The following is a 57,671-nucleotide window of genomic DNA, read 5'->3' as shown; positions in this document are numbered from 1 at the left end:
TTCAGATTTTACTGTTTTGGGCAGGCATCGAGCCGATCAAGCACTTTTTGAATTGGGCAGGACCGCTAGTCTATGTCGTTATGGTCATCCTGATGGCCGTCATCTGGTATCAATCAGGCTCTGAGTTGTTACCTGCGATTAACTCTATCTTCGCTAGTGGCAGCGATTATAGTGGAAATTCCATACAGGCATTTACTGCTATCGTCGGTACGATGGTTGCTTATTTTGCAGCAGTCGTCATAAACTTCGGTGATTTCTCACGATTTTTGCGTAGTGAGCGCGATATGCGCTTGGGTAACTTACTCGGTTTGCCGATTAACATGGTATTTTTCTCGTTCATCGCCTTGGTCATTACCGCTGGAACCCTAGTAATATTTGGCGAAGCATTGACCAATCCATCGGATATTGTTGATCGTGTGGATTCTCTACCCTTGACCATTATTGCAGCGCTGACCTTCTTTGCCGCAACCGTCGGTATCAATATGGTTGCAAACTTTATTCCCCCTGCTTACGATTTGGCTAACTTATTTCCTAAGCATATTAACTTTCGCATGGGCGGTTTAATTACTGCTGTTATCGCCTTTTTCGTTGGTGCATTGTGGTTATCATTCATCAGTAAGATCGGTATTGTCGGTTTTGTAAATACTATTGGTGCGGTCATCGCTCCATTCTTTGGTATCTTAGTCATCGATTATTACCTGATTAAACGTCAACATATCGATATGAATGACTTATTTTCCGCTCACCCAACTGGTGCATATTACTACTACAAAGGCTGGAACATCCGTGCGCTTATCGCCTTTGCAATCGGCGCTTTATTCCCTATCGCCACGGTATTGATACCCGCACTGACTAAGCTTGAAGGTTATGGTTTCTTATTAGGCGCGGCAATAGGTGGCATCGTGTATTGGGTATTGATGCGCCCTTATGCAGTAGATCCTGACACCATAGTAGAATAAGGCAGTGAAGTCAGAAACATGAAGTGCAAGAGTAGAATAAAAAATAGTTATTACATGTCTAACAGACCTATTACTCTGTTTTTATAAAGGATAAAACACCATGAAAAAAAAGATAACCAGCGACTTTGATCAAGCCGCTTATCCACGCGATTTAAAAGGCTATGGCGACCATCCACCCAAAGCCAATTGGCCGGGCGGCGCTAAGATTGCCGTACAGTTTGTGCTAAATATCGAAGAAGGCGCAGAGAACAGTGTCTTGCATGGCGACGGTCAGTCAGAACGTTTTTTATCAGACGTTTTAGGTACGCCAGAATTTAACAACCGCCATCAGTCGATTGAATCCGCCTTTGAATATGGTAGCCGAGTGGGTGTTTGGCGCGTACTAGATACTTTTAAAGAATATGGTTTACCTATTACTACCTTTACTTGTGCAGCCGCTGCCGAAAAAACACCGCATATTGTCGAGCGTATTCTAGAAGATGGTCATGAGATTGCCAGTCACGGATTGCGCTGGATAACCTATCAATATATGTACCGCGAGACCGAGCGTGAACATGTGCGCCGCGCCACTGAAATATTTGAGCGGATGGTCGGCAATCAGCCTCTTGGCTGGTATACCGGTCGCGATAGCCCAAATACTCGCGAGCTGGTCGCAGAACAAGGCGGCTACATTTATGACTCTGACTCTTATGCTGATGAGCTGCCGTACTGGCTCAATGTTAAAGTAGAAGAAGGCAACAAAATTGCTCGCAAACCGCATCTGGTCATTCCTTATACGCTTGAGACCAATGACATGCGTTTTTCTTCAAGTCCTGGGTTCACCAATGCTGAACCTTTTTATCAGTATTTAAAAGACAGCTTTGACACTCTATATGAAGAAGGTCAAGACACTCCCAAGATGCTAACCATTGGTTTGCATTGCCGCATCATTGGTCGTGCTGGTCGCATTAAAGCGCTTAAACAGTTTTTGCAATACATCACCAGTAAACCCGACGTTTGGATCTGCCGCCGCGATGAAATCGCCAAGCACTGGTATGAAAATCATCCAGCCACGGCTGATAACACCGCCAACTGGATGTAGCCGTAACAACAATCATAAGACGTATCATCATATTAATAAGCACGTACATAGTATCAACCACGTAAGCTAACGGATGATACGCTCAAGGTGGTTGATACCTGAGTGCTGTAATTGCTTAAAGATGACATCTTATATCCGGTATTTCCTTAGCTCAAATCGAGCTATCACTTAATAAGTTGCTAGAACAAATAAATAATATTGCTAATTAATCTAAAGGTGAACTTATGAAAACCACACTCATTGCTAAACCTTTAACTAAAGCTGCTTTTGCTCCTTATGGCTCAGTGATTGAGCCTTATGATGATCAAGAAAAGTGCCCTGAAAACAGCTGGGATATCAATCGTGGCTTTGCCTGTCGTCATAATGCTATCTCAAAAGTCACTCATGATGGCGGAGAAGTCGGTTTTAGTATTTTCCGTACTAAAAGACGTGACTGCCCTATTACGTTATCGGTCATGGAATACCATCCATTTGGCACGCAAGCGTTCTTTTCTATGAATGGCACAGACTATATAGTCGTTGTGGCCAAAGCTGGCGATGCGCCTAAATCAGCTGATGATTTAGAAGTGTTTTATGCTCATTCGCATCAAGGTGTACAGTATGATGCCAATGTTTGGCATCATCCGCTACTGGCGCTAAAAGCGGATTGTGACTTTTTAGTGATTGATCGTATCAACGGCGAAGGTAACAATTGCCATGAATTCGAGATTGATGATTGGGAAGTTTGCATTGATATATCTGCTGAGCAGGCTAAAAATCAGGCCTAATGGCTATCGTCAACTGACGAAGAATTATGCTAATGTCAGAGCATTAATCATATAAAAAATCAAAGGTTCAGACACAAATTTATCGCGGCACCAAACCCCTAAGGAACACGAACCATGACAACAAAAAGTACTTATTACGCACCAACTGGCGGATTGCCTCCACAAACACAATTACTATCCGATCGTGCTATCTTCACCGAAGCTTATGCGATTATTCCTAAACGTGTACTAACCGACATCGTGATTAGTTATTTACCTTTTTGGACAGGCATGCGCATGTGGGTGCTTGCACGTCCTTTAAGCGGTTTCTCTGAAACCTTCTCACAGTATATCGTCGAAGTAGCACCAAATGGCGGCTCAGAAAAACCTGAACTAGATGCAAATGCCGAAGGCGTCGTATTCATCGTTGAAGGTGAAATGGACATGACGATTGAAGGCGTGTCGCATCATCTTGAATCAGGTGGTTATGCATTTTTACCACCTGGCTGCAAATGGACGCTAAAGAACAATAGCGACAAGCACGTCAAATTCCATTGGATCCGTAAAGCCTATCAACACTGTGAAGATATTGATGTGCCTGAAGCGTTTGTAACTAGCGATCACGATGTTGAAGCTATTGAGATGCCGGGTACTGATGGCGTATGGACAACCACTCGATTTACCGAGCAGTCTGATATGCGTCACGACATGCATGTGAATATCGTGACGTTTCAACCAGGTGGCGTGATTCCATTTGATGAAACGCATGTTATGGAACATGGTTTGTATGTATTAGAAGGTAAAGCCGTCTATCACTTAAACGGTGAATGGGTAGAAGTTGAAGCAGGTGACTTTATGTGGCTGCGTGCATTCTGTCCACAATCTTGTTACGCTGGTGGACCAGGTCCATTTAGATACTTACTATATAAAGATGTGAATAGACATATGCCGTTTATTCGCCCAGTAAAATAAGCAATATAAAGGCTTAGTCGTTCATTCGAATCTATCATTCATTGTTCTTTAGAACACCAGCAAAATTTTTAATAGTAAAGCCAGCTCATTACGATTAGCTGGCTTTTTATTTTTATGCTGAAGTTAATATTTTTAAACAGCGCTTTAATCAAGCAATGCTAAAACATTCATCACTTTACTTGTTTTTTATGTACTACTGTACTAGAATACTGAAACAATATAGCCACTTACCTCTTTTTTATTAAGATTAAATATTATGAGCACTGACCCTTATCGTAGCTTGTTGACGCATTTAGCCCATTGCAATGACAGTAATGATATCGATGAGCTATTAACAGCGCTACTAACGACTAAAGAGCAACACGAGATTGCCAATCGCATCTGTATTTTTGATTTGCTCGAGCGTGGTATCACCCAGCGTGACATATCCGAACAGTTGGGCGTTGGCATCGCAACGGTCTCTCGTGGCGCCAAAGCCATGCAAATTCACGATGTAAGTGCACTGCTAGCCACCCACAGACAAGACAATTAACGCCAAGAATATTAGCTGAATTTATTTTATAAGACCTATTTGAATTACTTTGGACCTCGTTATGACCTCTCCTACACTACAATATGACCAGCCTGCTGCTATTGATATCCCAAGCAAGCCGCAGCGGATAAAGCTGACGCAAGATATTGATTTTTTTGCGTTATTCAAACGTATTGAGGGTGTTTTTGACACCTGTTATTTACTTGAATCCTTGGGCGAAGACAGTCATATGTCGCGTCATCATGCGATTGGTTTTGATCCAGTGATGACCATTGCCGCCATTGACCGCACGACGCTTGCCATTAGCGATAATAAAACTGCTGAAACCAAACATTATCAGACGGATAATCCTTATCAGCTTCTACGTACTATTACTCCGCAGCACGTTATTGCCCGTGAGCAAAGTGGCGGTCTTGTCGGCTATCTAGGCTACGACTGTGTCAATTTCTTTGAGCCAAGTCTAAATGCCAAGCCAAGCGATGATTTTGAACCTTTCAAATTTGGTGTCTATCTAGATGGCTTGACGCTCGATAAAATGACCGGTGAGATATTCTATTTTTATTACCCAACCGCTCAGCAAGACAATCGCATCGAGCAAATCAAAGCCTTACTTGATGTACCTATCCCAAGTTATAAACCGCCAACCGTAGAGTTTTTAGGTGATGGTATGAGTCAAGAAGAGCATGCTAAAGTCGTTATGCAAGTCAAAGAAGACATCATCTCTGGGCGTATTTTTCAATGTGAAGTCGGCTTTAAATCCAAATATCGTATTGCGGGCGATAAGATGCCAATTTATGAAAAGCTACGGGCAGTCAATCCATCACCGCATATGTATTTTATGAAATTTGCTCAGCAATGCATCATCGGTGCCTCACCTGAATTGCTATTTCGCCTGCGTCAAGGAGAGATGGAGACCTATCCGCTCGCAGGTACAGCCAAGCGTGGCGTTGATGTTGCTGAAGACCGCAAACTTGCCCGTGCCCTACTGAATGATGCCAAAGAGATTGCCGAGCACAATATGCTAGTCGATCTGCATCGCAATGATATCGGACGCGTCGCACAATTTGGTACGGTAAAAGTGCGTAATTTGATGGATATCAAACGCTTCTCACACGTACAGCATATCTCCTCTGAAATCGTCGGTATTCTGCACCCCGATGAGGATATGTTTAGCGCACTTGCCAGCAACTTCCCTGCGGGCACCTTGTCAGGCGCACCAAAAGTTGAAGCGATAAAAGTGATTAATGAGCTTGAACCAGATGGTCGTGGTGCTTATGGCGGCGCATTAGGATCCTTTAACTTTAACGGCGATTGTATTTTTGCCATTCCTATTCGCAGCTTATTTATCAATGGTGAATCGGCCTATGCACAGACTTGTGGCGGCAATGTGTACGACTCCAATCCTGCTGATGAATATCTAGAAATCCAGCGTAAGCTTTCTGCTATGAAAGTGGTACTAGACAGCTTTATGAACCAATAACCACATATAATTTATCAAAGAGTTGGCTACCCATGAATGTTTTAATTATCGATAATTACGACTCATTTACCTTTAACCTTTATCAATATATCGGTGAGATCTTGCAGACGATGGACAGTGATAAACAAGCAAATGTCATCGTCAAGCGTAATAATGAAATCACCTTAGCAGACGTACAAGCGATGAGTCTTGACCGTATTATTATCTCACCCGGTCCTGGGTCACCTGATGATCCTGCCTATTTTGGCATTTGTGCCGAAGTGATTGAAGTGATGGGTAAAACGACGCCACTATTAGGCGTTTGCTTAGGCATGCAAGGCATTGCTCATGTATTTGGCGGTGACGTGATACGCGCCAGTGTGCCGATGCATGGTAAAGTTTCAGCCATTCGTCATGATAGTGCAGGCATTTATAACGATTTGCCACAGGAGTTAGAAATCATGCGCTATCACTCATTGATGGTACAAGCAGATACGCTACCAAATTGTTTGACTGTCACCGCAGTCGTCGCCAATGATGAACATAATGATTTAGATTTGACTGAATCGGCGCTGGCTGGTGATGAGATAATGGGTGTGCAGCACAAAGACTATCCGATTCAAGGCGTGCAGTTTCACCCAGAGTCATTTGCGACCGAAGGTGCCAAGCGTTTATTGACGAATTTTTTACTTCAGGTGTAAATCACGATGCTTAAGCTGGTTTGGAGGATATGACGCTAAAGAGTAATAAGCTGAAGTGAAGCCTGCATCTAACTCAAATAAATTGCATTTTATGCCTAACTGACTTGTGTTAGTACTTAATTAACGCTTTAATGATAGACTGAAAAAACAAACAAAAGGCAGCCTTTAATCAGGTTGTCTTTTGTTATTTCAGCATATTATTAAGTAATCAGCCAGAAGGCTTGGACCGCTTATTCTTTGAACTTGGTAACAAATAAAAATAGAGAGCGATATGGCACATACCGATAGCGCAACGTCAGCACGGCAGTCATGGATAGGCACCATTCAAATCATTACAGCCGCTGTCTGCTGGGGTACTTTAGGGATATTCTCAACCTATCTCAACCAAAATGGCTTTAGTGGCTGGCAAACGACCATTTTACGTATCGTGACCGCTGCTCTTATCATCCTCGTTATGCTACCAAAACTATGGCCACAGCTAATAAAGTTGCGTCCAAAACAGTGGCTCGGACTGGCACTACAGTCGTTGATTGGTGTACTCGGCATGTCGGTTTGCTATTTTTTTGCCGTTATCTATGTCGGTGCTGGTCCTGCAGTCGCCTTGCTATATACTGCGCCCGTTTTTAGCTTATTATTTTCAGCATTCTTGCTTAATGAATCCATTACTCGGCAGTCAGCCCTACTGGCACTCATGGCAGTATTTGGTGTCGGCTTGACGATGTTAGGTGAGCAGGCGCAAGTCAACTGGGGTATTGCATTGGGTTTATTATCAGGCATATGTTATTCCCTATATGGGGTATTGGGTAAGCGCGCTATGCATGACGCGCACCCTGCTCCTTTAGTATTTTTTACCTCTATTATCATCAGTGCTGGCATACTGCTACTACTACCTGAAACCTATAAAACTTATGGACAATTACTAACCTTACCCTTATCTACTTGGGGCTATACATTAGGATTGTCTTTGATTGGAACCGTCGTACCCTTTGCGCTCTATATGAAGGCATTAGAGAAGCTACCTGCCACCCGTGCATCAGTGTTTACTATCTTTGAGCCTCTAACCGCGATTGCTTTGGCAACGCTATTACTGCATCAATCATTATCTTGGATTCAATATGTCGGCGTCATACTCATTCTGCTAGCAGCTTTATTTAATGCTGTGCTAAATGGTACTACTACTCGCGTACCACGTTGGCTAAAAAGACGGCAAAGGATTTAGTCGACATCCTATAATCACTTTTAATAGCCTTAGATTTCTTTCTGTTGAATCAAAAAAAAGCCCCTACTATGAATATAGCTGGGGCTTTTTATTTAGCATCTTTCAAGCTTATTACTGTTCAATACGCTGTAAAAACGCTTGCGTACGCGGATGCTTAGAATCCTCGAATAACTGCTTAGCACTGCCCTCTTCGACAATTTTACCATCTTCAATCAAAACCACATGATCAGCGACATCGCGGGCAAAATTTATTTCATGAGTAACAACAACCATCGTCCAACCTTCTGATGCCAGCTGTTTCATGGTTTCAAGCACATCTTGTACTAGCTCAGGATCAAGCGCAGACGTTGGCTCATCGAATAGTAGTAAAGACGGCTCAATCGCCAATGCACGAGCAATACCAATACGCTGCTGCTGACCACCCGATAGCTGAAACGGATAGAGATCTGCCTTATCAGACAAACCCACTTTATCGAGTAATGCTAATGCCTGCTCACGTGCTTGCGCTTTACTTTGCCCTTGTACCACCGTAGGTCCAAGCATTAAGTTTTCGATGGCTGTCTTATGTGGGAATAAATTATAAGATTGAAACACCATACCCGACTTACGTTGCAGCGCAAGTAAGGTTTTTTTCTTAGGTTTAGTGGCAAAATCGACCGTCAGGCTGCCATCATCAAAAGCGATGATACCTTGATCTGGAATTTCAAGCGCATTCAAACACCGCAAAAACGTCGTCTTACCAGAACCTGATGGTCCTAATATGACCACCACTTTGCCCTTTTCGATGGTCAAGTCGATACCTTTAAGCACTTGATTGCTCCCAAAGGCTTTATGAATATTGGTGACTTGAATCATAAGACGTCCACTTGCAAATTAAAAAACACATGGGTTAAAGGGGCGAGAAATATATCATGGGTTGATAGCGATATTATTTGGCAACATAACGATCAAGACGCGTTTCAAGCCTACCTTGGATAAAGGTCAAAAACAAACAAATACCCCAATAGATAACGGCCGCTTCGATATAGACCAACATAAACTCATAATTCCGCGCGGTGATAATCTGTGCTTGTTTAAACAGCTCAGTCACCAATACGAGCGATGCTAGCGAAGTATCTTTTACCAGACTGATAAAGGTATTAGATAGCGGCGGTACGGAGACGCGCAGTGCCTGCGGCAAAATAACATGGCGAAAGGTCTGCAAATACGTCAAGCCGACAGTCGAACCGGCTTCCCACTGTCCTTTTGGAATAGACAAAATGGATGCGCGCACCGTCTCTGACGCATAAGCACCAATATTTAGCGAAAAAGCGATAATTGCTGACGGAAAAGGATCAAGCTTGACCCCAACACTCGGTAACCCATAAAAGATAATAAACAGCTGTACCAGCATCGGCGTGCCGCGAATGGCAGACACATAGATGCGAGCAAGTCTGTACACAATCTCATGAACCCAACCAGCACGCGGCACAATACGAATCAGTGCCACGGTCAGCGCAATTGCCATACCGATCGCAAACGATATCAATGCCAGCGGTATCGAATAATAGATACCGCCTTTAAGCATCGGCCAAAAAGACGAGATAACAATCTGCGCCCGATCAGGACTCATAAACGGCAATAATGCCAATAAATCTGCTAACACTGACGTTATAGAAGCTAGCATTACTTTTGTTGACTTATATCAGCACCAAAGAATTCTTGGCTCAGTTTGGTGAGCGTTCCATCAGCGGCCAATGCTGCCATGGCTTCGTCTAATTTTGCCAATACTTCATCATCACCTTTTATCAATACCAAGCCTGAACCGGTTTGCTCACTGACAGGGGCCGTCAATTTAATCTCAAGCGCCGCATCTGGGAATTTTTTTAGATAATCCAAAATGGCAAGATTGTCATTCATGGTAAAGTCAGCGCGATCTTGTTTGACCAGCTGGATCGCTTGAGCCATACCATCAACAGGGATGACTTCAGCTTGATAACGCTCTGCAAGCTCACCATAGTTACTGGTCAGTGATTGAGCGCTACGCAGACCTTTTAAAGCCTCCCACGAGCTATAACGGTTATCATCTTTTGGGGCTAAAACCACTGCGCCCGACCAGCTATACGCTTGTGCTTTATCATATTTTGCTAAACGCTCAGGCGTGGTTAAGCTGACTTGGTTGGCAACCATATCAAAACGTTTGGCGTCCAAACCTGCGAGCATTGCATCCCACTGGGTTTCTTGAAACTCAACTTTAACGCCAAGTTTGTCAGCAACGGCACGCGTCACTTCGACATCATAGCCGGTCAGTTTGCCGCTCTCATCATGATAAGTGAATGGAGGATAAGTGCCTTCGGTACCGACGTTGATAGTGCCCCCGTTATTGATACGCTGTAGCAAATCAGAACCGCCACTTGCAGCGGTATCAGTTGCCTTGGTTTCAGCATCATTGGTAGGTGATTGACCACAAGCGGCAAGCAATACGGTACTTGCGGCAAGGGCTAAAAGCGTGCGACGTTTCATAAGACGTCCTTATCATAGTGAGTAAATAAAAGTGACTGAGTCAAATAAAGCAAAATATGTCCTGCCAATAAAATCGTACTGAAGAACAAGCAGATATCATCATAAATATCTGCTTGGTATTATTTGACTGTGACTGCTCAATTTGAGGATACACAGCATATTTTTCAATGCTGGTTTTATTTTATTCTTGAAAATTTGAGGCATTTTATGACAAATACTTATTCTAAATCTGCCCATTAAACACCTGCTCATGTGTATATTAACGCAATTTAGAAAGAATAAACGTACAAAAATAGTGAATATGCGTAAGGTTGTTATAGTTCACCTGAAAACTGGTACCGCTCACCTGCGTGCCACATTTTGACAAAAGTCAGTACTTGACCCGCTGAGTAAGTTTGACGACAAAGTACCAATGTAGGCGACTGCGCGGTAATCTGTAGTAACGCTGCAATCTCATCGGGTGCGGCTAGTGCTCGAATAGTATAGCTACCACGCTCCAATGGGCTTTTGGCAATGAGATAATCACTGGTATTGACCACGCTAAAATCTTGCTCGATAAACTCTGGAACCTTTAGAGCATCTACCCAACGCTCTTCAAACTGTATCGGCTGACCATCTGCAAAATGGATGATCTTAACCTCATATAAAACAGCGGCTTCGCTATCAATACTTTTACCTTCTTTCGATTCAGAAGTTTCAACCACCTTCTCAAGACCAAATTTACGCCGTAGCTCATCGTTTAGCATAGCAGCAGTCATGCCACGCTTACTGACAACTTTTGCTTGATAATCACGATTGGCAGACTTTAAGTCTTGGGCAATATTACGCACTTCTACAAATGTATGATTAAACTGCTGCTGCGCAACAAACGTCCCCGACCCTTGACGGCGCTCCAATACTCGCTCTTCGCTCAATTCCTTTAAAGCACGGTTGACCGTCATACGAGAGACGCCAAACTCTTCTGCCAACGCCATTTCGGTAGAAATCGCATTGCCCGCTTGCCATTTACCTGAATGGATATTGTCCAATATCGCATTTTTAATGCGTTGATATGCCGGAATCGTCTTTGTCGTATCCATTTTTAACCGTTAGTTTTACCAATAAGAATAGCGTCATAGTAACACGAGATAATCATACAAACCTCAGCAAAACCATATGGCAGCTGCATGTTTGTCTAATCACTCACAAAAACAATGCAGCAATAAAGAAAAAAAACTTGCATGAAAAAATGATTCCTGATAATTTGTATATACAACTTTACGGCAGTGTAAATAAATTTAGCAGACTGACCGTATAAGACTCACTTTGATTGCCATATTGCCTCAACAGATATCATAAGGATAGGATCATGACTACTGATAATGGATTGAACAAAACCCCTGAATATACTCGCCGTGACGAGAGTCGCAATATTGCGGCGCCAACTGGCAGCACACTACACTGCAAGAGTTGGCTGACCGAAGCTCCTTATCGTATGTTACAAAATAACCTGCATCCTGATGTGGCTGAAAATCCAAAAAGCTTGGTCGTCTATGGCGGTATTGGACGCGCTGCCCGTAATTGGGAAAGCTATGATCAAATTTTAGCGTCACTCAAAGAATTAGAAGACGATGAAACCTTATTGGTGCAATCTGGCAAACCAGTTGGCGTTTTTCAAACCCATGAAAATGCGCCGCGCGTATTGATTGCCAACTCCAACCTTGTCCCGCGCTGGGCAACATGGGAGCATTTCAACGAGCTCGATCGTAAAGACTTGTTTATGTACGGTCAAATGACTGCGGGCAGCTGGATTTATATCGGCACCCAAGGCATCGTTCAAGGCACTTATGAAACCTTTGTCGAAGCTGGTCGTCAGCATTATGACGGTAGCTGGGCAGGACGTTGGATTTTGACCGCTGGTCTTGGTGGTATGGGCGGCGCTCAGCCACTAGCCGCGACCTTTGCTGGAGCCACCTCTTTAAATATCGAGTGTCAGCAGTCTAGTATTGATTTCCGTTTGCGTACGGGCTACGTCGATAAACAAGCTGACAATCTTGACCATGCCTATGAGCTGATTAAGCAACATACTGCAGCTGGTGAAGCCGTTTCTATCGCCCTACTTGGTAATGCAGCAGACATCTTGCCTGAGATGGTAAAGCGTGCCAATGCAGGCGAAATCAAACCTGATTTGGTCACCGATCAAACCTCAGCACACGATTTAATCAATGGCTATTTACCAAGCGGCTGGACGGTTGAAGCATGGAAAGCAGCACAAGAAGACCCAGAGCAACATGCTACCTTAACCAAAGCTGCTGCCGCATCTTGTGCCGTACACGTACAGGCGATGCTAGACTTGCAGGCAATGGACATCCCAACGACCGATTATGGCAATAATATCCGTCAGGTGGCGTTTGATGAAGGCGTAAAAAATGCCTTTAATTTCCCAGGTTTTGTCCCTGCGTATATTCGTCCGCTGTTTTGCCAAGGCAAAGGTCCCTTCCGCTGGGTCGCATTATCAGGTGATCCAGAAGATATCTATAAAACCGATCAAAAAATCAAAGAGCTATTCCCTGAAAACCAACATATTCATCGCTGGCTTGATATGGCAAAAGAGCGCATTCAGTTCCAAGGTCTGCCAGCACGTATCTGTTGGTTAGGTCTAGGTGAGCGTGATAAAGCAGGTCTTGCCTTCAATGAGATGGTCAAAAACGGCGAGCTAAAAGGCCCAATCGTCATCGGTCGTGACCATCTGGACACCGGTTCTGTTGCCAGTCCAAACCGTGAAACAGAAAGCATGAAAGATGGCTCAGATGCGGTATCGGATTGGGCATTATTAAACGGTATGCTGAATGTCGCAGGCGGTGCTACTTGGGTATCATTACATCATGGCGGCGGTGTTGGTATGGGCTACTCGCAGCACTCTGGCATGGTCATCGTCGCCGATGGTACTGATGCCGCTGCCAAGCGCTTGGCGCGAGTACTGGTCAACGATTGTGGCTCTGGCGTTATGCGTCATGCGGATGCTGGCTATGAGTTGGCAATCAAAACTGCTAAGGATTACGGTCTGAACCTTCCTATGATTAAGTAATTCTCCATAGACACATAGATCACATAATTTTATCAAGGAAGATAATATGACCAAGCAAGATACCCTACAACTAGGGAAAACTGAGCAAGTTGCTAACACCATGCTCGATACGACAACGCCAGAGACATTGCTGTCAAAACCCATTGCCTTACTGCAACTGATTGTCTTTAGTATGATCGGTTTGGTGATGTTTTTTGTGCCATTTACCATTGGTGAAAAAAGCACGATTTTGTTCGACCATGGCGCAACTTATCTGGTCAATCAGCAACATACTTTATCTGTAACTTTGTTATTTATGCTGATGGTATTTGGGGTAAGCAAACCGTTTATTGATGGCTCATGGCGCAAAAACATCACCCATAAAATCCTAACTGTCTTTAAAGTGCTGGGACTGGTATTAGCCGTGATGTATATCACTGGTAACGCTCCAGCCTTTATGATGGAAAAGGATATGCTGCCGTTTTTATTTGAAAAACTGGCGCTACCGGTTGGTATGATTGTGCCGCTTGGGGCTTTGATTCTGGCGTTTTTAGTGGGTTTTGGTTTGCTTGAGATGGTTGGCGTGCTGATGCAGCCGATTATGAAGCCGATTTGGAAAACGCCGGGCGCATCAGCGATTGATGCAGTTGCCTCTTTTGTGGGCAGTTATTCGATTGGGCTGTTAATTACCAATCGTGTGTATCTGCAAAAGCAATATTCTGCGCGTGAAGCCATTATCATTGCGACCGGTTTTTCGACTGTATCAGCTGCGTTTATGGTAATTGTTGCCAAAACACTGGGGTTGATGGAATTTTGGAATCTGTTTTTTTGGTCAACGTTGGTAATTACCTTTATCGTCACTGCCATCACTGCCCGTATTCGACCAATTAGTCAGTTTGATAATGAGGTTGAGCGTCCAAATTTAGACTACAAAAGAGGCACGCGTCTAAAAGCGGCATATGAGCTAGGTTTGTCCACGTCACGCCGTGCATCAGATTTTAAACAAATTCTATGGACCAACTTTCGTGATGGCTTGACAATGGCAGCCGCTATTGTGCCCTCTATTATCGCCGTTGGACTCACTGGTTTATTATTGGCCAAGTACACGCCAGTATTTGACGCTTTAGGTTTACTGCTTTACCCCTTTACCTGGTTGGGCGGTTTGCCAGAGCCGCTCGTCGCTGCCAAAGGCATGTCTGCAGGATTGGCTGAGATGTTCTTGCCAGCATTATTGCTCAGTGAAGCGGATATGTTGACCCGTTATGTCGCCGGCGTCATCTCTATTAGCAGTGTGCTGTTCTTTTCTGCCATGATTCCTTGTGTACTAGCAACTGAGATTCCTATCTCTGTTGGGAAAATGGTCATCGTTTGGTTCCAGCGTGTAGCACTTAGTATCTTACTGGCAGCAGCTTTTGGACATTTGGCAATGTCTTTTGGCTGGATAAGTTAGGATAGATTGCACCTATTAATACAAGCACAACATCAATACCCCATCACATAATAAATACAGCTAATAACATTTAATACTAGGATTACCACCATGACTGCTATCAAAAAATTAACCCTACAGCCACGTCAGCTTAGCTTTGAGATACTACGCGATATCTATGAACAGCCCATCATATTGACCTTGCCTGATAGCGCTTATGAGGCAATAGACGCCTCACACGAAGATGTACAAACGATTATCCGCCGTGATAAAAGCGCCTATGGTATCAATACCGGTTTTGGTCTGTTGGCAAAAACCCGTATCAGCGATGACCAGTTAGAACTATTACAGCGTAATCTTATCGTATCTCACTCGGTGGGCACTGGTGAAGCATTACCAGCCAACGTGGTTCGACTGATTATGGTGATGAAGGTGACCAGTTTGGCACAAGGTGTTTCTGGCGTCCGCCGCGCCGTGGTCGACAGCTTACTGGGCTTAATTAATAACCAAATTACCCCAAACATCCCTGCCAAAGGCTCAGTGGGTGCTTCAGGAGACCTCGCGCCTTTATCGCATATGACACTGGCGATGATGGGCGAAGGTCATGTTTATGTTGATGGTAAAAAAGTACTGGCCGCTGATGCTTTAGCACAGCATGGTCTTGAGCCAATCACCCTTGCGGCAAAAGAAGGTCTTGCCCTGATTAATGGCACTCAAGTATCCACCGCACTGGCACTACGTGGTTATTTCTTAGCACGTGATTTGCTTGAGACAGCAACCATCGTCGGCTCACTTTCTATCGATGCGGCTAAAGGCTCAGATGCGCCATTTGATGCGCGTATTCATGAAGTACGTGGTCATCATGGTCAAATTGAAATCGCCAAAGCGCACCGCCAGCTCATTAAAGGCAGTGCTATTCGCGCCTCACACGATGGCGAGCAAGACGACAGAGTACAAGATCCTTATTGCCTGCGTTGCCAGCCACAAGTGATGGGTGCATGCCTCGATATCATCAATCAAGCAGGCAAAACGCTATTGATTGAATCTAATGCCGTCACGGACAACCCACTGATCTTTAACAATGAAGACGGTCCAGTTGCCATCTCAGGTGGTAACTTCCATGCTGAGCCAGTGGCTTTTGCTGCTGACATCTTGGCCTTGGCCATTGCTGAGATTGGTTCTATGTCTGAGCGCCGTATCGCCTTGCTAATCGATGCTACTTTGTCAGGTGGTTTGCCGCCGTTCTTAGTTGATAATGCTGGGTTAAATTCAGGTTTTATGATTGCTCATGTGACGGCAGCGGCGCTCGCCTCAGAAAATAAGTCTATCGCCCATCCCGGTAGTGTCGACAGCATTCCAACTTCTGCCAATCAAGAAGATCATGTGTCGATGGCAACTTATTGTGCGCGACGCCTATATGAGATGGCGCAAAATACCGCCACCATTATCGGTATTGAACTCTTGGCTGCTGGTCAAGGTATTGACTTCCATCGTGGGTTAGAGACCTCAGAGCCTTTGACTTTGGCACATCAGAAACTTCGCGAGCAAGTGACCTTTTATGATAAAGATCGTTACCTAGCCCCTGATATCGAAGCGGCAAAGCAGCTGGTATTAGATGGTACGCTTGCTGAGCATTGGCAGTCATTGCGTAGTAATTGGTACGACTCTAAATAAAGGCTGATTGCAAAAAGGAATCTGGCGATGACATCTCTAACAAATAAAGCAGCAAGCACGATTACCCATATAGAAGCCGTGAGCCATACGGTAGCTGATATGAGTCGCTGGACAGGACGTGCGGAGCCGTTTGAGTCTGCGCGCGCCCGCTACTGGTATCAAATAGCGCAGCCTTATGCCTTTGATGCCACCAGTCAGCAAAACGGCCAGCGTATTGGGCTGGTCGGTTTCGCTTGTGACCAAGGTGTCAGGCGCAATCAAGGACGTGTGGGCGCAAAAGCCGCACCGCCATTGATTCGTCAGGCGTTTGCTGCACTGCCAGTCATCGCTGAGCTACAGCAGCGCTTTGACAATCAACTGCCAACCTTACTGGGTGATGCGGGTGATATCCACTGCCATGATCATGATCATGATCATGATGACTTTGCCGCAAACATGTTAGAACAAGCACAACTTAATTATGCCGATAAGGTAAACCAGATTATCAAGCAAGGCGGCTTACCCATCGGTCTTGGCGGTGGTCATGCTATTGCTTATGGTAGCTTTTTAGGATTGTGGCAAGCTCTACAGCAGAAAGACACTAAGAGTGATACAGATGCGCCGCCGCGTATTGGCATTATTAACTTTGATGCTCATCTTGATCTTCGTCAGTCTGATGTCGCTACCTCTGGGACACCGTTTCGCCAAATTGCCGAGCACCTTGATGCACACGATCAGCCTTTTCACTATTGTTGTATAGGCGTCAGTCGGTTTTCCAATACGGCAGCGCTCTTTAATCGTGCTGAGCAATTGGGCGTGCATATCATCAGTGATGAAGAGTGTACCAATAAAAAATGGAAGAAAATCGCAGCTCAAATTGCAGATTTTATCAAGAGCGTCGATATTATTTATTTAACCATTGATATGGATTGCTTACCATCAAGCGTTGTCCCTGGTGTTAGTGCGCCAGCCGCCTATGGTATTAAGCTCAGTTTCGTTGAGCGCGCGGTCAAACTTATCTTGTCCTCTGGTAAGGTAAAAGTAGCCGATATTGCTGAGATTAACCCTACTTTTGATATTGATTCGCGTAGCTGCAAAGTTGCCGCTCGTCTTTTGGCTACTATTATCGAGCAGCATTTACTAAATTTATAGATAAAGGCTTATAAGTTTAACTTTAGAAATGAATTTTATATATTTACCTGATTATCAGTATTAAGCAGGAGCTTATTATGAACAACTCTAGCGAACAGATACTTGCCGACTCTATCAATACTACCGATGCTATGGATGCCTTAACAACGTTTGACCATATTATTATCAATGCCAATCTTGCGACTTTTTCAGCGCAATATGGTTTCGATACTTATGCTGACAATAAAGACAGTATATCCGCAGCCGCAAAAAGCACGCCTTATGGTCAATTAGAAAATGCTGCTATCGGCATCAAAGACCGCAAAATTGCATGGATTGGGGCGCATACGCAAATAACACCCTATCTCACCCATTATCAGCGTCAGCAAATCACAGACGCTGATGGTCATTGGATAACGCCTGGATTGATAGATTGCCATACTCATATCGTCTATGGCGGCAACCGCAGCAATGAGTTTGAAGCGCGTCTACACGGTGCCAACTATCAAGATATTGCTGCCCAAGGTGGCGGTATTGTCTCAACAGTTCGTTCCACTCGTGAAGCCAATATCGAAGAATTGTTTGCACAGAGTGAAAAACGCCTGCTGGCGCTTATCAAAGAAGGTGTGACCAGTATCGAGATTAAATCTGGTTATGGACTAGACTTAGAAACTGAACGCAAAATGTTAAAAGTTGCCCGCGCACTCGGTGACAAACACAATATTCATGTCAGCACCACTTATTTAGCTGCTCATGCCCTGCCACCTGAATACAAAGATCGTGCCGATGACTATATCGAGCAAGTCTGCGAGTGGCTACCGATTTTACATAGCGAGGGCTTAGTTGATGCAGTCGATGGATTTTGTGAAAACATTGCCTTTAATGCTGAGCAGATTAAGCGCGTCTTTGAAGTCGCACGCTCATTAAACTTACCGGTGAAACTGCATTCTGAACAACTATCAAATATAGGCGCTAGCGCCTTAGTTGCTGAATATCAAGGATTATCAAGCGACCATCTTGAGCACTTAGTAGAAGACGATATCAAAAAAATGGCAGCAAGTAATACAGTGGCTGTACTGTTGCCAGGCGCGTTTTATACCCTACGTGATACCAAGTTGCCACCGATCGAAGAACTGCGTAAACATCAAGTACCAATGGCAATTTCGACTGACTGTAATCCAGGTACCTCACCGCTGACCTCACTGCTATTAGCGATGAATATGGGCTGTACGCTATTTTATATGACTCCTGAAGAAGTATTGGCAGGGGCAACGGTTCATGCAGCTCAAGCGTTAGGTCTAGCTCATAAAGGACGTATAGAAGTTGGCTGTGATGCGGATTTGGCGCTGTGGGATATCACTCGCCCTGCTGATTTAGCCTATCAAATGGGGCTAAATCCTATTGAAGGTATTATGGCTAAAGGTGAATGGCGCTAAACCTTATAGCCTCACCATTTTCTTTTAAATCGTAAAAAGCCCCAATCAATGAATGATTGGGGCTTTTAGTTTAGGAAAGAAACTTATCACATTCGCATTTTATATTTTAATACCATCTATAAACCACTAAGGGTTAAACTGCTCTTAGTTCAAGATACCATAAGCAACTAAGGCATCGGCAACACGTTTAAAGCCGACGATATTAGCGCCAGTCATATAATCGATATAACCTTTATCAGTTTGATGGTATTTTTCTGAGGCTTCAGCAGCGCCGTCATGAATATTTTTCATAATAACTTTTAAACGCGCATCAATCTCTTCAAAAGTTTTGTACTGACGTACTGAGTTCTGTGACATTTCAAGACCAGATACTGCCACGCCTCCTGCATTTGCCGCTTTACCTGGAGCATAATGCACACGGTGCAAGCGAATATGATCAATTGCTTCTGCAGTCAATGGCATATTAGCACCTTCAACCACATACTTAATGCCGTTCTCAACCATCAGCTTAGCGTCGTCTGCATTCACTTCGTTTTGCGTGGCTGATGGGATAGCGATATCGCCTTTGATATGCCAAGGCTTTTGTCCAGCAAACCATTCACCGCCATAGACAGCTACATAATCTGCTAATGGTTGGCTTTTTGCTTTTAACCAGTTTATTTTTTCTTGATTTAGACCCGCCCCATCATACAAGGTACCTTGCGAATCAGATACGGTGACCACAACACCGCCCAGCATATGAGCTTTTTCAGCAGCATGTAGAGAGACGTTACCCGCGCCTGAAACCAGTACTCGCTTACCATCTATGCGCTCATTTTGAGCCGTTAGCATATTTTCTAAGAAGTAAACCGCGCCATAGCCCGTCGCTTCCGTACGCATCAAACTGCCACCAAATCCTACGCCTTTACCAGTCAATACACCGCCGTATTCGCGGGTCAGGTTTTTATACATGGCAAACATATAGCTGATTTCGCGTCCGCTAACGCCGATATCACCTGCCGGTACGTCCGTATCTTTATTGATATAGGGATGCAGCTCACGCATGAAAGCATAGCAAAAACGACGGATTTCGTTGTCTGACTTGCCCTTTGGATCAAAATCAGAACCACCTTTAGCGCCGCCCATTGGCAAACCGGTCAAGGCATTTTTAAAAATTTGCTCAAATCCTAAGAATTTTAAGACCGATTGATTGACGGTTGGGTGAAATCTAATACCGCCCTTATAAGGTCCTAACGCGTTACTAAATTGGACACGCCAGCCGCGATTGACCTGTACTACACCTTTATCGTTTTCCCAGTTGATACGGAAACCCATCACGCGGTCAGGCTCAACCAAGCGCTCAAAAACTTTGAAAGCATCATATTCAGGATGAGAGTCATATAGTGGCGCAATCGTGATTGCAACTTCTTTTACTGCCTGAATAAACTCAGGTTGATGGGCATAACGTGCTTCGATTTTTTCGATTGCCTGACTGATACTCATATAGGTTCCTTAGGGTAGAAATTGTAATCGTGCTGATTTACACCGGCGCACTATCGCATACCCGAAAATGATAGGATGGTGAACACAGATGTAGGATTGATGTCGCTGCTATACGCTATTTGGTATAACAACTGGTGGGATTAGAATCCAACGGTTTGGGTCGCTAAATTATGATAAAGAAGCCCAGACTATTTTTATCTCACAACTGTATATCATTTTTTTGATGTATACGTCTAGTAAATATCGGCATCATCAAAAGTTATGGATAAGCTTTTATCATTAAAATATCTGAAAATAGTGCGTAGTGAAAACTTAATAATTAAAAAAAGGTGATTAGTTTAGAAAGCTTTAGACAACTAAAGCAAATATTGAAGCATTTGTCTTTAACAATGAATAATGATTTCATTAGCACTATCAAAAGACGTCGATGAAGAGCGCATTCGAGCTATGCAGCTTTTATTGTCACTGGGTGATCGTATAGGCCGCGAATTGGCTTGTGGTAGCACCGACCGTATCATGATTCAAAGTGTGAAAAACTATGTAATCATGACTTCATCAGGTTATAAGACTGCAATGAATATTAGGACTAAACTGAATGCCAAACTTGGCTTAATATTCTTAGATATTGAATGTGCTTTGGAGGCATTGATGAAATTAATGGGATAAGTGGTGTTAAAGAACCATCAACGCTGTTTGATACCTCATCTAGCTATCAATCGCTTTATCAATAACACTTTAAATGAAAATAGGCACCTTGTCTTATAAAAATTATTTAAGGCATTGCACACTGTTTATATGCAATGAGTCGTTAGCGCATTTAAGTAATGGAAATAGCCATTCACAATGAGATGGTAATACATTAAGGTATTCTCTTCTGATGTGGCAACGCTCATTCTAGAGCTACTTAAACTGCCTGCCACTGCTGCCGAGTGATCTTATATAGCACATGTTCAGCGAGTAGATGATTTGACTCAAGTGCAGGATGATAAAAATTGTTTTGCGTATCAGTCATCCTGATACGCTTCATAAGCAGTTGAGAGCGCTTATTAATCACAGCAGTAAATGCAACCACCTCATCAAGCGCTAGCTCGCTGAAAGCAAAATCTAAAGACGCACGAGCAGCTTCAGTTGCATAGCCTTGTCCCCAAAACTCCTTACGCAGTCGCCAAGCAATCTCGACACAAGGAGCAAAAGACATATCAGCATGCGTCTGATTTAAGCCAACAAAACCCATAAAGGCATCATTTTTGTTTGAACAGTCTTTTAGACTAAGCGCCCAAAATCCCCAGCCATTATCTTCAATCAGCTGCTGGCATTTACTCGCAATAATATGGCTCACTTTAGCTGATAAAAGCTTGGGGAAATACTTCATAACCTCTGGATCGCCATTCATAGCAGCAAATATTGCAAAATCGCTTGCTTGCCACTGTCTAAGATAAAGACGCTCTGTTTCTATATAAGGTTTCATTGGGTACTCTATAAAACTCATTAAATTGCCTATTTACCTAATTTCTCAAGTCATTCTTATGATGGCTACCCAGTTTAAGCCGCCATAATCAATAGTCGGCTTATGATTATGGCTGGTAGTTATCATTAGTAACTTATCCGCCATTGTAATCACCTAGCCTTTCTCTTAGTATCGTTTGATAAGTATCGTTTGATAAGTATCGCTTAATAAGTATCGCTTAATAAGCATATTGATTACAGTCAGCTTCAGGTAAGAAAGCTTACTTCAAATGGTACTTCATTAGATAAAAAACAGACAATAAATTAGGTAAAACATATGGAAAACTCAAAGCAGTTAACATCAGAGCAGCCACTACGCATCGATATCGTATCAGACGTGGTCTGCCCTTGGTGTGTCGTCGGCTATCGCCAACTAGCAGCAGCACTAGAGAAAACCAATACTGATCATGAGATACATTGGCATCCGTTTGAGCTAAATCCTAATATGCCAAGCGAGGGTCAAAACATGCGTGAGCATATCATGGAGAAATATGGCTCAAGCAAAGCCGAGTCAGATACTAGCCGCGCCAGAATAGCCGAGGCAGGTTCTGAGGTCGGCTTTGAGTTTAATTTTAATGATGACTTGCGTATGCACAACACCTTTAATCTGCATCAGATTTTGCATTGGGCTGAGCAGCAAGGGCGCATGCATGAGTTAAAGCAGGCATTATTTATCGCGCACTTTACCGATAATAGAAACCTCTCTGATATCAGAATACTTGCCGATATTGCTGCAGAGATTGGATTAGATGGTAAAGAAGCGTTGACGGTTTTAGAAGACCAGCAGTTTGCCAATGATGTACGTGAGGTAGAGCAGCATTGGCAAAGGCAAGGTATTCAAAGTGTCCCTGCTATCATTTTTAATGAGCAGCACTTGGTTAGTGGCGCGCAAGGCGTAGATAATTATGTCAATATTTTAGAGCAGCTAGCCAATATGAAAGAATAAATTAAGATTTTTTAGTAGGACCATTTGTATGAATAAAGACAAACTAATCACCCTATCAGATGAAACTGAGATCCTTATCTTAGATCAACTACGGGTTTATATGAATGATGAATTCGATATCGATATTGGCAATTTGCCCGCTAAGTTCTTATTGGATTTTATCATCGAAACCGTAGGTCCGCATTTTTATAATCAAGTGGTCGATGATATGGAGCCATGGCTATACGAGAGGTTTACGGGTATATTAGAAGATATGCATAGCTTTAGAAAGGACTAAAAGATAGACAGAAAAAAGCCGCTCCTATGATAGGAGCGGCTTTTTCGTATTCTATGATGCTAATGTTATAACTGTTACAAGTTAAAAATGAATAACCGTACGAATACTTTCGCCTTTATGCATCAAATCAAACGCTTCATTGATGTCCTCTAATGGCATCGTATGAGTGATAAAATCATTTAATGGAATATCACCTTGCATATAACGATCAACATAGCCGGGCAGTTCTGAACGACCTTTGACGCCCCCAAAAGCTGAACCGCGCCAGACGCGACCAGTCACTAGCTGGAATGGACGGGTTGAGATTTCTTTGCCGGCACCAGCGACACCGATGATGACCGACTCGCCCCAGCCTTTATGACAGCACTCAAGCGCTGAACGCATAACATCGACATTACCGATACACTCAAATGAGTAATCTACGCCGCCATCCGTCATCTCAACGATAACCTCTTGGATAGGCTTGTCATAGTCTTTAGAGTTGATGCAATCAGTTGCGCCAAGCTTTTTGGCGAGCTCAAATTTATCTTCGTTAATATCAATACCGATAATACGACTGGCTTTTGCCATTTTTGCACCGATAATAGCCGCTAAGCCAATACCCCCAAGGCCGAAAACAGCAACGGTCGCGCCTTCTTCAACCTTAGCGGTATTCATGACTGCGCCCAGACCAGTGGTCACACCACAACCAAGTAAGCAAACTTTTTCTAATGGTGCATTGGCGTCAACTTTGGCTAAAGAGATCTCTGGCAATACCGTATATTCAGAAAAGGTTGAGCAACCCATATAATGGTAGATTGGCTGACCGTCTTTATAAAAACGGGTGGTGCCATCTGGCATTAAGCCTTTACCTTGAGTCTCACGTACCGCTGAGCATAAGTTGGTTTTACCTGAAGTACAGAACTTACATTCGCCACATTCTGCGGTATATAAGGGAATGACATGGTCACCCACTTGCACGCTAGTCACGCCTTCGCCGATTTGCTCAACGATACCGCCACCTTCATGACCTAGGATAGCTGGGAATACACCTTCTGGGTCTTCACCAGATAAAGTAAAAGCATCGGTATGGCAGACGCCACTGGCGATGATTTTGACCAATACTTCGCCTTTACGTGGCAACATGACATCCACTTCTTCAATCGATAAGGGCTGATTAGGGCCCCAAGCAATGGCGGCTTTTGATTTGATAAATTTATCTGACATAAAAGTCTCTCTTTTTAATGGTTGAATTTTAATAGTGTGATTATTTTATATTACTTCCCTGCTAATGATAATATAGCATATTTGAAAATATCTTTTACACAGTGGTAATAATCATGAAGTGGGATGGTATCAGTGAGTTTGTCTACGTGGCAGAATTTGAGAGCTTTACTAAAGCGGCGGCAAAGCTTGCCATCTCGACAGCGCAAGTGAGCCGTCAGGTTACTGCACTGGAGAAGCGGCTCAATACTAAGCTGCTGTATCGAACGACACGCAAAGTGTCGCTAACAGAAGAAGGGCGCGTGTTTTATCAGCATTGCCGCAGCATCCTTGATGGACTCGATGCCGCAGAGCAAGCGGTCAGTAATTTGCAGTCCAAACCGCAAGGTCGAATCAATCTGACAGCTCCTGTCACCTATGGAGAGCAGCAGCTATTGCCACTGGTGAATGATTTTATGGTGCAATATAGTGATATCGAAGTGACGGCTTTTTTGAGCAATCAGAAGATTGATTTGATTGAAGGTGGTTATGATTTGGCAATACGTATCGGTAAGCTCAGCGACTCTACGATGATGGCAAAAAAACTCAGTCATCGTACCAACTTTGTCTGTGCATCGCCCGCTTATTTTGAGAAATATGGTCGCCCAAAAACCTTGGATGAACTCAGTCAACACAGCTGCCTATTAGGTACACTTGATTATTGGCATTTTAAAGAAGCGGATACAGAGCGCAATATACGCGTGAGCGGTAAGATACGCTATAACAGCGGTTATAGCTTGGTTGATGCAGCGCTAAAGGGGCTTGGCATCGTACAATTGCCAGATTATTATGTACAAAAACATCTAGCAACCGGTCGTTTAATGACGGTATTGGACGGATATAGAGAGCAAGAAGAAGGGATATGGGCAATCTACCCGCACAATCGTCATTTATCGCCAAAAATTAGGCTGTTGGTGGACTATCTAGCAGATCATTTGGCTTAATAATTCGTTAAGGCCTGTTGCAATGTGACTCTTTACTATGCACCGTTTATTACGCACAATGTAATGATGCACTATAAGGACTCGATGTTGCCAATCATCACTCATTGAACAAACGACCACCATAAAAAAGGAATTTTTATGCTTAAGATTATCTCTATTGCTGCCTTAGCTTTGGCTGTATCCTCTTGCGCCAGTGTTGAAAATATTTTAAATGCGCCTGATAAGATGCCATCAACGCCAGACACGATGACTGCTATCAATGCTAAAAAAGGTTTGGTTACGATGCAAAGTCCTCATTCCGTGCAAGATACCGCTGATAAGCTGGCAGCGATTATTGAAAGCAAAGGTATGAAGGTATTCGCACGCGTCGATCATCAAAAAAATGCACAAAGTGTCGATTTAACATTAAGACCAACACAAGTCATTATGTTTGGTAATCCAAAAGCGGGTACGCCATTGATGCAATGCGAGCAAAGCGTCGCCATCGATTTACCGCAAAAAATTCTAATCAGTGAAGATGCCGATAAAAAAGTATGGGTATCATACAATAATCCTGAATACTTAAAGACACGTCATAACATCAAAGGCTGCGATACCGAGATTGCTAATATCTCAAAAGCGCTCAACAGTGTTAGTAAGGCAGCTATTGCCAAGTAAATTTCTAGCAAAAAATTTAATAAATAAAAAGGTGGGTAGCCAAATCGCAACCCACCTTTTTTCTATCTCTAGAATATTAACTTATTTATTAGCAATGCTCAGAGCGTGCTATTTGCTCATGCAACTCTACTTTTAATTTCTTTGCACATTCTATAATCTTTTTTCGATCGGCAGGGATAGCACCATACTCAATCGCTATCTCTCGCATTTGTACGGTGACATCGTAGTGCGGGTAACTGGCATGACGATGGAATAAGCGTGCATCCACTTCAATCAGCGCAGCAAAATCATGCAGCTCTTGCAAGGTATCTGCCAGCAGATGGCACCACTTATAGCCTTTAAACTCTATCTGCATAAAATCGACGTATATTGCCATAGAGCTATCCCTTTATTTATTGCTTTAAAATAATCTAAGTACTTTTACTTTAGTGCATCTACCACACACAAATCAGTATAACCCTGGTAATTCCCTTACGTTTTTCTTTAGCTGCTTAAGTACTTGCTGGTACTCATTATTACTCATATCTATCGTGCTCAAACGCCCATAACGCAGCTGACGATAATCCTTTTTAATCTGCTCTATTTTTATTTGAGCCACTGTTAAATCATTGCTGTCTACCAACTGACTAGGACTACTACTCTGAGTATTTGTCCCTGTGTTTGCTTCAGGTTTTGGACGAGCACTTGTATCAAGTGACATTGCCAAGCGTTCAAGCCATGCCAATTGCCCTTCACTCTCAAACCTAGCCAACGTTTTATTGTTCTTGCCAATACGTTTTGATAGCTGTGCAAGTGGCAGATCTGCTGGATGCCAGCGCTTGCGGCGGCATTGCCAAATGACAAAAACCAAAGTCACCATGATGGTAATAGCACTCACCGCTAGCCAAATAATTTGCTGCATCACTGAGCGGATGTTAAACCACTTAAGTAATGAGTCCGCTTGCTTGTCTTGATCATAACCGACGACGTCTTTTTGCCAATAGTAGCTGGCTTGGTCTGACAGGCGGCGCAAGGTTTGTAACATCTGATACTGCTGATAGCTGATTTGCGCGCTAGCGCCATCGCCGAATATCGCTGCTCCTTGCGACTGCGTCAGCGCATCCATGCCTTGCTCGACGCGCTCAGGTGCAACAAAAGCTGTCGGATCGACACGTACCCAGCCTTGACCCTCAAGCCAAACTTCCGTCCAAGCGTGTGCATCCTTTTGTCGCACCTCCCAAACATTCCCACTGCGGCTTAGCTCGCCACCTTGATAGCCTGCCACGACCCGTGCAGGTATGCCAGCGGCGCGCATCATAAAGGTAAAGCTGGAAGAATAGTGCTCACAAAACCCCGCTTTGGTCTCAAATAAAAACTCATCAATACGGTTATTATTCAGCCGTGGCGGAGATAGTGTATAACGAAATTCTGTTTTATGAATCCAGCGCTCAATAGCTGCCATATAGCGTAGAGGATCTGAGCCTGACTGGGCAAAAAGCTGCTGGGCTAATGCTCGTGCTTGTGGGTTGCCTTTATTAGGCAAGGCAAGATTTAGTCGTCGCACCTCGTCAGTGAGTATAGGGTCAATCTGCATCGGCGTAAACTGTGCTACATCGTAGCGTAATTGCTGGGTAACAGGCTGGTCTTTTAACAGGGTAAAGTCTGAGGTGACACTGACATCTTGCTGCTGGGCAAACGGATAATCGAGTCCAAATAACCAGTTCTGCTGAGTAGGTTCTAAGATAATCTGATAAGTGTTGGGGGCAGCTTTCACCGCATCAGGAACAGTCGAAAATGCATTTTTAATCCAAGTAGGTATAGGTAACGTAGGCTGCCATGCTCGCTGCTGAGGGCTTTGACGCCAAGTAATGCCATCAAAATCGCTAAATACCAAGCCTCGCCAATACAACTCCTGCTGCGGGGGTCGATTGTCTGTAAACTCTACCCGAAAAGCCAATTCGGTTGACTGACCTAAATTAGCAAAATCACCTGGCGACATACTATCAGAGACGCCTGTGGTCGCTTGCTGACCTGATAACTGTACTGACCATAGTGGGGGCAAACGCGGAAAGAATAGGAATAGCACCACCAATAATGGCAATGCTCCAATACCCAATACTCCCAAGGTGCGCACACGACCATCACCGCGACTATTCCCATCATCATTTAGCGCGATAAATGCCAGCAACACAACAATCGTGCCAATAATCACTTCTAAAGTCGTTATTAACCCTTGATCCATCAAAAACAACGCTGCAAGTACAAACAGTGAAAGATTCAACACCACATAAGCATCGCGGCGCTTGTAAAGCTCCCACAGTTTGCTGATAAGGCAGAGCACTAAAAATGCCACACCCATATCCAGTCCAAATGCAGTATTGTAGGTCAGCCACAATCCTGCCAGCCCCAATAAGAAGCCAAGCATTTGCATGCCTTGATAGACGCGTTTTAAATATGCTATTTTTTTAAACCGCACTTTGATGCGTGGCAATTGGGCAATAATACTGACGACAGCAAAACCCATTAGCCATAATGGTAAGTGTGCCGCATGAGGTAAAATAACAATGACTTGGGCAATTAATACCCAGTAATAGGCTGGTAGCGCTAAAAAATTACGATACCATTTTCTAGCGTAACCGTGTTCAACACTAGAGCGGGTGCTTTGACCCGTTGCCAATTGCTCAAAAACGGCTGTCTCTGTAGAGTTTTTAGTAAGAAAATCGATCGATACATTTTCAATGTCATTTGAGGAAGATCGTTTAGAATTGTTCATGGCGCTTTTGCCAATCTTAGCAAGCAAGCTTGTGCAAAGCTGTCGCCCTCGCCCGTCATTACCGCAGAGGAAAATTCAGACGGTGCCTCATTTGGTAAGCACATATTAAACGGCACACCCAATTGCCCTAATATGAGCGTGCCATGAGCCAGTTGTGCCAGTTTCTGCTCATGATTCGCCGCTGGCATATCGGCATAATCCAAGGTTTGCTCGTGACCAACAGGATCGGCAAAATGCTTGGTAAGCATACCCTGACCGCGTGCCACATGTCCCCAAGAAACCCGTGCCAGCGACTCTCCTTCGATATAATTATCCAGCCGCTCAAAGTCATCTTGACCTTGCCGATATTGCCCGCCTGTTGGTAAATCCTCCTGACTGGCAACTGCATACTGCGCCTGCCAATCAAACACTTCAGGTTTTGGATAGACCCAAGCAGTACGGGCAAAATAAACGTAAGACCACGCCCGCATAATGCCCAAAGGATAAACCGTTTTTATTTTTAACCGTGGTAATTCAAACTGCCCACGATTCTGCGTCGGTACAGGCAAGCGAATAATTTGCTCGTTTTGCAGTCGTGTCACCAGTATTGACTGTTTATTATCAGCGCTATGTTTAATTTTTTTATCTTTTTTGCTATTAGCCTTGTCATCAGTCTGCTCAAAGCTAAATAACAACTGCCGTCTTGGTTGACGGCTCTCACTGCGCAGCTGCAAAGTCACCCAAACAGGCGCACCTGCTTCTGCCATAGTCACTTCAAGTAAACGTATTTTCAGACCTGAAATGTGCGCAAAGGTTACATGAAAGCTGATCAGCCAGACGCTGACCAAATAAAAACATAAACCTAATACCAAGTTATTGCCATAGTTAATACCGGCAATAAAAGTAATGATCAGCAGCACCGAAAATAGCATGCCTTCCCGGCTAAAAAAAATATAGACATTACGCAAATTGAGTTTGGCGCTGTCACTTTTGGGCGCACGCGAAGCGAACCATCGATTGGCTGCTGAGGCAGCTGTGACGGTGAAAGCTTTTGGCAAAAGGCTCATGGCTACCCTATCGTTACCATAAAATTGACAATATCATTGATATTCAGAGAAAGCGTTCGATACCAATATGTTGAATAACCACTTAGAGAATCGCCTTCAGTGTTAAATGATTTTAGATGAGCATTTATCGAATCATAAACATTTAAACAATAACTGCTACTTCTGCCAAAATACGTTGAGAAATGGTCGGGGTAGCTTGCCCGCCAGTGACATGGGCTGGCACAAAACGCTGACCCAAACGATGGTCGGTGACTGCAGCAAATACCGCTTGAATATCTTCAGGCGTGACCTCCATATGTCCTGATACATAGGCGTAAGCCTGCGCGGCGCGCTGTAGCGACAATAAACCGCGCGGCGACAGCCCATGATACTCTTGGCTTGCCCGCGTCTTTGCGACCAGTCGCTGCAGATAATCCAAGACAACATCTGCGATGTGTACCTGCTTAACCCCTTGCTGCGCCAATAACACCGCTTCTGTATCAAGCACTGCACCCAAACTGTTTAAAAGCTCACGGCGATCTTGACCTTTTAATAATGCCCGCTCTGCTGCAGCTGATGGATAACCAAGCGATAAGCACAATAAAAATCGATCTAGCTGCGACTCAGGAAGTGGGTAAACACCTGCTTGCTGTAAAGGGTTTTGAGTGGCTATCACAAAAAATGGCTTGGGTAAGGGATAACTTTGCCCATCTTGTGTCACTTGCCGCTCCTCCATCGCTTCAAGTAAGGCGCTCTGGGTCTTGGGGCTTGAGCGATTGATCTCATCAGCGAGCAGCAGCTGAGTAAAGATAGGACCTGCTCGAAACTCAAATTGGCGCTTATTTTGATCGTAGATACTCATGCCCAATATATCGGCAGGCAGCATATCATTGGTGAACTGCACACGGCTAAAGCTCAAGCCTAATAATTGGGCTAAACCTTGTGCCAAGGTCGTCTTACCCATACCCGGCAAGTCTTGTAGCAATAAATGACCACCTGCTAAAATACCACTAAGCGCAAGCTTAACTACTTGCGATTTATCCAATACGATTTGATTCAATTGCGCCATTAACTGAGCAATTTTTTGCTGATTATGGCTATAATCAGCAGCACTAGGCACTGTTTGAGGACGCGTTTCTGATATCAGCTGATGTTTCGATGAAAGGAGCATATTAGTGGCTGCGTTAAGGCGATTATGGGTTTAATTTATGAGGAAAACAAAAGGTATCAGGTAAGGGTTATTTGTCATTTTCAACACTTGGGGCAGCTGCGCGAAGGGTAGACAAGTAGGCAATCACATCAGCGCGCTCTTTAGAATCTGGCATCGGGTCTGACAGCATTTTCGAATCTGGCATGGCTTTTTCAGCATCCGCAATATAAGTATCAAGCGTTTTAGAATCCCATACCCAACCCGAGGCTTTAAGTCCTTCACTATAAGTATAATCTGCAAGTTCCGCTGCTGGCGCGCCATAAATATTCATCAGCTGTGGGCCTTTTTTATTGAGACCGGGGTTTAACTGATGACACTGACCACAAGCATCTTGATATATGAGTGCACCATTATCGGCATCGCCTTCAATATAAAGCGGTAGCGTGACAGTAGCACGATAATCAGGCGGCGTTTTCTCACAAGCACTTAGCAGCAAAGCGGCGACAAGCATACCGACCAGTTGATATTTGTTGACTATAGACATGGTGTCATCTTTAATTAATAGGTATTGATGTCGATGAGTCTACATCAAACATCCTATAATGCAAAGGTTGATAGACATCGATAGCCGTCTGTAGACCATAAATGCAGAGTATCTATATAGTATTTATGAATATAAAATAAGACTTAACTCTCATTAGAGACTTTGATACTGTTACTCGGCATTTCTAAATAATTGCCTTGTAGGTAGCGTGCGCCGACACTCCATGCAACAGACATGGTTGCAGCATCTTCAATATAAGGCATCAATACATCAACATTAATCTCATTGGTACGTACGATAATTGATTTGACCGTTTCTAAATTGTCAGCGGCATCAATCCCTTCGACATAATTATGGGCTAAACGCACCATATTAGGATGAACAAAATTGGCAAGCTCCACAGATTTTATGGATGAGCCAAAATTATTGATGCTAAGCTGGCAGTTTACCTGACTGAGCGCGGTGAATTGAGATTTCGCTACTGTTAAGTAATCTGAGATGTCTTTTTCATTGAACTGCAGTGTCAACGCCCCAGCTTTACCACCGATGGCATTGATGAGCTGGCTTGCAACACTGGGCAGTTTTTTATCGATTAAGGACGCACTGGTTAGCTGTACCAGTAACCGCGCCTCTGGATGGGTTTTACGTACTTCATTGATTCTCTTACAGGCATTAATTAATACCCAGCGGTCTATTTTTTCTAATAATTGATGAGATTTTGCAACCGCCATAAACTGTTCTGGAGTCAATACGGTATTCTCAGCATCTGCTAGCGGTAGCCGCAGGAATACTTCAAAGAAATCACTACGGTCATTATTGATGTCATATATGGGCTGGAACAATAACTCAAAGCGATTATTGGTAATGGCATCAACCAGAGATTCTGCTAGCGCATGATCGTCACTATTGGCGTGTTCACTTGCATCATATAAATGATAGCGGCCGCCATGATTGGAGGTCTCTATCATGATTTGATTGATGGCATCCATGGCGCGCTCAAGCAGCACTCTAGGCTCAGGCGTATTTTTTTCAATTTTAACAATAGCAGTACTTGCTGTTGTGTTGGTTGTGCGCTTATCCACTTCAATAAGCATCTTACTGATACTCATACCAATCTGTTCAGCCAGCTTTTTAAGCGCAGCTGTCGTCTGGTTTTCTACCAAAATAGTGAATGCTGTATCACTAAAGCGACTGACATGACCATCGACTACCAGCTCATCTAAGGTGTTAGCAACTTGTTTCACCGTGCTATCAATACCTTGCAGACCTAAACTGCTTCTAATTTTTCCGACATTATCGAGTTGCACATACAAGAGTGCCGCCGTTAAAGCCCCTTTTCGTGCCTGCTCATATGCTGCCGCCAGCTGCTCTTCAAAGCTGTGGCGATTATCAATGCCCGTCAAGCTGTCTTTACGCTCAGCTTCAGCCAAACGTTTGGCGACCTCAATGCTATTGCTATTATTTTGTTGAATAATAATCTGGGTGACCGGCTCACCATCTAGTGTCGCTATTGCCAACTGTAGTTTTGCTTCGAACGTACTGCCATCCTTACGTCTACTCTCAAAATTAAACTCAACGTCTTTACGGTTCCCTTTGTCGAACTGACGTAAAAACTGTTTAACAGCTTTAACATTATCACCGCCTGCAATCAAATCAATCACAGGTATACCGATAATATCGTTCATCGCCTCAAAACCAAATAACTGCAGATACGGATCATTGGCAAAGATATGAATCCCTTGATCAATGTATGCGACTGCGCTTTTTGAGTTTTTAATCAATACGTTTGCGCGCTGTTCTGCCTCAGAGAGCACAGACTGCAATGTCTTAAGCTGTTGGCGACTGTGCAAGTTTTCGTGCAATAAGCGAATAGCCATGATGACTGCCATTTCTTGCTCTACATAGAGTGCCTTAACCATCGTACCATTCATAATAGACGGTAAGCCTTCGTCATTGTGAGCGTTGGCTACCGTGTTTTTACTTATCAAACAAACCGATGGTAAGTCAATATCTTGCTCTTGAATGATAGCAACCACGTCGGTGAAATTCATATCATACGCTTGACCAAAAACCAACACATCCCATGATTGACGCAATGATTTTAGCAACTCATCTTTATCGTCCAAAAAACCTAAATTCACGCTGTCATAGTATGAACCGAGCAAGTCTACAAGGCGCTCAGCATAAAGCTGATCAGCATCGATAACCAATAAGTTCAAGAGAGACTGAGTACGCATAGAAAGCCTTTTTAATCTTAAAAAATAATATGAATCGCCGCTGAGCTGTCGTCAAATATATAAAAGATAGCAGAATATTAAGAAACAGCGTCGTAGTTATTGTTGTCATTATAAACAATAATTTAGCCGACTGTTGCTTAACTTATCATGGTAATTGTTAAATAATTCGACATAGCAATTTTATATGACACGAGTAACTAGGTCTTTAGAGGTCCGGCTTTTATGTAGATTAACGTCATTAACCCTGCACCCCTTCATATTGGCTAAATTCATCAGTCACCATTAGACTACGACCCAAGCGCAAAGATTTCTGTTGGTCATTAATACGCATGATAACCTTATCATCTGTTTGAAAATGAGAGGTTGGTAACAATAGACTATAAGACGTTTGTAAGTGTTCATCTGCTCCGATGACAAACGCTGGCACAAAATGCTGACTGCGATTCTGTCTATCTTGTAGACAAATTCCACAGGCGATTATCTTATGACCAAGGATTTGCCATTCAAGCTCGAGTTTTGCGCTATCCAAATTAAGCCAACGCACTACTCCCATGGACCATTTAGGCGCGGTAGCCTTATCTTTGCGACACAATAAAAAAAGGCTCATTATTTGTAAAGGTGGTACGATGGAAGTGAGATCATCAATTTTATCAATTGGCTCAGATGAATCTAGAAATAAGCGTAGGGTACGAAAGTGTGACAACTGATTATTACCCTCAGATGTATCCGCCCTTAATTCTTTATGGGTAGCAAAATTTTTTGGTAAGGTATCATAACGCGGCTGCTGATAATCTGGCAGGTTTTTAGATGCTATTAAACTGCTAAAAGCTTCACCGTTACTGATACGGTAATGTATTTCATTAAAACCCGATATTATCGTCGCTGTTTGCTTTGTATTGTGATCGATAGGAGGCATGCGCTTTGGTTGAATATAACGATATCTTATCGCCATTGAAACGGTATTAACCAGAAAATACTCAACCCCTCTTCGATCAGTATCGATTAAGGTTTTCATACGCGATTGTAAATACGTCACTAAAGGTTCAAGCTCTATAAATAAGCAGGTGTGATGAGCATCATATGGGTTGATAGTAGATAATGCAGTTAAATAAGTAGGCGGCTCTTTACTCTGTAGATTGACGAACACTCGCGTTGCTGTGCGCGGCTCTATGGTAGCAATTATATGTGCACTCCACGCTGGCAGCAGACGCTGTAGTAGTAGGATATGAGGTCGACGCAGTGCACGTACATTTAGCAACTCATGCAAGCATATTTGGCAATATAAATGATGGAGAGTATCACCTTGCTGCGCTGGAATGTAAGCACTCAGTACAATATGTGAGGCTCGCTGCTGGCATGCGTTAAGATATAAGTTATTTACATTAGCCCATATATAGGCTGGCGACTTTTGATAGTAAAAGCTATCTTCAAATAGCAGTTTTTGATACATCAGTAGCGTTTGGTAAGTGGCAATCGCCAAGGTAACAGGAGATGATTTTTCACTGATAAAATAGCGCTGCAACAGATTACTTGAAGGTGCTTGCTGCTTATCCTTTAAAAGGATAATTTCGCGGCGTATCACGCCGTCATAGATCATAATCAATGAATAGTACAGCGACTTCACCTGAGCAACATAGCCAAGCTGAGCTTTATTGAGCGCCCCTGTCTCATAAATGTACTGTTGGCGTAGCGCCGCAATTAGCTGACTGGCAGCATTAGTGACAATCTTAATCAATCTTAAACGCTGCCTATCATCAGTAGGAATCAGACGCAATTCTGTTAATACTTTTTCTATTTGTTCGACTTGCTGGGTCTCTGTTTGCGCTGGCAATAGTGCCGCCCATTTATGCAAGTGCGGCTCATTGCTACTCTTAGACTTATTGCAAGCTTCTAACAAAGGGGGTTCAGCCGCTAAATACGCTTGAAACGTCGATAAATTTACCATTACCATCCTTAGTAATTGCGTAAGTTATCCATGAGTGTAGAAGGATATATTCTTAAAAAAGAATATTACTATCATACCTAACCATTCTTCTATATATGTTGCTTATTTATAATTTTCTCAAATCTATTTCTTGTTATGTATTGGCCAAAATAAAAACCCTATCATAGTGCACAATTTACCTATTATTGTAAACATTAATTGGCACCTTGAAAGGTTCGTTTGGCAATTCTCTGACCAGTTTGGGTACTAGGTAGCCCGGTAATTTAGCCAATAGCGACCAATAAAGCTCAATGGCAAATTTCTCATCACTGTCAAAATGAGCCGCGCCCGCCACTTTATCTAGTACATGTAGATAATAGGGCAACACGCCCGCTGCAAATAAACGCTGACTCAATGCCGTTTGCGCACTAACGCTGTCATTGATACCTTTTAAAAGTACCGCTTGATTTAATAAAGTAATTCCTGCGGCACGAGCGCGCTGCAAATACTCTGCGGTCAACGCATCAATCTCATTGGCATGATTACCATGAATGACCATAACGATTTGACAACGGCTTTGTGCCAAACGCTCTAATAGCGCATCATCAAGCCTTGCTGGAATCACGAGCGGCAGACGGGTATGTATACGAATGGTTGTCAGTTGCCCAATCGCCTCCAAAGTATCTAGCCAAGCAAATAGACGTCTATTGGTCACATTTAATGGATCACCGCCACTTAAGATAACTTCATTAACCTCAGGATGGGCGCTGATATAATCGATAATATCCTGTTTTGCGCTGGCAGTTGGCATATTGGCACTATAGTCAAAATGCTGACGAAAGCAGTAACGACAATGAATCGCGCAAGCACCAGTAATGGTTAATAGCAGTCTTGATTGATATTTATGCAGCACGCCTTTGACAGGATTATGCGCATTTTCGGCTAGTGGGTCAGCCACATAGCCCGCCACTGCCATTTGCTCTTTATGATTGGGTAATACCTGTCTTAATAAAGGATCATCACGATCACCAACGGTCATTTTTGCCACAAAGGCACGCGGTACTCGCAGCTCAAAATGTTTAGGCACGTAGACCTCTGAGCGCAGAGATTGTAGCTCTAATATCTCAAGCAGCTCATCAATAGAGGTAATGGCTTCGGATAATTGCGTTTGCCAGTTTTTTTGTGTGATTAAATGGTTTATCATGACAACCTAATACCTGTGCCCAAAAGCCGATATTATACGCTGTTAGGGCGTCGCCTATCAAAGCAAACGTCCTATCGTTTATGTACCAGAATGGCTCATATCTTTTAGCACGGTAAATCTGGCACTCCATTTTCACTAAAAATATTTATCATCCTTTTTTTAAACCCTTTTTCTAAACCCTTAGGAGTCTTCCGTGGCAAGTTTTTCTACCAATGAATTTAAATCTGGTCTCAAAGTCATGCTCGATGGCAACCCTTGTGCCATTCTTGAAAACGAGTTTGTCAAACCTGGTAAAGGACAGGCCTTTAACCGTGTTAAATTGCGCAATCTTCGTAGTGGTAAAGTATTGGAACAAACCTTTAAGTCAGGCGATAGCTTAGAAGCTGCTGATGTCATGGACACTGAAATGAACTATCTCTATAACGATGGTGAATTTTGGCATTTCATGCATCCTGAGAGTTTTGAGCAGATTCAAGCGGACAAAACAGCGATGAGCGATTCAATAAAGTGGTTAAAAGAAAACAGCAATGCACTATGTACCATCACTTTATTCAACGGTGCTCCTCTTTCAGTAACACCGCCAAACTTCGTTGAATTGCAAATCACTGAAACCGATCCGGGTGTACGTGGTGATACCTCAGGCGGCGGCGGCAAGCCTGCAACGTTAGAGACTGGCGCTGTGGTACGTGTACCATTATTTGTGCAGCAAGGTGAAGTAGTACGTGTAGATACTCGTACTGGCGATTATCAAACGCGCGTTAGCTAAAGCTATTAATAGATAGCTCTAGTCTGTCTGTAAAAACAAAAAAGCTTAACCGCTCAGAGAGAGGTTAAGCTTTTTTAATGGCTAGCAAATAAGTCATGAATAATAAAGGGTGGAATTAGACTGCCAGTTATTGTTCTAATGATTGCTTATGCATCAACCAATATTGAACCAACGCATTCAGCTGCTCTTGTTTGAAAGGCTTTGTACAATAATCCTGCATACCCACATCAAGGTATTTTTTACGCTCGCCATCCATTGCATTGGCAGTCAACGCAATAATAGGTGGCAAATCTTGGGGAGCATAGAGCTCATGAAGTTTGATGGTTGCCTGTACCCCATCCATAATCGGCATGTGATGATCCATCAAAATCACATCATAACGCTCAGGATATAAGGCAAATATCTCGATAGCTTGTTGCCCGTCATTGACGTGAGTGACCGTATGACCACCATTATTAAGGGCTTTTTTGGCAATCATCGCGTTCACACTGTCATCCTCAACCAACAAGATATGACCGACCAGCTCATCACTCGGCAACGTTATTGTAAAGTCATTGTCCGCTTGCCATATCTCATAATCTTCTGTAGCAATACACGGTAGCGGCAATAATACTCTAAAGGTCGTGCCAATACCGACTACGCTATCTACTTCAATATAGCCACCCATTAGCTCCACTAGAGACTTACAAACAGACAATCCAAGTCCGGTACCACCATAAAGCCTATGGGTATATTTATTTGCTTGATCATAAGCATCAAATATTGCCTTTAATGATTCAGACTTAATACCGACGCCCGTATCCGTAACCTCAATACATAAAGTCATTTCTTGATGAATCGTTGTACTATTTTTATCATCAATGGCAAAATCTAAACGACTATCATTACTTCCTTTAGCCTGATCGCAATCCTTATTATCTAGACAAGGATTGTCTTGCATATGTTTAACATCAATCGTTACACGCCCGCCTTCACGGGTAAATTTAATCGCATTATTGACCAAATTTACCATGACTTGCTTAAGACGTACGGGATCTCCTTTAACATAAGGCGATAGTGACTCGGTATAGTGATAGTCTAAAACCAAGCCACGTTGGCGAGCTTTGATAGCAAATAAGCTAACGACCTCATTACAGAGACTAGATAGATTCATCGGAATAGAATCGATAGTCATTTTACCGGCTTCGACTTTTGATAAGTCTAAAATACCATTGATAATCGCGAGCAAATGCTCATTTGATACTTTTATATTCTCGATATATTCTCTTTGTTCAACGCTCAGCATGGTGTCACTGAGCATCTCAACCATACCGATGATACCATTCATCGGTGTGCGTATCTCATGGCTCATATTGGCCAAAAACGCTGACTTCATCTCATTGGCATATTTAGCATTACGCTGCTGCTCTTGTAGCTGTAAAGCATCGGCTGCCATCATCGCAAACTGAGCCAATAAATCCGCTTGTTTGTCAGTAAAATCATGGTGAGGCTGCATATCCATCAAACATAGTGAGCCCAAACGATAGGTTTTACCGTCTTCATGCATAATAATGGGAGCACCCGCATAAAACTGTATCTTAGGCCAATCGGTAACCAATGGATTTTGATTAAATCGACTGTCTTTGGTTAAATCTGGCACCACAAAAACGTTATCTGAGAGCACGGTATAATTACAAATAGCGACTTTACGCGTCGTCGTACAAACACCACCAAGCCCATGAACAGATTTTAAATACTGGGTGTCCCCATCCATAAAGGTAATGGTCACCACTGGCATATTAAAAAACAGTTTGGCAAGCTCAGTTAAGCGTGCAAAAGAAGGTTCTTCATTATTATTGAGCACCTGATATTTTTTGAGCTTATTAATACGCTCAACTTCATCTATAGCGATGGGGTAATCAAAGTCTGGTACGTTGGATATAGACAAGGTGGACTCCATAAATTCATATCAGAGGCTTGGTTTAACAGCCGCCTGCTTAAGCAATAATTGTAATGCCTCACTCACCATAAGCATGGCAACTACTGAGGTGACGACGACCGCCGAGCCATAACCACCACAGTGCAAACCACCTGTTTGACAGCTCTTGTCTACGCGCGGTGGTTCTGTCGAATAAACACACTTGATACCAAATTTCTCTTTTAGGGCACTATTAATGCCCTTTTCATGACGCAATTTATTGCGCAATTTGGCCAATAATGGATCTTGATAGGTGTCTCGTAAATCGCCGACTCTGATCTGACTGGGGTCTATTTTACCACCTGCCCCGCCAGCACAGACCAATTTTAGTTTGTTAAAACGGCAATGCAAAGCAATGGCAAGCTTGGCATCCATATCATCGATACAGTCTAAAATCACAATCGGAGCGGTTTGTGACGCCGTTTTTGCTTCTTCACGACTGGGTAGCAATGTTGCGACATTTTCAGTGGTCAAAAAATCATCAACCAAATGCAACGTAGCTTTTGGATTGATTTCACGAATACGTGCTGCCATCGCCTCAATTTTACTTTGCCCAAAGCTACTATCTAAAGCGGGCAGCTGCCGATTGACATTGGATGCTACCAATATATCTAAATCAATTAGCGTAATAGTACCGACAGCCGTACGCGCCAAAGCCTCTGCTGCCCAGGAACCGACACCTCCTACACCAATAACATAAACATGCGCAGCAGAAAATGTATCTACTGCAGCATTACCATACAGTGTCTGAGTACCTTTAAAACGGCGCTCATACTGCTCGGCATCTCTATCTCTATCAGGTGTCTCTAATGTTTCAGGTACAAAAATCTGCTCTTCGATAGGCTCTGGTTGGATAATATCTGACTGCATGTGTGTGTCTTCATTCATAACGATGTGGAAACTCTTTCAAAAATTTTATTGTTAAAACATTTGTATATTAATTAGTATGCGCTAAAAACTTCAAAGCGTATAAGACCACTTAGTTTGCAAAGCATTACAACTGTTGAGCCACAATTGCTGAGCGAGGATAGCCGCAGGAACATTTAGTAATTCGCTCAAGCTATGTAGTACGTAAAGCAAATTAGCAGGAACATTCCTACTATGCATAGACGTATCATCCGATTCGCTATTTTTATCTCGTCCAAGCACAGACGCGTTATTAGATGACGCATCTTCTAAATTATTATCTAGCGTCTGGCCTAGGATAGGCATCATATCGGGGCAATCTGTCTCGATAACCAAACAGTCAATACCATAACTCTCAACCGCAGCTTGAATGGCAAGGCGCAGTTTTTTCGCATTGGGATTGGTTATTTGCCCAGTCACGCCAAGCTTAAACCCTAATTTCGCAAAGGCTTTGGCTTCTTGTACACCACCACTAAAACTATGGGCAATGCCGCCAAGCTTATGCGCGTCATAATTATGTGCTTTTAGTAAAGCCAGTGCTTTGGCATGTGCTTTACGAATATGCAGCATAACAGGTAGCTGATGTGCCACTGCCATATCTAACTGCGCAATAAAAAACCGCTGTTGTTTGGCAAACGTTTCAGGCTGCTTCATGGCATCGGTAAAAGTATCTAAACCTATTTCACCAATGGCCAATGGACGCTGTTCATTTAGCATTTGCGCCATTTCTTCCAAATGGGCTTCTGTATGCTGCTCAATATAAAAAGGATGTAAACCTAGCGCAATATGTACTTTAGGAAAACGTTTTTTTTGGTTCAAACAATTTTTTTTATCCAATTGACAAAGATCATTTATCTGCTGCTGATTCTCATAAAGCCGTACAAAATATCGGTGCAAGTAACCAACCAAAACTAAATGGCGCACACCTTTATCATAGGCAAATTGCGCCTGCTCACCTCTATCCTTATCAAACACAGGAGCATCAAAATGCGTATGAGTATCAATTAAAGGAAAAATCTTCGTTCTTACTTTACTATTGATAGCTGGTGTATCAATCGCCGTCATCAAGAAACTCCAAAATTCATCATTGCTATGATAAGTCAGCTTTCCCATTAACTACTTTCTAAATAATCATTTTACTCACTATCTGTACTTTTAGCTTTTTCTATAGGGTCATAATTTTCAGGCACTGGTTTGTGCGCCTTTTGACTACTGCGTCTTGGTATCAGTACCAATGCAATACCCACTACGCTTAATGCCAGCCACTTTTTTTTATTATTAGTGCTTGCCATTATAGTTACCTTTTAAAATTAACTGACGAATAGTACTTAGCCGATATTTGATAAATACGGCTTTATAGGTGACCTTTATCTATTTTAACAAATATATCGTACTATCAGCAAAAGTGTGACATACCCATGTTATCTGTTTTTATTATACGCGTATAGCCAAGGCATATGTTTATCTATTATATGAATACGCAAACTAAAGTACGGTGTATGTAATACACCGTACTTTTAAGTATAGTAAAACTTTAAGAGAGATATGAAAGCAGAGTTTGATAAGCGCTTAAAATCCTAGATAATTTATTAGCGAACAGCCATAAAAGCGCTTAACGATTTAAGGGATAAGTTGTGATACCTGTGCTTGGACTATCAACACGAGTAAAACCTTTGGAAGTTGTTTTTGGCTTTTGATCCCGTTTAGGAATCAAAGGATTGAGTGGCATAAGCTCGTAATCAGCACTAATATCACCATTCCAACCTTCGGTACCGCTTAATGGCAGCTGTTTAATCGTACCGTTTTTATCAATAACCAGCTGAAGGACGCGCATCTGATTGTATTTACGCTCTGTCACGCTTGCTACTGCACCGCCATCACGGAGGATAGTCGGCTGTAAAAATATGATTAAATTGCTTTTTTGGCTATTGTCATTGTCCGATCGGAACAGTCGACCGATAAGGGGTACATTACCCAAACCTGGCACTTTTTGTTGGCGCGTAGTGGAGTTGTCGCGCATCAAGCCACCTAAAGCAATGGTCTGCTGATCATCTGCCAAAATGGTAGTATTGATCAGGCTTTTATTGGTGATAAGACCGCTGGCATTCCCAGCACTACCCGGTACGACTGAAGAGACTTCCTGTGATACCTCTAAACGTACGGTGCCGTTTGCACCAATATGCGGGATGACGTTTAGATTGATACCAATATCTTGGCGATCAATGGTTTGAAAGGGGTTCGTCGAAGAGTCACTACCCGTGGTGTAGGAGCCTGTCACAAAAGGTACGTTTTGACCCACTAAGATACTGGCTTTTTCATTGTCCAAGGTCAAAATCGATGGCATGGATAGCAGATTGGCACTGGTAGAAGAATCAAGCGCTTGCAAGATAGCACCATAGAACTGGGCATTGCCTTTGCTGTCTTTACTACTACTGCCAATACCTAACAAAGCACCAGCAATGGAGCCTGCTGCCGCGCTTATCCCTGTACCACCTGATAAAGCAGCAGCAGCAAGCGAAACTGCACTTGCGCCCACGTTATTAAAGTTCACCACGCCATAACCGCTATTGGCATTACCCAGTGCCCACTGAACCCCAAGCTGCGTTGCATCATCGCCTGATACTTCAACAATAGCCGCTTGAATCAATACTTGCGAGCGGCGGCTGTCTAACTGATTGACAGCATCTTCGATCTCAAACATCAGCTCAGGTGCTGCATTAACAATGACGGCGTTTTGAGTTTCATCAGCGATAATACTAAAAGGTCGTCCACCGATACCGATACTTGTACCCGCTGAACTATTATTCGGTAAAGGCGTAGCAGCAGTACCACCGATACTATTGCTACCTACCTTACTATTAGCACCACCAGTTAGCGACGATCCTGTAGCAGCGGCATCATTCAATGATGCTGACTCTAATGTTGAAGAACCGCCAGAGCTATTGATAGATTGGCTGGCAAGGAGACCGCGCAGCATCTCAGCAATATGACCGGCACTGGCATATTTTAGGCGGAAAACACGCAGACCACTTAAGCGCCTTGAAGGCGTTGTGTCCAACTGATTGACCATCTCTTGAACCTTGGCAATCATCTCAGGACTGCCTTTAACCAACAGTCTATCGCTCGCAGTGTCGGCGATAACCTTTAGCTGATTGTTGCCAGTTGCTTGACCGCTACCAGCACTCGCCACCAGCGCGCTAATCAACTCCATCATACGTTCAGCATCGACATGACGTAGTGGTATGACTTGTAAGCTGTCATTTACATTACTGTCTAAATCACGTATAAGCGCTGTCAGCTGATTTAGGCTATCAGCACGATCGGACAGCACTAAGGCATTGACTCCAGGCACAGCAGCGGCATGTGCAGACGGCGGCATAAGTGGACGGATAACGCCCAAGACTTCCGCTGCTTGGGTATTCGTCAGATAAATCACCCGCGTTGCCAAGGTTTCACCGACGCTCTCACCACGTAAATCAACAGCAACACCAGTTTGTTTGGCGACGTTATCTGGCACCAGTTTAATCGTTGTTCCTGAATCGATAGCAGCGATACCGTTGACTTGCATCACGCTCAAAAACAGCTGATAAATCTCATCACGCGACAAAGGCTTGTTGGAGATCACAGTCACATTACCGTTGATGCGCGGATCAAGGACGAAGTTTTGATTGGTAATCGTCGCCACTTCATTGATAAAGGCTTTGATATCAGCATCTTGCAAATTGACTTTCCAGCTTTCAGCACTCACCAGCCCAGTACTAGCCGCCCATAGTGGTATGGCCAAGCAGAGAGGACGGCACAATCGCATCAAACGCTGCAAAATATGATGCAAAGGTGTGACTGAAAAATTATAAGAACTGACCATATTGATGATTACCTACAGTGATGGCGCTTGGTATGTACTGAATTCAACGTATGTTGAATATAATGGTTACTGGATTTGATAAGTCCTGATTCTTTAATGCTTTTGATAAGTCATAGTTCTAATTGATACTAAGTTATGTTGGCCATCATATCGTCAATCATATCAACCAACAAATATTTATTTTGAAGAATCATTTTTGTCACTTATATATGCTAAAACTGCTGCCGAATCGTAATGACTTGATCGCCACGTTGTACTTCTATCTGCGCTTCCCCTGATTGCTTCACTTGTTGTAATACGCGAGCATCCTGAGCAGGATTACTACCGACGCTTTGCCCGTTGACTTTCAGTACTCGATCACCAGACTCAAGTCCCAAGCGATTGCGTATATTAGCAGGCATCGCTGCTGTGACTTGATAGTTATCGCCTCCTGCCATTACACCCATTCTACTTAAATAACTGGCAGGGTTTTCTTGTAATTCAGTCACTGCTTCGTCAATTGCAGATTTGGGCGCGCTGTCGCTAGGTGCTTCGGCAGCCAGTTGATTACCAGTATTGCTTAGGTCAGGCACAGGCGCATTAGGTAGCATATTGCCATCTTGCAAGCGCTGATTACTGACCCCGCCTGCGATCATCGCACTTTGATCAAGTGGCATGGCTTCTGGCATACGAATCACCGTTTCCTTGTCAATAGTATCAGCGATAATAATCTCGTTCCAAGCAACCGCAACCAACGTGTAATCGCTGTCTTTTAAGGTGTCACCAATTCGGTAGTTTTTGACTTCACCGTTGACCTCTAGAAGTGCCGAAGACAAACTTTCTGGAATGGCCAGCAATACACCCTTTAGCACAATATTAGGCGGCGGCTGCACTACAGCAGCGATAGGATCAGGGTCGGCAAAAATAGCAAATAGACTACTATAATCTGGAGCGGATAAGGCGTTATCCTGTAAAGGTACCAGTGGTAATGCAGGCGCTAACGGTGGCGCAAGCAGTAGCCATAAGAGTCGCGCTGCCGTCCAGCTTAACCAAGCGATTGCCAATAATAGCAGCCAAACGGCAAAGCGGTTAAAAATATTTAGCACAGGTTTTAAGCTTGTAGGGAGCGTCATCATCTAGCGTGTCCCTAGCCCATTTAACAGTGGTTGACGTACACTAACCACAGGCGTATCTTGCGGCGCTTTGCCCTTGTATTCAGGCATACTCTCGAGCAGACGCTGGGTCAAGCTGACATCCAACATATTATCGCCATCAAGATACAAGTCGCCTAAACGCTTGTCTTGATTGTTGACAAGATTGATATGCAGCAGATTTTTGTTATTTTTTTGCTCGGTGCTCAGCTCAGCACGCAGCGCAGGTATGGTGAGATAAAATATTTTGCCGCCGCTAGGATAGCCAAGCTCGCCGCCAATCCATGTCAGCTGACCTGACGCTTGACGAAAGCCCGACATGTTTCTATTGGAGTCACTGTTTGAGTCACCATCGTTTGAACCAGACTGACGTTTGAGCGAGATATTATTGACCTGAATTGGCGTATTTGGTAATTGCCAATCGACAACCCGAGTCAAAGTCTCAGGCGCAATTTTACCGCTCATGTCTTTTACTTCCCAAGAATTTGCGCCTATTTTTACCTGCCCACTGAGGCGAGTTTGCTCTGATGAAATATCAATCTTCGCACCAAACTTACCCAATAATAAATGCCACGGCTGCCACGACCATTCAGCCGCCCCGATCAATGGCGTCGCTGACAGAGGTATCTGCCAAATTGCAGCGCCCTGCCATACGTTACCGGACACATGCTGCACATAAGGCGTCTCTGGTGCATATTTTTCAAGTAGCCATGCTGCCGGCATTTGCAAAATAGCAAATAGCGCGAACAAGACAAGTCCAATTAACCACCACAGCTTACGGGGACGCTTATGAGACGAGGCAGATACTTGGGGCACGATGGCATAACTCTTATATCAGGTAAAAACGTCATTATCATAGCAAACAATAGCATACAGATGACAGCAAAAAAGCCAGTATCTTTTTACCAAAATAGTGGTAAAAAGATACTGGCTTTTATCTGCCTATAAAGGTTCGATCTACTTGTTAATCAAACAGAACTTTATAGACAGAGCGTTCGTTGCTAAATATAACAGCGACTATCCATTAGAAAATTAAATAGCAAAATCTTCAAGACGACGACCTGCGGCTAATGCCTCTACTAACCATGTTGGTTTACGTCCGCGACCAGTCCATGTTTCTTCGTCATTGTCGGTATTACGGTATTTAATGCTACGCTTCTTTTCTAGTTTTTCGCCCGCTTGTAAAATCTCCTCGATACTGGCATTGCTTTCTTCAGCGATTTTTTCAAACTGCGTATAAGCATCATACAAGCGCTGGTGTTGCTTTTGAGCAATAAGCTGCTGTGCATTTTCAGTAATAGCACGTAGCTCATCAACATTTAAGCTGTTTAAATCAATAACATTACTTTTGTTCATAGTATTTTCCACATTAAAATAAAGGGTATAAATAAATAGCATTTATACTAGAAATAGATTTATCAAGAATTACTAAATACAGTAATTATTAAATAATAAATCTTTCGAATATTGATAAAAATTTGATTGTCTACTGATAAATATGGTGTGAATGCTTAAAATTATAAGCAACGCTAATATAAACAAAAATACTGACAATAACAATGACTTATCGTTATTTTCTACTAAAATCAATAAATGGTGGTTAATTCGATGGCAATCAATGATATTAAATAAATAGCATTACTTATTAATCTTTCTTTAAATAGCCTCCGTAATGATTAGGGCTGTATAGTTATTATCAGGCACATTGATGCACAGGTTCTGTTGGCATATCGATTTTAAAATGACTTAATTATATAAATGACTCCTTACACTTTCATTATCTATACATACTAAAAAGCCTTGCATTAGCAAGGCTCTAAGTTTATTTCTTTACACTTCCTTTCTTATATGATTTAAAACGGAATGTCATCGTCTACAGGGCCATCTGGCATTGCTGTAGGCTTCGACTGCGCTGGTGCTTGAGTCGGTTTATTAAATTGATTCTGCTGAGCGGGCGCATTCTGATTGTTAAAGCTATTTTGATGACCACCCTGTGACGCACTGCCGCCTTGATTATAACCGCCTTGTTGAGCGGGCTGATTGCCTCCTTGCTGACCATAGTCGTTCTGGCCACCTTGGTTACTAAATCCGCCGCCCTGATTACCATAGCTACCTTGGTTGCTTTGACCACCTTGGTTATTGCTACCAAAGCCACCACCAGCATCATTACTACCACCTGTCGAGCCATCTAGCATTTGCATTTGTTCAGCACGAATTTCAGTGATATAACGGTCTTGTCCGTTGGGATCTTGATATTTACGGGTACGTAAGCTGCCTTCGATATATACCTTACTGCCTTTACGAAGATACTGCGCAGCGATTTCACCCAAGCGATTGAACAACGAAATACGATGCCATTCTGTTGCTTCTCTTTTTTCACCGCTTTGCTTGTCTGTCCACTGCTCTGATGTCGCAACCGAAATATTGGTCACGCTACCGCCGTTATTGAATTGACGTGCCTCAGGGTCTGCACCGAGGTTACCGATGATGATAACTTTATTAACACCGCGCATGATATCGTCCTTTTACTTATGAATAATTTTATTACCAGCTTTAATCGAGTCTTTAATATAAAGCCTCAATCTTAGCAGTAATATACTTTTACTTTAACCATTTTTCTGTTAAATATCTAGAGGGCTTTGCGCCAAATGCGACAGCTCCTGTCGCGAAGTATCTGTGAGCTGCGTCTTGTCCAATTTTAAATAAGCAACCTGTTCTTTTGCCATGACCACCAGCTCATCAACACCCTCTACTGCCAGCATTTGCCGTGACCAGTCCTGAATATCGATATTCTTTGGTATCGTCACAGTCGTACTTGACAAATATGGTGGATCAGCAATAGGAATAATCAGCAGTAAAGAGGCGGCCATTATAATTGCCAATATGCCCCATGCCAACAAATTAGGCTGACTTAATAACAACCCGCCCATTGCGCCACCAACAAAAGCACCAAAGAACTGACTGGATGAATTTAACCCCATCGCAGTGGCTTTATTGGCGACTGGTGCGCGCTTGGATATCCATGAAGGAATCGTTGCTTCAAGTAGATTAAAGCCCATAAAGTAGAGCAATAAACCTAATATAATACCGACGCCAACCTGACCACCGAGCGCCAATAATGCTAAGGCAACCGTCATCAGTGCAATCGCGGCTAAAAATACTTGGCGCATTTTGCGTTTCTTTTCTGCGATAATAATAAAAGGTATCGCGACGGCAAAACCGATAAACAATAAAGGCAAATAGACCAAGCCTTGCTGACGTACCGACAACCCTAGTACGTCATTAAGCTGATGCGGTAAAATAACAAAGATAGCGGTCATGGTCAGATGCAGAGCAAATATGCCAATGTGCAAGCGATTTAGATCACCAATTTTTAGTACCGTCGCTAACTGCTGACCAATAGATTTATTGTCTAAATTGTGCTTAAGTACCCGTAGCGGTGTCGGGACGAACAGTAACAATAACATCGCCAAAACTGCAAAGCCTGCAGTCAACCAAAACAATCCTGATATACCAAGCGAGCCGACCAATAACGGACCAAAGGCAAAAGCAAGCATAATAGAGGTTGCAATGGTCAAACCCATGGTTGCCATTGCTTTGGTGCGCATCTCCTCGCGCGTAACGTCTGCTAACAGCGCCATCAATACCGCCGAAACCGCGCCACTACCTGCCAGCGCCCGACCAATAATAACTTCATAAATATCCGTGGCATTGGCGGCAATAATACCGCCGATGGCAAACAAGACAAGACCTAAAAATATAATTGGCTTACGCGGGAACTTATCCGCGGCAAGGCTCATCGGAATCTGAAATATCGCTTGTCCTAACCCATAAATACCGACTGCCAAACCAATCAGAAACGGCGTCGCATGCGCATAATTATCACCATACACAGAAAATACTGGCACAATCATAAACAAACCAATCATCCGCAAGGCAAAGATGCCACCGACCCCGAGGATTGCCCGTTTTTCTACGCTATTCATACTTGCCTCACTGGTTCATCATTGCTGGTTTATCACGGCAGCTCTGCTTGTATTATTACGACTGTATCAAGGCTTTAGCCTACAAATTAAGCTCACTAGTATAAGACATTCGCCGTTTGCTTGCCGAGACTTTTGCCCTCCTACTTCAGCATCATAGTGGACACCGACTTAAGCCATTCATTTTACGCAATAATTTTGTTACCAAGTGCATCTGATGGGTCATTGCACCTTGAATAATGCAGCTATCATGACAATAAAGTAAGACGTTGAGAACGTTGTAGTCTGAAAAAATTTATGATAAATTTTTTTACAAAACGACGTTATTCTGCCAAATCTATAACAAACCACTCATATTAGTTAATCTTTATTTAGATTACCTTTATCCATTTCAAGTATTAAAAGCATATTCTAATATAGACAGCCATTACTATCGCTTTGTGAAAACTGCATATTTTTATAAAGCCGTATTAATTTGAATAGCAATTTTAAAATTATCCACGTTTTTGATGAATCATTTGACTCATATTGATTGCTCCTTTTAATTTTTTTGAAAATATCATTTAGCAAATAGGAAACCTATCACCGATGGCACACGAGTATATTAAGGTTCGCGGCGCACGCACTCATAATCTAAAAAATATCGACTTAGACATTCCACGAGATAAATTTGTGGTCATTACGGGTTTATCAGGCTCTGGTAAATCTTCATTGGCATTCGATACCTTGTATGCTGAAGGGCAACGTCGTTATGTCGAGAGCTTGTCAGCATATGCGCGTCAGTTCTTATCTCAAATGGAGAAGCCAGACGTCGATAGTATCGAAGGCTTGTCGCCGGCGATTGCTATCGAGCAAAAATCGACTAACCATAATCCGCGCTCAACCGTCGGTACGATTACCGAAATTTACGACTATCTGCGTCTGCTTTATGCGCGTATTGGTACGCCGTTTTGCCCAGAGCATGGCGAGCCAATGGTCGCGCAGTCGGTCACTGAGATGGTCGATCAAGTTATGGCATTGCCAGATGACACGAAGATTATGATTCTTGCGCCTGTGATTCGTGAGCGTAAAGGTGAGCATACGGTCTTGCTTGAGCAATTAATTGGTCAAGGCTTTGTGCGCGTACGTGTCGATGGCGATGTCTACGATACTGATGAGCTACCAACACTCGATAAAAAGAAAAAACATACCATTGAAGTCGTCGTTGACCGCTTCAAAGTCCGTGATGACTTAGGTAACCGTGTCGCTGAAAGTTTGGAGACTGCCCTACGCTTAGGTCAAGGTTTGGTGACGCTACACTTTATGGACGGCAATCCAAAAGAAGGCGGCGATGAAAACCAAGTCATGTCAGCCAAGCATTCTTGCCCTGTCTGCGATCGCGCAGTCTCTGAGCTTGAGCCGCGTATGTTCAGTTTTAACAATCCGTATGGTGCCTGCCCGAGCTGTGATGGTCTCGGTAAACGTCAGTATTTCTCAGCCGAAAAACTGATTACTCATCATGAAAAATCGCTCAATCAAGGCGCAATTAATGGTTGGGATAAGCGTCATGCCTATTACTTTGGTCTGCTTTCAACCGTTTGCAATCATTTCAAAATTGACATGGATGCCCCGTGGCAAGATCTGCCCAACGCGCAGCAAGACCTTATTATGCAAGGCTCTGGTAAAGAGAAGCTGACGTTTAACTTTACTGATGAGCGCGGTCGTAAAACTAACAAGACCGTACCATTCGAAGGTGTGCTTCCATACTTAGAGCGCCGTTATGCCAAAACCCAAAGCAATCTCGTCCGTGACGAGCTAGCGAAATACTTGGCTGATACTACTTGTAATGTCTGTGATGGCGCGCGTCTCAATGAGATCTCACGTAATGTGCGCGTTGATGGCCAGACCATCGCTCAAATCGTGAAGCTGTCTATCGGTGACGCGGCTGAATATTATAAGACCATTAAAATTGGCGGTCATAAAGGCGAAGTTGCGGAGAAAATCTTTAAAGAGATCAACGAGCGTCTCAACTTCCTTGTCAGTGTCGGGCTTGATTATCTGTCACTTGCACGTTCTGCTGAAACGCTATCAGGCGGTGAAGCGCAACGTATTCGTCTCGCTAGCCAAATTGGTGCAGGCTTGATGGGTGTGATGTATGTACTCGATGAACCATCGATTGGTTTGCATCAACGTGATAATGATCGCTTGCTAAAAACCCTAACGCGCTTGCGTGATTTGGGTAATACGGTATTGGTCGTTGAGCATGATGAAGATGCAATTCGTCAAGCGGATCACGTCATCGATATCGGAGTGGGCGCTGGCATACATGGTGGTCATATCATCGCTCAAGGTACGGTCGATGACATCATGGCAAACAAAGAATCGCTGACTGGACAATATATGTCTGGTAAGAAAAGAATTGAGATTCCAAGCATACGCCATAAAGCCAAAACGATCGATATGGAAGTCAAAGGTAAAGCTAAGCCGAAACAAGTACCGATGACTATTGAGCTCAAAGGTGCATCAGGCAACAACTTACACGATGTTGATTTGTCTTTACCAATCGGTATCATGACTTGTATTACTGGCGTTTCGGGTTCTGGTAAATCTACCCTCATCAACCGTACTTTGATGCCATTAGCTGCAACGCAATTAAATAATGCTTCCACGCTCATCGCGGATAAGCATGACAGCATTAGCGGTCTTGAGCATTTGGATAAAATGGTCGATATCGATCAAAGCCCGATTGGTCGTACACCGCGCTCAAATCCAGCGACTTATACTGGCGTGTTTACACCAGTTCGTGAAATGTTTGCACAAACTCAAGAAGCACGCGCCCGTGGTTATAAAGCGGGTCGCTTTAGCTTCAACGTAAAAGGCGGACGCTGTGAGATGTGTCAGGGTGATGGTCTTATCAAAGTTGAGATGCATTTCTTACCTGATATGTATGTGCCGTGTGATACCTGTGAAGGCAAGCGCTATAACCGCGAGACTTTAGAGATTCACTATAAAGGTAAAAATATCGCGGACGTCCTAGATATGACCGTAGAAGATGCTACTGAGTTCTTCTCAGCCATTCCAGCGATTTATCGTCGTTTGCAAGCCTTGATGGATGTCGGTCTCAGTTATATTCGTTTGGGTCAGTCTGCACCAACGCTATCGGGCGGTGAAGCGCAACGGGTCAAATTGGCGCGTGAGCTTGCCAAACGGGATACCGGACAGACGCTTTATATCTTGGATGAACCAACCACTGGTTTGCATTTCCATGATATCGATAAGCTGCTGCATATCTTGCATGCCTTACGTGATAAAGGTAATACTATCGTCGTCATCGAGCATAACTTGGACGTCATCAAAACGGCGGATTGGGTAATTGATTTGGGTCCTGAAGGCGGTAAAGGTGGCGGACTGATCATCGCTGAAGGTACGCCTGAGGAAGTGGCAGAAGTCAAAGAGTCATACACGGGTATATTCTTAAAGCCGATGCTTGAGCAAGGTATGAAAGAAATAAGTTAGTAGAAATTAGTTAATTATTAATAAAAGGCTACTCTTTAGGGAGTGGCTTTTTTTGTTGGTGAGGATGTATAAAGAAAAGTAAGACTCCAACGAAAAAAACCGTAATTATCGGTAGTTATTATTATATTTAAAAATTATTGATAGTAAAATTGATACGACTAACGCAAGTATATATATTCAAAAAATCAAATATTGCCTTGGCTTTTTCGGTAAAAGCTTTATCTTCTGACAACAAATAATCGCAATAGCAGGCATAGGCTAAATGCTGTCCATCACTATTTGAGCTAACAAGCCTTCTATATTTCTTGTGGAATCCTTTATCTCTTTTATAACCCAATATATTTAGGATCATATAAATATTCATGACTTTCTCAAATTTGTAGAGATTTCTACCGTAAATCTTATCTGACAATAGATAAAAGTCAGTAATATGTTTGGTATCACTGCTGTTAGTATACTTCTGATATATCTTTTCTAAAACTCTAGGCGGTTTAATATTATTTAAATATTTTCCATCGATTCCTGTCACTGCTTCTAACTCTCTAATACCATCATGTCCACTGTTGGTTTCTAGATCCATACCGGTATTACTCATGCTGTTCAACATGGAATTTTGAGCGACATCAAACTGACTACTTTGCCCTTTAAAATCTCTTTCAATAACTTTCTTTAAAAATCGATAATCAGCTTCAGAAATTTCAGCCTTTACAGATTCAAACACTTCTAAGATTTGTTCATGTAGATTGTTAAAATTTTCCTTAGATTCGTTAGCGTAATCAAAAATACTATTGCTATATTCATTTGAGAAAAGACTGAATATAAACTGCATATTATTCGTAATAATTTTACTCGCTATTTCATCAATGAAGTCTTTGGAGAGAAATTCTTTGTACACGATAAATGGACTTATGTATGAATTAATAATAACAGCACCAGTTATCTTAAAATTCTGACCTACCTCAAATATTATTCTTCGAGCTTCAAGGTTTTCCAATACTTGTAAAAACTTATCTGGTTCACCTGAGCGTTCAATTTCTTTAAGTGTTTCATTAGAATATATGACCTGACAATTGTATCCTGCAAATTGCCCGTCCTCTATCAATACAGGATATTCAACAATTTTATCTAAAATATTTTGATCTAGATAAAGCGTTGGTTTTCCATGATATATTTTATTGAAATTTAGTTCTTTAAAGTCACACGTTCTATAATCTGCAATATTTTCAAAACGCGGCATTATATTCACTCCCAAATAAGTAGTACAACATGTTGATTATTCGTATATTAGCTCGTATGTTAACGATTCATATTATGCAAAATTATCTTGTTAGGTCTCGTTCCTTGACACCAACCTACCTAGCGTTATTCATAGTTAACATTAAATCCGTCGTAGGTTGGGTGGAGCTTGCGACACCCAACAAAATTAAGTAATATCAGCTATTAGTTATAATTTGCAGAATAGCATGCAGTATCGAAGGCACTATCAAAAAGGAGCAACCTACTTTTTCACTATCAACCTAGCTGATAGGTCTAGCGATTTGCTAGTCAAAGAAATTGCAACACTTAGACAATCCTTCAAACTCGTTAAACAAAAACACCCCTTCTACATTGATGCCATTGTTATCTTGCCAGACCATTTGCATATGTTATGTACTATGCCAAATAATGATGCAGACTTCTCTAAACGAATAAAACTCATTAAATATTACTTTTCTTATAACATTGCCAAAACAGAATCTATTTCGAGTAGTAGACTTAAAAAAAGCGAGCGTGGTATTTGGCAACGTCGATTTTGGGAGCATTGCATTCGCGATGAATCAGACTATCGAGCACATATCGATTATATTCATATGAACCCTATTAAACATGGGTATGTTAAACAGGCTAAAGACTGGCAATACTCCTCATTTCATCGATTTGTGACGGATGGTTTGCTTCCTGTCAATTGGGGCGGATGAGTATATTCTTTTTTAAAGTAAATGTTGGGTGTCGCAAGCTCCACCCAACCTACAAGTTAGACATTTTTCAGACTTAAGATAATTACCATTAACCTAAATAAACTCCCTCTCTACATTCATCACCCGCGCATCTACCGTACGTTCTATTTTTTCTTCAATTTGACTACATTGCGACTCGACCTCACGTTTGGATATCCCGACGATCACAAACGTCCATTCACTGGCATCATGCCGATCACGCTCACCGCTCTCACATACCGCGACGCTTGGCGTATTGCCAAAACGTGCATGCAAGCCGCCCATCCGTTGGCGTTTTTCTTTTAACGAGCTACAGCCGGGTAGCGCAAAAGTCAGGGTTAAGATAGCGATATGCATTTTATTCTCCTTGCGACAGTAGTTTACGCTTTATAATAGTAGCAAATAAGCACGGCAAGTTATGCTATCGTTACCTTGCCGTATCGATACCCTATAACCACTCACACTGTTTATGGTTATACCATTCACAAATATTACAATAGCCAACATGCGTATCTAATCAATGACCTCTATCAGCTACGTACAGCAACAGCACATTACTCGACTATGCGTGCGTTGCGGCTTACTCCTTATGCAATATGGCGCTGAGTCTGCCGTGGTGGTGGACTTATGCAAACGCTTGGGGCTTGCTTTGGGGATGAACAGTGTAGAATGTTCACTGAATTTTAATGCCATTACCTTAACCACTATTTGTGATGAGCGCTGTATCACCACCACCAGAGACACGATCAATCAGAGCATCAACGTCAATTTATTGGTACAAATCCAGCAAATTGTCAATAAAACCGAAGCCCTCACAGATAATGATAATGACAAACTGAAGCCTGAGCTGACTGAACGCACTACCCTTGCCTTTGATGAATTAGATAAGACGGTTTATCCAACGTGGTTAGTGAGCGTGTTTGTTGGTGCATCTTGTGCTGCATTTGCTTATCTAAACGGCGGCAGTTGGTCAATTACCGCCGTGACCTTTATCGCAGGTATGGTGGCGATGCTCACCCGTATTTATCTGTCCAAGCACCATTTTAATCCCTTTATAGCGGTCATCGTGACCGCTTTTATTGCCTCTTTAATTGGGTCGACTACCTATTATTTTGATATTGGTAATAATGCCGATATTGCTGTTGCCTCTAGTGTACTCTTATTAGTGCCAAGCTTTCCTTTGATCAATTCTTTCTCAGATATCCTAAAAGGCTATGTCAATATTGGGATTGGGCGTGCCGTTTTTACCTATATGCTGACTTTGTCCGCGTGCGTTGGTATCGTAATGGCGCTGGGATTACTTAGAATACAGCACTGGGGGTTTTGACATGTGGTTCATTGAAACCGTTGCGCTGTCGTGTATTATTACCCTTGGTTGGACGCTGATGTTTAGCGTGCCCAAACGTTACATTTTGCCTTGTTTGCTGATGACCGCGTTTGGATTCGGGCTAAAGACGGCTCTCGTTTATGAACATGTACATATCGTGGTTGCCAGCTTTTTCGGGGCGATGCTTGCCAGCTTTTTGGGGGTGTATTTTTCTAAAAAGTACACGCTACCGCCCAAAGCATTAATTTCGCCCAGTGTCATCTGTATGATGCCAGGTATCGCTGCTTATAAAGCAATGGTCAGTATGGTACAGATTGGCTATTTTGGCTTTTCCGACGAGTTATTTAGCCAAATGATGGTGTATTTATTTGAGGCCCTATTTGTGACCTCAGGATTGGTACTCGGCTTATCTATTCCTGGACTATTATTTTATAGACGTCGTGCCATCGTATAGATGGTGGACTGTTTTTAGCTAGGCACTGTTTTCAATTAACGTTCCAAATTACATTAACAACCCCTTAATAAAGAGACTCAATATGACTAAACACTATGATTATATTTCCATTGGCGGCGGTAGCGGCGGCATTGCCTCGATTAACCGCGCAGCGAGCTATGGCAAAAAATGCGCCATTATCGAAGCCAACCAATTGGGCGGCACCTGCGTGAATTTGGGCTGCGTACCCAAAAAAGTGATGTGGTATGGCGCACAAGTTGCTGGAGCCATTCATAAGTATGCGCCAGATTATGGCTTTGACGTTGAGCTAAAAGGCTTTGACTTTCAAAAACTGGTACAGAGCCGTCAACAATATATTCAAAACATTCATCGCGCTTATGACAATAACTTGGCAAAAAACGGTGTTGAAGTGATAAAAGGCTTTGCCAAATTTGTTGATAATCATACCGTAGAAGTGAATGGCGAGCTTATTACCGCTGACCATATTTTGATTGCTACAGGCGGTCATCCTATCAAGCCAAATATCAAAGGCGCAGAACATGGCATCGATTCTGATGGTTTTTTTGCTTTAAATCATTTGCCAAAACGGGTCGCTATCGTTGGAGCGGGATATATCGCCGTTGAGATCGCTGGTGTGATGAATAGTCTCGGCGCTGAGGTACACTTGTATGTCCGTCAGCACTCGCCGCTGCGCTCGTTTGATCACACCATTGTGGAGACTTTGCTGATAGAGATGGAGCAAGACGGCATTCAATTGCATACCAACACCATGCTCACTGAAGTTGTTGAAAATGACGATGGTAGCCTGACTTTGTGTACCACAGATGGTGCTCTTGATACCCTAGACTGCTTGATTTGGGCGATTGGTCGCGCGCCTTCGACGGACAATATCAATTTGCAAGTGACGGGCGTGGAAACGACCGAGTTTGGCAAAATCATAGTCGATAAATTCCAAAACACCAATGTTAAAGGGATTTATGCGGTAGGCGATATTATCGAAAACAGTGTTGATTTGACGCCAGTGGCTATCGCAGCAGGTCGTCGCTTGTCAGAGCG

The 57,671-nt window shown here is 43.0% G+C and carries 51 protein-coding genes (2 of these 51 running past the window's edge); 24 read left to right on the top strand and 27 right to left on the bottom strand.

The window, feature by feature from the left end:
- The 8 genes from OEG80_RS02990 to OEG80_RS02955 form a co-directional block, all read left to right on the top strand.
- A protein-coding gene (locus OEG80_RS02990) for an NCS1 family nucleobase:cation symporter-1 (protein WP_263241675.1) crosses the window boundary here: on the top strand, nucleotides 1–959 show its 3' portion. It extends 553 nt beyond the left edge of the window; 959 of the gene's 1,512 nt are visible here — the last part of the coding sequence; the start codon falls outside the window, past its left edge; it ends in the stop codon at nucleotides 957–959.
- 100 nt (nucleotides 960–1,059) lie between these two features.
- Nucleotides 1,060–2,040: an allantoinase PuuE gene (gene puuE / locus OEG80_RS02985; RefSeq protein ID WP_011514239.1), complete on the top strand. Its 981-nt coding sequence runs from the start codon at nucleotides 1,060–1,062 to the stop codon at nucleotides 2,038–2,040.
- A 224-nt stretch (nucleotides 2,041–2,264) separates the two neighbouring features.
- Complete coding sequence (locus tag OEG80_RS02980; protein WP_020444096.1) at nucleotides 2,265–2,807, top strand: ureidoglycolate lyase; 543 nt, start codon at nucleotides 2,265–2,267, stop codon at nucleotides 2,805–2,807.
- 114 nt (nucleotides 2,808–2,921) lie between these two features.
- Nucleotides 2,922–3,758: a bifunctional allantoicase/(S)-ureidoglycine aminohydrolase gene (locus OEG80_RS02975; RefSeq protein WP_020444097.1), complete on the top strand. Its 837-nt coding sequence runs from the start codon at nucleotides 2,922–2,924 to the stop codon at nucleotides 3,756–3,758.
- 256 nt (nucleotides 3,759–4,014) lie between these two features.
- The gene (locus tag OEG80_RS02970) at nucleotides 4,015–4,290 is read left to right on the top strand and encodes a Trp family transcriptional regulator (protein WP_011514242.1); all 276 of its coding nucleotides are present in this window, start codon (nucleotides 4,015–4,017) and stop codon (nucleotides 4,288–4,290) included.
- Nucleotides 4,291–4,351: 61 nt separating this feature from the next.
- Nucleotides 4,352–5,770, top strand: coding sequence for an anthranilate synthase component I family protein (locus OEG80_RS02965; protein ID WP_263241672.1), 1,419 nt, complete (start codon nucleotides 4,352–4,354; stop codon nucleotides 5,768–5,770).
- 32 nt (nucleotides 5,771–5,802) lie between these two features.
- Complete coding sequence (locus tag OEG80_RS02960) at nucleotides 5,803–6,450, top strand: anthranilate synthase component II (RefSeq protein WP_020444099.1); 648 nt, start codon at nucleotides 5,803–5,805, stop codon at nucleotides 6,448–6,450.
- A gap of 271 nt (nucleotides 6,451–6,721) precedes the next feature.
- A complete protein-coding gene (locus OEG80_RS02955; RefSeq protein WP_263241671.1) occupies nucleotides 6,722–7,669 on the top strand; it encodes a DMT family transporter in 948 nt (315 codons plus the stop codon).
- A 111-nt stretch (nucleotides 7,670–7,780) separates the two neighbouring features.
- Here the strand turns inward: OEG80_RS02955 and OEG80_RS02950 are convergent, their stop codons facing one another.
- The 4 genes from OEG80_RS02950 to OEG80_RS02935 form a co-directional block, all read right to left on the bottom strand.
- The gene (locus tag OEG80_RS02950) at nucleotides 7,781–8,524 is read right to left on the bottom strand and encodes an amino acid ABC transporter ATP-binding protein (RefSeq protein WP_011514246.1); all 744 of its coding nucleotides are present in this window, start codon (nucleotides 8,522–8,524) and stop codon (nucleotides 7,781–7,783) included.
- A 73-nt stretch (nucleotides 8,525–8,597) separates the two neighbouring features.
- A complete protein-coding gene (locus OEG80_RS02945; protein WP_011514247.1) occupies nucleotides 8,598–9,335 on the bottom strand; it encodes an amino acid ABC transporter permease in 738 nt (245 codons plus the stop codon).
- Entirely contained in the window at nucleotides 9,335–10,171 is an 837-nt protein-coding gene (locus OEG80_RS02940; RefSeq protein WP_020444100.1) for an amino acid ABC transporter substrate-binding protein, read from the bottom strand. The genes OEG80_RS02945 and OEG80_RS02940 overlap by 1 nt, the downstream gene beginning before the upstream one ends.
- 314 nt (nucleotides 10,172–10,485) lie before the next feature.
- Entirely contained in the window at nucleotides 10,486–11,250 is a 765-nt protein-coding gene (locus tag OEG80_RS02935; protein ID WP_263241670.1) for a UTRA domain-containing protein, read from the bottom strand.
- Between the two features lie 269 nt (nucleotides 11,251–11,519).
- Here OEG80_RS02935 and hutU point away from each other — a divergent pair, with 269 nt between their 5' ends.
- The 5 genes from hutU (at nucleotide 11,520) to hutI (ending at nucleotide 18,866) form a co-directional block, all read left to right on the top strand.
- On the top strand, nucleotides 11,520–13,238 hold the full coding sequence (gene hutU / locus OEG80_RS02930) for a urocanate hydratase (RefSeq protein WP_263241669.1): 1,719 nt from the start codon (nucleotides 11,520–11,522) through the stop codon (nucleotides 13,236–13,238).
- Between the two features lie 46 nt (nucleotides 13,239–13,284).
- Nucleotides 13,285–14,667 carry a YjiH family protein gene (locus OEG80_RS02925; RefSeq protein WP_263241668.1) on the top strand — a complete coding sequence of 461 codons (1,383 nt, stop codon included), beginning with the start codon at nucleotides 13,285–13,287 and terminating at the stop codon, nucleotides 14,665–14,667.
- A gap of 90 nt (nucleotides 14,668–14,757) precedes the next feature.
- Nucleotides 14,758–16,320, top strand: a complete 1,563-nt coding sequence (hutH, locus tag OEG80_RS02920) for a histidine ammonia-lyase (protein WP_263241667.1) — start codon at nucleotides 14,758–14,760, stop codon at nucleotides 16,318–16,320.
- Nucleotides 16,321–16,347: 27 nt separating this feature from the next.
- The gene (hutG, locus tag OEG80_RS02915; RefSeq protein ID WP_263241666.1) at nucleotides 16,348–17,451 is read left to right on the top strand and encodes a formimidoylglutamase; all 1,104 of its coding nucleotides are present in this window, start codon (nucleotides 16,348–16,350) and stop codon (nucleotides 17,449–17,451) included.
- A 77-nt stretch (nucleotides 17,452–17,528) separates the two neighbouring features.
- Nucleotides 17,529–18,866, top strand: a complete 1,338-nt coding sequence (hutI, locus tag OEG80_RS02910; protein WP_442792450.1) for an imidazolonepropionase — start codon at nucleotides 17,529–17,531, stop codon at nucleotides 18,864–18,866.
- Between the two features lie 144 nt (nucleotides 18,867–19,010).
- Here the strand turns inward: hutI and gdhA are convergent, their stop codons facing one another.
- Entirely contained in the window at nucleotides 19,011–20,348 is a 1,338-nt protein-coding gene (gene gdhA, locus OEG80_RS02905; RefSeq protein ID WP_263241665.1) for an NADP-specific glutamate dehydrogenase, read from the bottom strand.
- Between the two features lie 396 nt (nucleotides 20,349–20,744).
- Between gdhA and OEG80_RS02900 the strand changes: the two genes are divergently transcribed.
- The gene (locus OEG80_RS02900) at nucleotides 20,745–21,014 is read left to right on the top strand and encodes a hypothetical protein (RefSeq protein WP_133105108.1); all 270 of its coding nucleotides are present in this window, start codon (nucleotides 20,745–20,747) and stop codon (nucleotides 21,012–21,014) included.
- 238 nt (nucleotides 21,015–21,252) lie between these two features.
- Here the strand turns inward: OEG80_RS02900 and OEG80_RS02895 are convergent, their stop codons facing one another.
- The gene (locus OEG80_RS02895; protein ID WP_263241664.1) at nucleotides 21,253–21,816 is read right to left on the bottom strand and encodes a GNAT family N-acetyltransferase; all 564 of its coding nucleotides are present in this window, start codon (nucleotides 21,814–21,816) and stop codon (nucleotides 21,253–21,255) included.
- 315 nt (nucleotides 21,817–22,131) lie between these two features.
- Between OEG80_RS02895 and OEG80_RS02890 the strand changes: the two genes are divergently transcribed.
- Nucleotides 22,132–22,800 carry a DsbA family oxidoreductase gene (locus tag OEG80_RS02890; protein ID WP_263241662.1) on the top strand — a complete coding sequence of 223 codons (669 nt, stop codon included), beginning with the start codon at nucleotides 22,132–22,134 and terminating at the stop codon, nucleotides 22,798–22,800.
- 28 nt (nucleotides 22,801–22,828) lie between these two features.
- A complete protein-coding gene (locus tag OEG80_RS02885; protein ID WP_263241661.1) occupies nucleotides 22,829–23,077 on the top strand; it encodes a DUF2164 domain-containing protein in 249 nt (82 codons plus the stop codon).
- Nucleotides 23,078–23,158: 81 nt separating this feature from the next.
- On the opposite strand, the gene OEG80_RS02880 is transcribed toward OEG80_RS02885, so the two are convergent.
- Nucleotides 23,159–24,268, bottom strand: a complete 1,110-nt coding sequence (locus OEG80_RS02880) for an S-(hydroxymethyl)glutathione dehydrogenase/class III alcohol dehydrogenase (RefSeq protein WP_440826357.1) — start codon at nucleotides 24,266–24,268, stop codon at nucleotides 23,159–23,161.
- Nucleotides 24,269–24,396: 128 nt separating this feature from the next.
- Here OEG80_RS02880 and OEG80_RS02875 point away from each other — a divergent pair, with 128 nt between their 5' ends.
- Both OEG80_RS02875 and OEG80_RS02870 read left to right on the top strand, forming a co-directional pair.
- Nucleotides 24,397–25,263, top strand: coding sequence for a LysR family transcriptional regulator (locus OEG80_RS02875; RefSeq protein ID WP_263241660.1), 867 nt, complete (start codon nucleotides 24,397–24,399; stop codon nucleotides 25,261–25,263).
- 138 nt (nucleotides 25,264–25,401) lie between these two features.
- Nucleotides 25,402–25,920, top strand: a complete 519-nt coding sequence (locus OEG80_RS02870) for a DUF302 domain-containing protein (protein WP_263241659.1) — start codon at nucleotides 25,402–25,404, stop codon at nucleotides 25,918–25,920.
- Nucleotides 25,921–26,008: 88 nt separating this feature from the next.
- Here the strand turns inward: OEG80_RS02870 and OEG80_RS02865 are convergent, their stop codons facing one another.
- From OEG80_RS02865 to epmB, 8 genes are all read right to left on the bottom strand, one after another.
- Entirely contained in the window at nucleotides 26,009–26,296 is a 288-nt protein-coding gene (locus OEG80_RS02865) for a DUF4031 domain-containing protein (RefSeq protein ID WP_020444115.1), read from the bottom strand.
- Nucleotides 26,297–26,368: 72 nt separating this feature from the next.
- Nucleotides 26,369–28,672, bottom strand: a complete 2,304-nt coding sequence (locus tag OEG80_RS02860; RefSeq protein ID WP_263241657.1) for a transglutaminase family protein — start codon at nucleotides 28,670–28,672, stop codon at nucleotides 26,369–26,371.
- Entirely contained in the window at nucleotides 28,669–29,718 is a 1,050-nt protein-coding gene (locus OEG80_RS02855; RefSeq protein ID WP_263241656.1) for a hypothetical protein, read from the bottom strand. Before OEG80_RS02855 ends, OEG80_RS02860 begins: the two co-directional genes overlap by 4 nt.
- 142 nt (nucleotides 29,719–29,860) lie before the next feature.
- Complete coding sequence (locus tag OEG80_RS02850; RefSeq protein ID WP_263241655.1) at nucleotides 29,861–30,868, bottom strand: AAA family ATPase; 1,008 nt, start codon at nucleotides 30,866–30,868, stop codon at nucleotides 29,861–29,863.
- 67 nt (nucleotides 30,869–30,935) lie between these two features.
- Complete coding sequence (locus OEG80_RS02845) at nucleotides 30,936–31,391, bottom strand: c-type cytochrome (protein WP_263241653.1); 456 nt, start codon at nucleotides 31,389–31,391, stop codon at nucleotides 30,936–30,938.
- Nucleotides 31,392–31,534: 143 nt separating this feature from the next.
- Nucleotides 31,535–33,628 carry an EAL domain-containing protein gene (locus OEG80_RS02840; protein ID WP_263241651.1) on the bottom strand — a complete coding sequence of 698 codons (2,094 nt, stop codon included), beginning with the start codon at nucleotides 33,626–33,628 and terminating at the stop codon, nucleotides 31,535–31,537.
- Between the two features lie 238 nt (nucleotides 33,629–33,866).
- Nucleotides 33,867–35,573 (bottom strand): hypothetical protein, encoded by a 1,707-nt coding sequence (locus OEG80_RS02835; RefSeq protein WP_263241650.1) that lies wholly within the window; start codon nucleotides 35,571–35,573, stop codon nucleotides 33,867–33,869.
- 175 nt (nucleotides 35,574–35,748) lie between these two features.
- On the bottom strand, nucleotides 35,749–36,756 hold the full coding sequence (epmB, locus tag OEG80_RS02830) for an EF-P beta-lysylation protein EpmB (protein WP_263241649.1): 1,008 nt from the start codon (nucleotides 36,754–36,756) through the stop codon (nucleotides 35,749–35,751).
- A gap of 193 nt (nucleotides 36,757–36,949) precedes the next feature.
- On the opposite strand from epmB, the gene efp reads away from it, so the two are divergent.
- Nucleotides 36,950–37,522: an elongation factor P gene (efp, locus tag OEG80_RS02825; protein ID WP_011514270.1), complete on the top strand. Its 573-nt coding sequence runs from the start codon at nucleotides 36,950–36,952 to the stop codon at nucleotides 37,520–37,522.
- Between the two features lie 127 nt (nucleotides 37,523–37,649).
- Here efp and OEG80_RS02820 read toward each other — a convergent pair whose 3' ends face one another.
- The 10 genes from OEG80_RS02820 to OEG80_RS02775 all read right to left on the bottom strand — a co-directional run bounded on the left by OEG80_RS02820 (nucleotide 37,650) and on the right by OEG80_RS02775 (nucleotide 49,366).
- Entirely contained in the window at nucleotides 37,650–39,449 is a 1,800-nt protein-coding gene (locus tag OEG80_RS02820) for a GAF domain-containing hybrid sensor histidine kinase/response regulator (protein ID WP_263241647.1), read from the bottom strand.
- A 21-nt stretch (nucleotides 39,450–39,470) separates the two neighbouring features.
- On the bottom strand, nucleotides 39,471–40,367 hold the full coding sequence (locus OEG80_RS02815; protein ID WP_263241646.1) for a tRNA threonylcarbamoyladenosine dehydratase: 897 nt from the start codon (nucleotides 40,365–40,367) through the stop codon (nucleotides 39,471–39,473).
- 72 nt (nucleotides 40,368–40,439) lie between these two features.
- A complete protein-coding gene (locus tag OEG80_RS02810; protein ID WP_263242457.1) occupies nucleotides 40,440–41,450 on the bottom strand; it encodes a TatD family hydrolase in 1,011 nt (336 codons plus the stop codon).
- 71 nt (nucleotides 41,451–41,521) lie between these two features.
- Nucleotides 41,522–41,677, bottom strand: a complete 156-nt coding sequence (locus OEG80_RS02805) for a hypothetical protein (protein WP_020444125.1) — start codon at nucleotides 41,675–41,677, stop codon at nucleotides 41,522–41,524.
- Between the two features lie 320 nt (nucleotides 41,678–41,997).
- Nucleotides 41,998–44,250 carry a type II secretion system secretin GspD gene (gene gspD, locus OEG80_RS02800; protein WP_020444126.1) on the bottom strand — a complete coding sequence of 751 codons (2,253 nt, stop codon included), beginning with the start codon at nucleotides 44,248–44,250 and terminating at the stop codon, nucleotides 41,998–42,000.
- Nucleotides 44,251–44,462: 212 nt separating this feature from the next.
- A complete protein-coding gene (locus tag OEG80_RS02795; protein WP_263241643.1) occupies nucleotides 44,463–45,365 on the bottom strand; it encodes a type II secretion system protein N in 903 nt (300 codons plus the stop codon).
- Nucleotides 45,366–46,196: a type II secretion system protein N gene (gene gspN / locus OEG80_RS02790; protein ID WP_263241642.1), complete on the bottom strand. Its 831-nt coding sequence runs from the start codon at nucleotides 46,194–46,196 to the stop codon at nucleotides 45,366–45,368.
- Between the two features lie 216 nt (nucleotides 46,197–46,412).
- Complete coding sequence (locus OEG80_RS02785; protein ID WP_020444129.1) at nucleotides 46,413–46,736, bottom strand: H-NS histone family protein; 324 nt, start codon at nucleotides 46,734–46,736, stop codon at nucleotides 46,413–46,415.
- Between the two features lie 497 nt (nucleotides 46,737–47,233).
- The gene (gene ssb, locus OEG80_RS02780) at nucleotides 47,234–47,893 is read right to left on the bottom strand and encodes a single-stranded DNA-binding protein (protein WP_020444130.1); all 660 of its coding nucleotides are present in this window, start codon (nucleotides 47,891–47,893) and stop codon (nucleotides 47,234–47,236) included.
- Between the two features lie 108 nt (nucleotides 47,894–48,001).
- Nucleotides 48,002–49,366, bottom strand: coding sequence for an MFS transporter (locus OEG80_RS02775; RefSeq protein WP_133105127.1), 1,365 nt, complete (start codon nucleotides 49,364–49,366; stop codon nucleotides 48,002–48,004).
- A gap of 585 nt (nucleotides 49,367–49,951) precedes the next feature.
- On the opposite strand from OEG80_RS02775, the gene uvrA reads away from it, so the two are divergent.
- The gene (gene uvrA / locus OEG80_RS02770; RefSeq protein WP_263241641.1) at nucleotides 49,952–52,858 is read left to right on the top strand and encodes an excinuclease ABC subunit UvrA; all 2,907 of its coding nucleotides are present in this window, start codon (nucleotides 49,952–49,954) and stop codon (nucleotides 52,856–52,858) included.
- Nucleotides 52,859–52,985: 127 nt separating this feature from the next.
- On the opposite strand, the gene OEG80_RS02765 is transcribed toward uvrA, so the two are convergent.
- The gene (locus OEG80_RS02765; protein ID WP_263241640.1) at nucleotides 52,986–54,095 is read right to left on the bottom strand and encodes a hypothetical protein; all 1,110 of its coding nucleotides are present in this window, start codon (nucleotides 54,093–54,095) and stop codon (nucleotides 52,986–52,988) included.
- A gap of 226 nt (nucleotides 54,096–54,321) precedes the next feature.
- On the opposite strand from OEG80_RS02765, the gene OEG80_RS02760 reads away from it, so the two are divergent.
- Nucleotides 54,322–54,816: an REP-associated tyrosine transposase gene (locus OEG80_RS02760; protein ID WP_442792449.1), complete on the top strand. Its 495-nt coding sequence runs from the start codon at nucleotides 54,322–54,324 to the stop codon at nucleotides 54,814–54,816.
- A 93-nt stretch (nucleotides 54,817–54,909) separates the two neighbouring features.
- On the opposite strand, the gene OEG80_RS02755 is transcribed toward OEG80_RS02760, so the two are convergent.
- Nucleotides 54,910–55,191: a DUF503 domain-containing protein gene (locus tag OEG80_RS02755; protein ID WP_263241637.1), complete on the bottom strand. Its 282-nt coding sequence runs from the start codon at nucleotides 55,189–55,191 to the stop codon at nucleotides 54,910–54,912.
- Between the two features lie 163 nt (nucleotides 55,192–55,354).
- Between OEG80_RS02755 and OEG80_RS02750 the strand changes: the two genes are divergently transcribed.
- From OEG80_RS02750 to gorA, 3 genes are all read left to right on the top strand, one after another.
- Nucleotides 55,355–56,161: a threonine/serine ThrE exporter family protein gene (locus OEG80_RS02750; protein WP_263241636.1), complete on the top strand. Its 807-nt coding sequence runs from the start codon at nucleotides 55,355–55,357 to the stop codon at nucleotides 56,159–56,161.
- Between the two features lies 1 nt (nucleotide 56,162).
- Nucleotides 56,163–56,615: a threonine/serine exporter family protein gene (locus OEG80_RS02745; RefSeq protein WP_149492098.1), complete on the top strand. Its 453-nt coding sequence runs from the start codon at nucleotides 56,163–56,165 to the stop codon at nucleotides 56,613–56,615.
- Nucleotides 56,616–56,697: 82 nt separating this feature from the next.
- Nucleotides 56,698–57,671, top strand: the 5' portion of a protein-coding gene (gene gorA / locus OEG80_RS02740) for a glutathione-disulfide reductase (RefSeq protein ID WP_263241635.1). The gene runs 382 nt beyond the window's last position; only the first 974 of its 1,356 coding nucleotides appear in the window; it begins with the start codon at nucleotides 56,698–56,700; its stop codon lies off the right edge, out of view.

It is taken from the genome of Psychrobacter sp. SC65A.3 (genome assembly GCF_025642195.1).
Classification (GTDB): domain Bacteria; phylum Pseudomonadota; class Gammaproteobacteria; order Pseudomonadales; family Moraxellaceae; genus Psychrobacter; species Psychrobacter cryohalolentis.
Note: the sequence above shows the minus strand (reverse complement) of the source record. Positions and strands in the feature narration are given on the sequence as shown.

Coding starts and splice junctions, on each gene's coding strand:
- OEG80_RS02850 (WP_263241655.1), bottom strand. CDS start 30,868: ATGCTCCTTTCATCGAAACATCAGCTGATATCAGAAACGCGTCCTCAA.
- OEG80_RS02875 (WP_263241660.1), top strand. CDS start 24,397: ATGAAGTGGGATGGTATCAGTGAGTTTGTCTACGTGGCAGAATTTGAG.
- epmB (WP_263241649.1), bottom strand. CDS start 36,756: ATGATAAACCATTTAATCACACAAAAAAACTGGCAAACGCAATTATCC.
- OEG80_RS02925 (WP_263241668.1), top strand. CDS start 13,285: ATGACCAAGCAAGATACCCTACAACTAGGGAAAACTGAGCAAGTTGCT.
- OEG80_RS02845 (WP_263241653.1), bottom strand. CDS start 31,391: ATGTCTATAGTCAACAAATATCAACTGGTCGGTATGCTTGTCGCCGCT.
- OEG80_RS02935 (WP_263241670.1), bottom strand. CDS start 11,250: ATGGATACGACAAAGACGATTCCGGCATATCAACGCATTAAAAATGCG.
- OEG80_RS02765 (WP_263241640.1), bottom strand. CDS start 54,095: ATGCCGCGTTTTGAAAATATTGCAGATTATAGAACGTGTGACTTTAAA.
- OEG80_RS02950 (WP_011514246.1), bottom strand. CDS start 8,524: ATGATTCAAGTCACCAATATTCATAAAGCCTTTGGGAGCAATCAAGTG.
- OEG80_RS02855 (WP_263241656.1), bottom strand. CDS start 29,718: ATGAGCCTTTTGCCAAAAGCTTTCACCGTCACAGCTGCCTCAGCAGCC.
- hutU (WP_263241669.1), top strand. CDS start 11,520: ATGACTACTGATAATGGATTGAACAAAACCCCTGAATATACTCGCCGT.
- OEG80_RS02945 (WP_011514247.1), bottom strand. CDS start 9,335: ATGCTAGCTTCTATAACGTCAGTGTTAGCAGATTTATTGGCATTATTG.
- gdhA (WP_263241665.1), bottom strand. CDS start 20,348: ATGAGTATCAGTCAGGCAATCGAAAAAATCGAAGCACGTTATGCCCAT.
- puuE (WP_011514239.1), top strand. CDS start 1,060: ATGAAAAAAAAGATAACCAGCGACTTTGATCAAGCCGCTTATCCACGC.
- OEG80_RS02970 (WP_011514242.1), top strand. CDS start 4,015: ATGAGCACTGACCCTTATCGTAGCTTGTTGACGCATTTAGCCCATTGC.
- OEG80_RS02775 (WP_133105127.1), bottom strand. CDS start 49,366: ATGAATAGCGTAGAAAAACGGGCAATCCTCGGGGTCGGTGGCATCTTT.
- OEG80_RS02900 (WP_133105108.1), top strand. CDS start 20,745: ATGATTTCATTAGCACTATCAAAAGACGTCGATGAAGAGCGCATTCGA.
- OEG80_RS02835 (WP_263241650.1), bottom strand. CDS start 35,573: ATGGTAAATTTATCGACGTTTCAAGCGTATTTAGCGGCTGAACCCCCT.
- OEG80_RS02750 (WP_263241636.1), top strand. CDS start 55,355: ATGACCTCTATCAGCTACGTACAGCAACAGCACATTACTCGACTATGC.
- OEG80_RS02860 (WP_263241657.1), bottom strand. CDS start 28,672: ATGAACAATTCTAAACGATCTTCCTCAAATGACATTGAAAATGTATCG.
- ssb (WP_020444130.1), bottom strand. CDS start 47,893: ATGCGCGGTGTTAATAAAGTTATCATCATCGGTAACCTCGGTGCAGAC.
- OEG80_RS02840 (WP_263241651.1), bottom strand. CDS start 33,628: ATGCGTACTCAGTCTCTCTTGAACTTATTGGTTATCGATGCTGATCAG.
- gspD (WP_020444126.1), bottom strand. CDS start 44,250: ATGGTCAGTTCTTATAATTTTTCAGTCACACCTTTGCATCATATTTTG.
- OEG80_RS02755 (WP_263241637.1), bottom strand. CDS start 55,191: ATGCATATCGCTATCTTAACCCTGACTTTTGCGCTACCCGGCTGTAGC.
- OEG80_RS02785 (WP_020444129.1), bottom strand. CDS start 46,736: ATGAACAAAAGTAATGTTATTGATTTAAACAGCTTAAATGTTGATGAG.
- OEG80_RS02805 (WP_020444125.1), bottom strand. CDS start 41,677: ATGGCAAGCACTAATAATAAAAAAAAGTGGCTGGCATTAAGCGTAGTG.
- OEG80_RS02960 (WP_020444099.1), top strand. CDS start 5,803: ATGAATGTTTTAATTATCGATAATTACGACTCATTTACCTTTAACCTT.
- hutH (WP_263241667.1), top strand. CDS start 14,758: ATGACTGCTATCAAAAAATTAACCCTACAGCCACGTCAGCTTAGCTTT.
- hutG (WP_263241666.1), top strand. CDS start 16,348: ATGACATCTCTAACAAATAAAGCAGCAAGCACGATTACCCATATAGAA.
- OEG80_RS02955 (WP_263241671.1), top strand. CDS start 6,722: ATGGCACATACCGATAGCGCAACGTCAGCACGGCAGTCATGGATAGGC.
- hutI (WP_442792450.1), top strand. CDS start 17,529: ATGAACAACTCTAGCGAACAGATACTTGCCGACTCTATCAATACTACC.
- OEG80_RS02795 (WP_263241643.1), bottom strand. CDS start 45,365: ATGATGACGCTCCCTACAAGCTTAAAACCTGTGCTAAATATTTTTAAC.
- OEG80_RS02870 (WP_263241659.1), top strand. CDS start 25,402: ATGCTTAAGATTATCTCTATTGCTGCCTTAGCTTTGGCTGTATCCTCT.
- OEG80_RS02940 (WP_020444100.1), bottom strand. CDS start 10,171: ATGAAACGTCGCACGCTTTTAGCCCTTGCCGCAAGTACCGTATTGCTT.
- OEG80_RS02865 (WP_020444115.1), bottom strand. CDS start 26,296: ATGGCAATATACGTCGATTTTATGCAGATAGAGTTTAAAGGCTATAAG.
- OEG80_RS02975 (WP_020444097.1), top strand. CDS start 2,922: ATGACAACAAAAAGTACTTATTACGCACCAACTGGCGGATTGCCTCCA.
- OEG80_RS02760 (WP_442792449.1), top strand. CDS start 54,322: ATGCAGTATCGAAGGCACTATCAAAAAGGAGCAACCTACTTTTTCACT.
- OEG80_RS02890 (WP_263241662.1), top strand. CDS start 22,132: ATGGAAAACTCAAAGCAGTTAACATCAGAGCAGCCACTACGCATCGAT.
- OEG80_RS02745 (WP_149492098.1), top strand. CDS start 56,163: ATGTGGTTCATTGAAACCGTTGCGCTGTCGTGTATTATTACCCTTGGT.
- OEG80_RS02885 (WP_263241661.1), top strand. CDS start 22,829: ATGAATAAAGACAAACTAATCACCCTATCAGATGAAACTGAGATCCTT.
- OEG80_RS02980 (WP_020444096.1), top strand. CDS start 2,265: ATGAAAACCACACTCATTGCTAAACCTTTAACTAAAGCTGCTTTTGCT.
- OEG80_RS02965 (WP_263241672.1), top strand. CDS start 4,352: ATGACCTCTCCTACACTACAATATGACCAGCCTGCTGCTATTGATATC.
- OEG80_RS02815 (WP_263241646.1), bottom strand. CDS start 40,367: ATGAATGAAGACACACACATGCAGTCAGATATTATCCAACCAGAGCCT.
- OEG80_RS02895 (WP_263241664.1), bottom strand. CDS start 21,816: ATGAAACCTTATATAGAAACAGAGCGTCTTTATCTTAGACAGTGGCAA.
- OEG80_RS02810 (WP_263242457.1), bottom strand. CDS start 41,450: ATGACGGCGATTGATACACCAGCTATCAATAGTAAAGTAAGAACGAAG.
- uvrA (WP_263241641.1), top strand. CDS start 49,952: ATGGCACACGAGTATATTAAGGTTCGCGGCGCACGCACTCATAATCTA.